Source organism: Nonomuraea sp. NPDC049750, assembly GCF_040659625.1.
Taxonomy (GTDB): Bacteria; Actinomycetota; Actinomycetes; order Streptosporangiales; family Streptosporangiaceae; genus Nonomuraea.
In genome coordinates this window covers 1-55,075 of record NZ_JBFANB010000025.1, presented here as the reverse complement: position 1 = coordinate 55,075, position 55,075 = coordinate 1, and the positions used below count along the sequence as shown (strand labels likewise).

57 protein-coding genes, 1 tRNA gene, 1 pseudogene and 1 riboswitch (1 of these 60 cut by a window edge) are annotated in these 55,075 nt (G+C 70.4%); of the genes and pseudogenes, 28 read left to right on the top strand and 31 right to left on the bottom strand.

What is annotated here, in order from left to right:
- Positions 1-173 carry the final stretch of a hydantoinase/oxoprolinase family protein gene (locus AB0J16_RS43275; protein WP_358551040.1) on the top strand. Its footprint begins 1,828 nt before the window's first position, so 173 of the gene's 2,001 nt are visible here — the last part of the coding sequence; its start codon lies off the left edge, out of view; it ends in the stop codon at positions 171-173.
- Positions 166-1,992, top strand: a complete 1,827-nt coding sequence (locus AB0J16_RS43270) for a hydantoinase B/oxoprolinase family protein (RefSeq protein WP_358551038.1) — start codon at positions 166-168, stop codon at positions 1,990-1,992. The genes AB0J16_RS43275 and AB0J16_RS43270 overlap by 8 nt, the downstream gene beginning before the upstream one ends.
- 247 nt (positions 1,993-2,239) lie before the next feature.
- Here AB0J16_RS43270 and AB0J16_RS43265 read toward each other — a convergent pair whose 3' ends face one another.
- The 10 genes from AB0J16_RS43265 to AB0J16_RS43220 form a co-directional block, all read right to left on the bottom strand.
- Positions 2,240-2,890, bottom strand: a complete 651-nt coding sequence (locus AB0J16_RS43265) for an adenosylcobinamide amidohydrolase (RefSeq protein ID WP_358551036.1) — start codon at positions 2,888-2,890, stop codon at positions 2,240-2,242.
- A 49-nt stretch (positions 2,891-2,939) separates the two neighbouring features.
- Complete coding sequence (locus AB0J16_RS43260; RefSeq protein WP_358551034.1) at positions 2,940-3,743, bottom strand: ABC transporter ATP-binding protein; 804 nt, start codon at positions 3,741-3,743, stop codon at positions 2,940-2,942.
- Positions 3,744-3,771: 28 nt separating this feature from the next.
- The gene (locus tag AB0J16_RS43255) at positions 3,772-4,770 is read right to left on the bottom strand and encodes an iron ABC transporter permease (protein WP_358551224.1); all 999 of its coding nucleotides are present in this window, start codon (positions 4,768-4,770) and stop codon (positions 3,772-3,774) included.
- 11 nt (positions 4,771-4,781) lie between these two features.
- Entirely contained in the window at positions 4,782-5,741 is a 960-nt protein-coding gene (locus AB0J16_RS43250) for an ABC transporter substrate-binding protein (protein WP_358551032.1), read from the bottom strand.
- A gap of 72 nt (positions 5,742-5,813) precedes the next feature.
- Positions 5,814-5,934, bottom strand: a riboswitch (cobalamin riboswitch).
- Between the two features lie 7 nt (positions 5,935-5,941).
- A complete protein-coding gene (locus AB0J16_RS43245; RefSeq protein ID WP_358551030.1) occupies positions 5,942-6,805 on the bottom strand; it encodes a Gfo/Idh/MocA family oxidoreductase in 864 nt (287 codons plus the stop codon).
- A gap of 297 nt (positions 6,806-7,102) precedes the next feature.
- Positions 7,103-7,918: an SDR family NAD(P)-dependent oxidoreductase gene (locus AB0J16_RS43240; RefSeq protein ID WP_358551028.1), complete on the bottom strand. Its 816-nt coding sequence runs from the start codon at positions 7,916-7,918 to the stop codon at positions 7,103-7,105.
- Complete coding sequence (locus AB0J16_RS43235) at positions 7,915-9,225, bottom strand: cytochrome P450 (RefSeq protein WP_358551026.1); 1,311 nt, start codon at positions 9,223-9,225, stop codon at positions 7,915-7,917. The genes AB0J16_RS43240 and AB0J16_RS43235 overlap by 4 nt, the downstream gene beginning before the upstream one ends.
- Positions 9,222-10,178, bottom strand: coding sequence for a phosphotriesterase-related protein (locus AB0J16_RS43230; protein ID WP_358551024.1), 957 nt, complete (start codon positions 10,176-10,178; stop codon positions 9,222-9,224). The genes AB0J16_RS43235 and AB0J16_RS43230 overlap by 4 nt, the downstream gene beginning before the upstream one ends.
- A 105-nt stretch (positions 10,179-10,283) precedes the next feature.
- Positions 10,284-11,045, bottom strand: a complete 762-nt coding sequence (locus AB0J16_RS43225) for a phytanoyl-CoA dioxygenase family protein (protein WP_357960077.1) — start codon at positions 11,043-11,045, stop codon at positions 10,284-10,286.
- A gap of 402 nt (positions 11,046-11,447) precedes the next feature.
- The gene (locus tag AB0J16_RS43220; RefSeq protein ID WP_358551022.1) at positions 11,448-12,179 is read right to left on the bottom strand and encodes a hypothetical protein; all 732 of its coding nucleotides are present in this window, start codon (positions 12,177-12,179) and stop codon (positions 11,448-11,450) included.
- Between the two features lie 201 nt (positions 12,180-12,380).
- Between AB0J16_RS43220 and AB0J16_RS43215 the strand changes: the two genes are divergently transcribed.
- The 3 genes from AB0J16_RS43215 to AB0J16_RS43205 all read left to right on the top strand — a co-directional run bounded on the left by AB0J16_RS43215 (position 12,381) and on the right by AB0J16_RS43205 (position 18,306).
- Positions 12,381-16,811, top strand: coding sequence for an HAD-IC family P-type ATPase (locus AB0J16_RS43215; RefSeq protein WP_358551020.1), 4,431 nt, complete (start codon positions 12,381-12,383; stop codon positions 16,809-16,811).
- A 144-nt stretch (positions 16,812-16,955) separates the two neighbouring features.
- Complete coding sequence (locus tag AB0J16_RS43210) at positions 16,956-17,081, top strand: hypothetical protein (RefSeq protein WP_358551018.1); 126 nt, start codon at positions 16,956-16,958, stop codon at positions 17,079-17,081.
- Between the two features lie 313 nt (positions 17,082-17,394).
- Positions 17,395-18,306, top strand: coding sequence for a TIGR03621 family F420-dependent LLM class oxidoreductase (locus AB0J16_RS43205; protein WP_358551016.1), 912 nt, complete (start codon positions 17,395-17,397; stop codon positions 18,304-18,306).
- On the opposite strand, the gene AB0J16_RS43200 is transcribed toward AB0J16_RS43205, so the two are convergent.
- On the bottom strand, positions 18,296-19,309 hold the full coding sequence (locus AB0J16_RS43200; RefSeq protein ID WP_358551014.1) for a zinc-binding dehydrogenase: 1,014 nt from the start codon (positions 19,307-19,309) through the stop codon (positions 18,296-18,298). The two genes, AB0J16_RS43205 and AB0J16_RS43200, sit on opposite strands and share 11 nt — an antisense overlap.
- A 59-nt stretch (positions 19,310-19,368) precedes the next feature.
- On the opposite strand from AB0J16_RS43200, the gene AB0J16_RS43195 reads away from it, so the two are divergent.
- Entirely contained in the window at positions 19,369-19,953 is a 585-nt protein-coding gene (locus tag AB0J16_RS43195; RefSeq protein WP_358551012.1) for a histidine phosphatase family protein, read from the top strand.
- Between the two features lie 16 nt (positions 19,954-19,969).
- On the opposite strand, the gene AB0J16_RS43190 is transcribed toward AB0J16_RS43195, so the two are convergent.
- The 6 genes from AB0J16_RS43190 to AB0J16_RS43165 form a co-directional block, all read right to left on the bottom strand.
- Positions 19,970-20,236 (bottom strand): sigma factor, encoded by a 267-nt coding sequence (locus AB0J16_RS43190; RefSeq protein ID WP_358551010.1) that lies wholly within the window; start codon positions 20,234-20,236, stop codon positions 19,970-19,972.
- Positions 20,236-21,117 carry a hypothetical protein gene (locus tag AB0J16_RS43185; protein WP_358551008.1) on the bottom strand — a complete coding sequence of 294 codons (882 nt, stop codon included), beginning with the start codon at positions 21,115-21,117 and terminating at the stop codon, positions 20,236-20,238. Before AB0J16_RS43185 ends, AB0J16_RS43190 begins: the two co-directional genes overlap by 1 nt.
- A gap of 21 nt (positions 21,118-21,138) precedes the next feature.
- The gene (locus tag AB0J16_RS43180) at positions 21,139-21,897 is read right to left on the bottom strand and encodes a hypothetical protein (RefSeq protein WP_358448247.1); all 759 of its coding nucleotides are present in this window, start codon (positions 21,895-21,897) and stop codon (positions 21,139-21,141) included.
- Between the two features lie 47 nt (positions 21,898-21,944).
- Positions 21,945-22,196, bottom strand: coding sequence for a hypothetical protein (locus AB0J16_RS43175; RefSeq protein WP_358551006.1), 252 nt, complete (start codon positions 22,194-22,196; stop codon positions 21,945-21,947).
- Between the two features lie 87 nt (positions 22,197-22,283).
- On the bottom strand, positions 22,284-22,520 hold the full coding sequence (locus AB0J16_RS43170) for a DUF397 domain-containing protein (RefSeq protein WP_225299640.1): 237 nt from the start codon (positions 22,518-22,520) through the stop codon (positions 22,284-22,286).
- Complete coding sequence (locus tag AB0J16_RS43165) at positions 22,521-23,342, bottom strand: helix-turn-helix transcriptional regulator (protein WP_225299863.1); 822 nt, start codon at positions 23,340-23,342, stop codon at positions 22,521-22,523.
- A 221-nt stretch (positions 23,343-23,563) separates the two neighbouring features.
- Between AB0J16_RS43165 and AB0J16_RS43160 the strand changes: the two genes are divergently transcribed.
- Both AB0J16_RS43160 and AB0J16_RS43155 read left to right on the top strand, forming a co-directional pair.
- Positions 23,564-24,070 (top strand): ATP-binding protein, encoded by a 507-nt coding sequence (locus AB0J16_RS43160; RefSeq protein WP_357960052.1) that lies wholly within the window; start codon positions 23,564-23,566, stop codon positions 24,068-24,070.
- A gap of 79 nt (positions 24,071-24,149) precedes the next feature.
- The gene (locus AB0J16_RS43155) at positions 24,150-26,570 is read left to right on the top strand and encodes a helicase-associated domain-containing protein (protein ID WP_358551004.1); all 2,421 of its coding nucleotides are present in this window, start codon (positions 24,150-24,152) and stop codon (positions 26,568-26,570) included.
- Here AB0J16_RS43155 and AB0J16_RS43150 read toward each other — a convergent pair.
- Positions 26,554-27,588, bottom strand: coding sequence for an ABC transporter substrate-binding protein (locus AB0J16_RS43150; protein WP_358551002.1), 1,035 nt, complete (start codon positions 27,586-27,588; stop codon positions 26,554-26,556). The two genes, AB0J16_RS43155 and AB0J16_RS43150, sit on opposite strands and share 17 nt — an antisense overlap.
- A 95-nt stretch (positions 27,589-27,683) precedes the next feature.
- Here AB0J16_RS43150 and AB0J16_RS43145 point away from each other — a divergent pair, with 95 nt between their 5' ends.
- Genes AB0J16_RS43145 through AB0J16_RS43135 form a run of 3 tightly spaced genes read left to right on the top strand, consistent with a single transcriptional unit; the run spans position 27,684 to position 30,599 of the window.
- Positions 27,684-28,724, top strand: coding sequence for an iron chelate uptake ABC transporter family permease subunit (locus AB0J16_RS43145; RefSeq protein WP_358551222.1), 1,041 nt, complete (start codon positions 27,684-27,686; stop codon positions 28,722-28,724).
- Positions 28,721-29,728 (top strand): iron chelate uptake ABC transporter family permease subunit, encoded by a 1,008-nt coding sequence (locus AB0J16_RS43140; protein WP_358551000.1) that lies wholly within the window; start codon positions 28,721-28,723, stop codon positions 29,726-29,728. The genes AB0J16_RS43145 and AB0J16_RS43140 overlap by 4 nt, the downstream gene beginning before the upstream one ends.
- Before the next feature lie 52 nt (positions 29,729-29,780).
- Positions 29,781-30,599 (top strand): ABC transporter ATP-binding protein, encoded by an 819-nt coding sequence (locus AB0J16_RS43135; protein ID WP_358550998.1) that lies wholly within the window; start codon positions 29,781-29,783, stop codon positions 30,597-30,599.
- A 29-nt stretch (positions 30,600-30,628) separates the two neighbouring features.
- On the opposite strand, the gene AB0J16_RS43130 is transcribed toward AB0J16_RS43135, so the two are convergent.
- Positions 30,629-31,261 (bottom strand): helix-turn-helix domain-containing protein, encoded by a 633-nt coding sequence (locus tag AB0J16_RS43130; RefSeq protein ID WP_358550996.1) that lies wholly within the window; start codon positions 31,259-31,261, stop codon positions 30,629-30,631.
- A gap of 36 nt (positions 31,262-31,297) precedes the next feature.
- Between AB0J16_RS43130 and AB0J16_RS43125 the strand changes: the two genes are divergently transcribed.
- Positions 31,298-31,612, top strand: coding sequence for a rhodanese-like domain-containing protein (locus tag AB0J16_RS43125; protein WP_358550994.1), 315 nt, complete (start codon positions 31,298-31,300; stop codon positions 31,610-31,612).
- Between the two features lie 178 nt (positions 31,613-31,790).
- Here the strand turns inward: AB0J16_RS43125 and AB0J16_RS43120 are convergent, their stop codons facing one another.
- The gene (locus AB0J16_RS43120) at positions 31,791-33,044 is read right to left on the bottom strand and encodes an ArgE/DapE family deacylase (RefSeq protein WP_358550992.1); all 1,254 of its coding nucleotides are present in this window, start codon (positions 33,042-33,044) and stop codon (positions 31,791-31,793) included.
- A gap of 66 nt (positions 33,045-33,110) precedes the next feature.
- On the opposite strand from AB0J16_RS43120, the gene AB0J16_RS43115 reads away from it, so the two are divergent.
- Both AB0J16_RS43115 and AB0J16_RS43110 read left to right on the top strand, forming a co-directional pair.
- A complete protein-coding gene (locus AB0J16_RS43115; protein WP_358550990.1) occupies positions 33,111-34,046 on the top strand; it encodes an endonuclease/exonuclease/phosphatase family protein in 936 nt (311 codons plus the stop codon).
- A gap of 50 nt (positions 34,047-34,096) precedes the next feature.
- Positions 34,097-34,417 (top strand): co-chaperone GroES, encoded by a 321-nt coding sequence (locus AB0J16_RS43110; RefSeq protein WP_219533268.1) that lies wholly within the window; start codon positions 34,097-34,099, stop codon positions 34,415-34,417.
- Here AB0J16_RS43110 and AB0J16_RS43105 read toward each other — a convergent pair.
- Positions 34,414-35,388 (bottom strand): hypothetical protein, encoded by a 975-nt coding sequence (locus AB0J16_RS43105; RefSeq protein WP_358550988.1) that lies wholly within the window; start codon positions 35,386-35,388, stop codon positions 34,414-34,416. The genes AB0J16_RS43110 and AB0J16_RS43105 overlap by 4 nt on opposite strands.
- A gap of 55 nt (positions 35,389-35,443) precedes the next feature.
- On the bottom strand, positions 35,444-35,899 hold the full coding sequence (locus AB0J16_RS43100; RefSeq protein ID WP_357960017.1) for a TIGR02611 family protein: 456 nt from the start codon (positions 35,897-35,899) through the stop codon (positions 35,444-35,446).
- 175 nt (positions 35,900-36,074) lie between these two features.
- On the opposite strand from AB0J16_RS43100, the gene AB0J16_RS43095 reads away from it, so the two are divergent.
- From AB0J16_RS43095 to AB0J16_RS43085, 3 genes are all read left to right on the top strand, one after another.
- On the top strand, positions 36,075-36,971 hold the full coding sequence (locus AB0J16_RS43095) for an aryldialkylphosphatase (protein WP_358550986.1): 897 nt from the start codon (positions 36,075-36,077) through the stop codon (positions 36,969-36,971).
- A gap of 159 nt (positions 36,972-37,130) precedes the next feature.
- Complete coding sequence (locus AB0J16_RS43090) at positions 37,131-38,414, top strand: histidine kinase (RefSeq protein WP_358550984.1); 1,284 nt, start codon at positions 37,131-37,133, stop codon at positions 38,412-38,414.
- Between the two features lie 53 nt (positions 38,415-38,467).
- On the top strand, positions 38,468-39,118 hold the full coding sequence (locus AB0J16_RS43085) for a response regulator transcription factor (RefSeq protein ID WP_358551220.1): 651 nt from the start codon (positions 38,468-38,470) through the stop codon (positions 39,116-39,118).
- 48 nt (positions 39,119-39,166) lie between these two features.
- Here AB0J16_RS43085 and secY read toward each other — a convergent pair whose 3' ends face one another.
- Positions 39,167-40,459 (bottom strand): preprotein translocase subunit SecY, encoded by a 1,293-nt coding sequence (gene secY, locus AB0J16_RS43080; protein WP_358550982.1) that lies wholly within the window; start codon positions 40,457-40,459, stop codon positions 39,167-39,169.
- Between the two features lie 88 nt (positions 40,460-40,547).
- Between secY and AB0J16_RS43075 the strand changes: the two genes are divergently transcribed.
- Positions 40,548-41,129 carry an ATP-binding protein gene (locus AB0J16_RS43075; RefSeq protein ID WP_358550980.1) on the top strand — a complete coding sequence of 194 codons (582 nt, stop codon included), beginning with the start codon at positions 40,548-40,550 and terminating at the stop codon, positions 41,127-41,129.
- Here the strand turns inward: AB0J16_RS43075 and AB0J16_RS43070 are convergent.
- On the bottom strand, positions 41,126-41,905 hold the full coding sequence (locus AB0J16_RS43070) for a putative hydro-lyase (protein ID WP_358550978.1): 780 nt from the start codon (positions 41,903-41,905) through the stop codon (positions 41,126-41,128). The genes AB0J16_RS43075 and AB0J16_RS43070 overlap by 4 nt on opposite strands.
- Positions 41,906-41,980: 75 nt before the next feature.
- Between AB0J16_RS43070 and AB0J16_RS43065 the strand changes: the two genes are divergently transcribed.
- The gene (locus AB0J16_RS43065) at positions 41,981-43,612 is read left to right on the top strand and encodes a sodium:solute symporter family protein (protein WP_358550976.1); all 1,632 of its coding nucleotides are present in this window, start codon (positions 41,981-41,983) and stop codon (positions 43,610-43,612) included.
- Positions 43,609-43,770 (top strand): hypothetical protein, encoded by a 162-nt coding sequence (locus AB0J16_RS43060; RefSeq protein WP_358550974.1) that lies wholly within the window; start codon positions 43,609-43,611, stop codon positions 43,768-43,770. Before AB0J16_RS43065 ends, AB0J16_RS43060 begins: the two co-directional genes overlap by 4 nt.
- A 75-nt stretch (positions 43,771-43,845) precedes the next feature.
- Here AB0J16_RS43060 and AB0J16_RS43055 read toward each other — a convergent pair whose 3' ends face one another.
- On the bottom strand, positions 43,846-44,082 hold the full coding sequence (locus tag AB0J16_RS43055; RefSeq protein WP_358189549.1) for a hypothetical protein: 237 nt from the start codon (positions 44,080-44,082) through the stop codon (positions 43,846-43,848).
- Entirely contained in the window at positions 44,082-44,306 is a 225-nt protein-coding gene (locus AB0J16_RS43050; protein ID WP_357959988.1) for a DUF6158 family protein, read from the bottom strand. The genes AB0J16_RS43055 and AB0J16_RS43050 overlap by 1 nt, the downstream gene beginning before the upstream one ends.
- A 97-nt stretch (positions 44,307-44,403) precedes the next feature.
- Here AB0J16_RS43050 and AB0J16_RS43045 point away from each other — a divergent pair, with 97 nt between their 5' ends.
- The gene (locus AB0J16_RS43045) at positions 44,404-45,336 is read left to right on the top strand and encodes a LysR family transcriptional regulator (protein WP_358550972.1); all 933 of its coding nucleotides are present in this window, start codon (positions 44,404-44,406) and stop codon (positions 45,334-45,336) included.
- Between the two features lie 119 nt (positions 45,337-45,455).
- Here AB0J16_RS43045 and AB0J16_RS43040 read toward each other — a convergent pair whose 3' ends face one another.
- Positions 45,456-45,983, bottom strand: a complete 528-nt coding sequence (locus AB0J16_RS43040; RefSeq protein ID WP_358550970.1) for a histidine phosphatase family protein — start codon at positions 45,981-45,983, stop codon at positions 45,456-45,458.
- 106 nt (positions 45,984-46,089) lie between these two features.
- Here AB0J16_RS43040 and AB0J16_RS43035 point away from each other — a divergent pair.
- A tRNA-Ile gene (locus AB0J16_RS43035) sits at positions 46,090-46,166 on the top strand.
- 159 nt (positions 46,167-46,325) lie between these two features.
- Here the strand turns inward: AB0J16_RS43035 and AB0J16_RS43030 are convergent.
- A pseudogene (locus AB0J16_RS43030) lies at positions 46,326-46,730 on the bottom strand (transposase); the annotation flags it as partial.
- A gap of 289 nt (positions 46,731-47,019) precedes the next feature.
- On the opposite strand from AB0J16_RS43030, the gene AB0J16_RS43025 reads away from it, so the two are divergent.
- Together AB0J16_RS43025 and AB0J16_RS43020 are read left to right on the top strand one after the other, a co-directional pair.
- The gene (locus AB0J16_RS43025; protein WP_358550969.1) at positions 47,020-48,069 is read left to right on the top strand and encodes a hypothetical protein; all 1,050 of its coding nucleotides are present in this window, start codon (positions 47,020-47,022) and stop codon (positions 48,067-48,069) included.
- Between the two features lie 36 nt (positions 48,070-48,105).
- Complete coding sequence (locus tag AB0J16_RS43020; RefSeq protein WP_358550967.1) at positions 48,106-49,980, top strand: hypothetical protein; 1,875 nt, start codon at positions 48,106-48,108, stop codon at positions 49,978-49,980.
- Positions 49,981-50,420: 440 nt separating this feature from the next.
- On the opposite strand, the gene AB0J16_RS43015 is transcribed toward AB0J16_RS43020, so the two are convergent.
- From AB0J16_RS43015 to AB0J16_RS43005, 3 genes are all read right to left on the bottom strand, one after another.
- Positions 50,421-50,870: a hypothetical protein gene (locus tag AB0J16_RS43015; protein WP_358550965.1), complete on the bottom strand. Its 450-nt coding sequence runs from the start codon at positions 50,868-50,870 to the stop codon at positions 50,421-50,423.
- 252 nt (positions 50,871-51,122) lie between these two features.
- The gene (locus AB0J16_RS43010) at positions 51,123-51,614 is read right to left on the bottom strand and encodes a hypothetical protein (protein WP_358550963.1); all 492 of its coding nucleotides are present in this window, start codon (positions 51,612-51,614) and stop codon (positions 51,123-51,125) included.
- An 828-nt stretch (positions 51,615-52,442) separates the two neighbouring features.
- Positions 52,443-53,276, bottom strand: coding sequence for a helix-turn-helix transcriptional regulator (locus tag AB0J16_RS43005; protein ID WP_358550961.1), 834 nt, complete (start codon positions 53,274-53,276; stop codon positions 52,443-52,445).
- Between AB0J16_RS43005 and AB0J16_RS43000 the strand changes: the two genes are divergently transcribed.
- From AB0J16_RS43000 to AB0J16_RS42985, 4 genes are all read left to right on the top strand, one after another.
- Positions 53,260-53,517 carry a cytochrome P450 gene (locus AB0J16_RS43000; protein ID WP_358550959.1) on the top strand — a complete coding sequence of 86 codons (258 nt, stop codon included), beginning with the start codon at positions 53,260-53,262 and terminating at the stop codon, positions 53,515-53,517. The genes AB0J16_RS43005 and AB0J16_RS43000 overlap by 17 nt on opposite strands.
- The gene (locus tag AB0J16_RS42995) at positions 53,460-53,855 is read left to right on the top strand and encodes a cytochrome P450 (protein ID WP_358550957.1); all 396 of its coding nucleotides are present in this window, start codon (positions 53,460-53,462) and stop codon (positions 53,853-53,855) included. The genes AB0J16_RS43000 and AB0J16_RS42995 overlap by 58 nt, the downstream gene beginning before the upstream one ends.
- Positions 53,856-53,896: 41 nt before the next feature.
- Positions 53,897-54,199, top strand: a complete 303-nt coding sequence (locus tag AB0J16_RS42990; protein WP_358550955.1) for a hypothetical protein — start codon at positions 53,897-53,899, stop codon at positions 54,197-54,199.
- Between the two features lie 136 nt (positions 54,200-54,335).
- Positions 54,336-55,075, top strand: a 740-nt coding sequence (locus tag AB0J16_RS42985; protein ID WP_358550953.1) for a DUF2786 domain-containing protein, incomplete at its 3' end; no start/stop codon positions are given.

Below are 55,075 nucleotides of genomic sequence, written 5' to 3'. Positions count from 1 at the left end.
CAGAGGTGGGCGGGTATGTCGAGGTGCCGGTGCACACCCGCGACACGCTGGCGGTGCTGCCCGGTCCGGGGATCATCGAGGACGCCGAGTCCACGATCGTGGTGCCGCCCGGATGGACCGCCACGCTGGGCCCGGCGCGGGCCATACATCTGACCAGGGAGCCGCATGAATGACGTGCTGACCGCCGAGGTGCTGCGGAACGCGCTGGTGGTCGCCGCCGAGGAGGCCAGCATCGTCGTCGTGCGGTCGGCGTACTCGACGTTCATCGTCGAGGGGTCCGACGCCTCCGCCGCCGTCCTGGACGCGCGCGGGCGGCTGATCGCGCACTCCATGGCCACCACGCTCATGAACAGCATGGCACTCAAGGTCGCCCTGCCGGAGCTCGTCCGGGACGTGCCGCTGGAGGTCATGCGGCCCGGTGACGTGTACGTGCTCAACGACGCCTACCGGGGCGGCGTGCACACCAACGACCTGCTCGTCTATCGGCCCGTCTTCGTCGGGGACCGGCCCGCGTACTTCGCCGCGACCATGATCCACGTGTCGGACCTGGGCGGGCTGTCCGCCGGTGGCATGGCACCGCTGGCCACCGACATCTTCCTCGAAGGGCTCCAGCTGCCTCCCGTACGGCTGGCCACCTCCGCCGGTCTGGAACCTGCTGTGGAGGCCATCCTGCGGGCCAACAGCCGTACGCCGGACAAGGTCATGGGCGACGTACGGGCGCTCGTGGCGGGCACCGCCGTGGCGGCCGCCCGGGTCGGGGCGCTGGTGGCGGAGTACGGGGCGGCGGGGCTGGCGAGCGGGATCGACGACTACCTCGACTACACGGAGGCCAGGACACGGGCCGCGCTGGCCGATCTCCCGGAGGGCCGCTTCGAGGCGTCGTACCCGATCGACGACGACGGGATAAGCCCCGAAAAATCACATGATGTCCGGGTGGCCATCACCCTGGAACGCCACTCCTCCGGTGGCGGGCGCGTCGAGCCTGAGGCGTCCGCGACAGGGGCGGAGGGCGAGACTCAGGCGCCCGAGATTCGGACGGACGGCGCGCCTCAGGTGCCGGCCACGGTGGGTGTCGAATCGCAGGAGACACGCGCCGTGGTGGATGTGGGACCACCGGAGATGCGAGCCGTGGTCGACTTCGCCGGGACCGGGGCCCAGGTGCCGGCGGCGATCAACGCGTCCGCGTCGCAGTCGCTGGCCGCCGCCGTGTTCGCGGTGCGCTGCTTCCTCGATCCGACGATCCCCATGAACGACGGCTGCCTGCGCGCGATCGAGGTACGACTGCCGGAGGGCTCGCTGCTCAACGCCCGCTCTCCCTACCCGTGCGGCGGACGGTACGTGCCGATCTACGCGGCCATGGAGGCCATCTTCCAAGCGCTGTCGGACGCCGTACCGGAGCGGGCCATCGCGCCCAGCGGCATCCTCCAGCCGTTCTCGATCGCGGCCGTCGGAGCGCCGTACTGGATCCATCTGTCGTACGACTTCGGCGGCGTCGGCGCGCGGCGGGGGCTCGACGGGCCGGACGCGACAGGCGTGCACTTCGGCATCGGCCGCAACTCGGTGCCGCAGGCCGAGCCGGTGGAGAGCCGCTGCCCGCTGATCGTGGAGTCGATCGAGACCATCCCCGACTCCGGCGGCCCCGGACGGCATCGCGGCGGGCTTGGCTCGCGGACCGTGTACCGGTTCCTGGCGGATTGCCACGTCACGACGCGCGGCGACCGGCTGCGCCTGGCCCCGCCGGGTCGCGATGGCGGACTGCCGGGACGGGTCGGCGGCTTCTTCAAGCGCCACCTGGACGGGACGGTCGAGCGACTGGCGTCGAAGGTGAACAACGTGCGGTTCGCCGCGGGTGAGGCGTTCGTGGTGGAGACGACGGGCGGGGGCGGAATGGGCTCCCCGCACGAGCGGGACCGCGAAGCGGTACTCGCCGACCTCGACGCGGGCCGCGTCACGGAACGCGGCGCCCAGGAGGACTACGGCCTCACCCGCTGATCCGGCGACCGCGGACGTCCGCTCTTCCCCGCCCCCGGATCCCCCGATGGGGGTATCGCTCCGCAAGGACGCCAACTACCACAGTCCGCTCCCCAGAGGGGACATTCCCTCGTGGGGTTCCAACCACCACAGACCGCCCCCACCCCCTCCCCCGAAGGGGGTATTCCTCCACAAGATCTCAGCCGCCGCAGACCGTCACAGGGGATCGGGACAGTCGTGAGACGAACCACCCCAGGGGACCATCGTCCTAGCTCCGGGGCCGCCAGGAGGCCGCGCCCTGGTGGACGGCGGAGTGGACGGCGCGGGCCAGGCGGGCACCCCAGGTCGAGCGGGGGCCGCCGAAGAGCTCCTGCGGCCCCTCAGCGCGTACGGCCAGGCACAGGGCGTCCGAGGCGGTGCCGGTGCACGGGAAGCCCGCTTCGATCAGCGCCTGGGACTTGGCCTCCGTCATCGTCATCACGGCGTTGACCAGGGCGGCGTCGGTCATCGCGACCGGCAGCACGGCCATCAGGTTGATCGTCCCCACGGGCGGCGCGAGGGTGCTGAGCATCGGGGCCAGTTCGGGGTCGGTGGCGCCCTCGGGGGCGGCGGCCCAGGTGGGGACGCGTAACCCGACCGTCGCCACGACCTCCGCGCCGCCGTCCACCGCCCGCGCGTAGCGCTCCACCGAGGCGGCGGTCATCATCCCCACCCCGCTGCCGTCAGGCCCGAGGTCGAGCAGGTGCTCGACCGGGTCCATCCGCGAGTAGCCCGCCACGACCTGCGCGTTCAGCACCCACGTACGCTCCCCGATCCCCCCGCCCAGAAGCGCCGACGAGATCATCCGCCACCCCGGCCCGAACTCCCACAGCAGCGACCCGAGCCGCGCTCCGTCCTCAACCCGATACGTCAGCTCCACGAGACCCCCTTCAGGACAACGCCCTCGACCCGATAGGCCGGCGCCACTTTCACGAGACACCCCTGACCAGGTGCACGACGGGCCGGCCTCCGGGACCCGGCGCGATCTCGACCCGGGCGTCGAAGTGGGTGCCGACCAGTGCCTCCGTGAGCACCTGGCCCGGCTGCCCGGCGGCGACGGCCCGGCCGCCGGCGAGCAGGAGGAGCCGGTCGGCGTACTGTCCGGCGAGGGTCAGGTCGTGCAGCGTCGTCACCACGGTCAGCTCGTCGGCGAGCCTGAGCCGGTCGACCAGCTCCAGTACCTGCTGCTGGTGTCCGAGGTCGAGCGCGGTCGTGGGCTCGTCGAGCAGGAGCGCGGGCGCCTCCTGGGCCAGTGCCCTGGCCAGGACCACCCGCTGGCGTTCGCCGCCGGACAGCTCCCCCAGCCGGCGCGTGGCGAACTCGGTGAGGTCGAGACGTTCGAGCACGGACCTGGTGACCTCTTTGTCGTGGCGGCTCTCGCTGCCGAGGTAAGGGATGTACGGGGTGCGGCCGAGCAGGGCGTAGTCGTACACGGTGATGTCGGGAGGCAGCGAGGGCGTCTGGGGGGCGTAGGCGACCAGCCTGGCCCGGTCCCTGGGCCTGAGCGTGTTCGCGGCCCGGCCGCCGACGGTGACGTCGCCCCGGTGGGCGACGACGCCCATGACGGCTTTGAGCAGGGTGGACTTTCCGGCGCCGTTCGGGCCGATGATCGCCAGCCATTCGCCGCGCCGTACCGAGAGGTCGACCTCGGTGAGCACCTCACGCTCGTCGAGTCGTACGGACAGGGCGCTCGTCTCGATCATCCAGGCCGGCCGGGCCGTGTCGGCGGTCACGCGGCGGCCTGCCAGGACGTGGCGGCGGTCATGTGGCGGTCTGCCGGGTCATGCGCAGGACCGCCACGAAGAACGGCGCGCCGACGAACATGGTGACCACTCCGATGGGCAGTTCGGCGGGGGCGATGACGGTGCGCGCGACCAGGTCGGCGAGCACGAGGAAGGCGGCGCCGCCGATCAGCGACAGCGGTAGCACGATCCGGTAGGAGCCGCCCGCCAGCCGCCTGACCACGTGCGGAATGACGATGCCGACGAACCCGATGAGCCCGCTCACCGCCACTGCCGCCGCGGTGGCCAGGGAGGCGGCGAGCAGTACCGCCAGCCGTACCCGCCCGGCGCGGACGCCGAGGCTGGTGGCCTCCTCGTCCCCCACCGAGAGCACGTCCAGCATCCGCCCGTGCGCGAGCAGCAGTACGGCCGAGACGGCGGCGTACGGCAGGACCAGCCAGAACTGGTCCCATCCGCCGCCCACGTCGCCCAGGATCCAAGAGTAGATGCGCTGCAACTGCTCGACCTTGAACTGCTGGATGAACGTCTGGATCGCGGTCAGGAACGAGGTGACGGCCACCCCGGCGAGCACCAGCGTGGCGGTGCCGCCCGAGCGCCCGGCGGTGTTGCCGAGCACGTACGCGAGGAACACCCCGCCGACCGCCCCCGCGAAGGCGGCCACCGGGATGCCGACGGCAGGGGTCGGCACGAGCACGATGACCACGGTGGTGGTCAGCCCGGCTCCGGCTGCGGCGCCCAGCAGGTAGGGGTCGGCCAGCGGGTTGCGGAACACCCCCTGGTAGCCGGCCCCCGCGATGGCCAGCAGCCCGCCGACCACGGCCGCCACCAGCACCCTGGGCAGCCGCAGCTCGAACAGCAGCCCTTGCTCCACGGGGGCCAGCCCCGAGTCCACGTGTACGTACGGCAGCCAGTCGAGCACCTGGAGCACCACCTGCCACGGTGAGATGTCGGCGGCCCCGCCGAGCAGCCCGGCGACCATGGAGACGGCGAGCACGGCCAGCGCGCCCGCCGTCCACATCGGTCTGGACCTCACTGGCGGGTGGCCGCCTTGCCGACGGCGTCGCTGATGGTCTGCGCCAGGTCCACGACCCGCGGGCCCCAGCGCGAGGCGATGTCGTCGTCGAGCTGGATCACCTGGTCACCCTTGACCGCCGACAGTCCTTTCCAGCCGGGGCGCTTGGCCAGCGTGTCCTTGCTCTGCTGGCAGCACTTCACGTCCGCCAGGAAGATCAGGTCGGGGTCGGCCTGGGCGACGAACTCCGCCGACAGCTTGGGGTAGCCGCCCGCCGGGTCCGGCGCCTTGTCGGCGATGTTGGTGAGGCCGAACATGGCGTAGATCTGCCCGATGAACGTGCTGGACGTCGCCGCGTAGGGGGTCTGGTCGAGTTCGTGGTAGTAGGTGAGCTTCTTGTTCTTGGGGGCGTTCGCCGAGAGCTTGTCGAGGGATGTCTTCATGCCTGTCACGACTTGTCCGGCCTTTTCGGTGTTGCCGGTGGCGGCGCCGAGGTCGGTGATCTCGTCGTACGCCTCGTCGAGCTTGGTGGCGGCGGGCTCCAGGAGGACGGGCACGTTCACCTTGCCCAGCTTGGCGACGATGCCGTCGATGTCGTTGGAGACGATCACCAGGTCGGGCTTCTGGGCGACGATGGCCTCGACGTTCGGCTTGAAGCCGGACAGGTCGGTCTTGGGGACGCCGGCCGGGTAGTTGGACTGGTCGTCCACCGCGATGACCTGGGGGCCCGCGCCGATGGCGAAGAGCGTCTCGGTGTGGCTGGCGGAGAGCGAGACGATCCGCTCCGGCTTTTTGGCGATGCCGACCTTGCCGTTGCCCGCCTCGACCGTCACGGGGAAGGCGGCGGAGCTGGTCGAGCCGGTCGTACCGGTGGGGCTCGCGGGGGACGGGGTGGTGGTAGTGCTGGTCTGACCACATCCGGCCAGAACGAGCGTTCCCAGCAGCGCGCCCGCGAAGGCCGTGCGTACGGGCCTCACGAGAAGTCCTTTCACACTGTCGGAACCGAGAGACCCGCTGGAGAGCGACGGATCACCCTTTTCCACGAGGGTTGATGACGTCAGCGCGGAGGCAGGCGACCTGGCTATGACAGTTGCGGGACAGCGCCGGACTCGCACCGGACTTCGCTGCAACTCTGCGCGTCGGACAGACGCTATCAATGCGCCAGATGGGCGTTAAGTCAAGGGGTGCCCAATTGGGCTTCCGCCTCGGCGATGATCTCTTGCAACCTGAGCCCGTGGGCCGCGTCCAGCGGGTGCCCGCCGCCCTGGCGTACGGTCCGCGCGAACTCCTCGGCGATGGTCTCGAACGGATCGTCGTCATCACTGGGCATCAGCGTCACGCTGCCCGTCCTGCCGAACACCGCGACGCTGGCCGGCGGCAGGTCACCGGCGGCGGCCATGCACAGCGACGCCTCGCTGGCCGCGCCGCCCTCGTGATCGAGCAGCAGTCCGGTCCAGCCGAGCGGGTTGCCGTGCGCGCGCACGCCGGTCACCCGGCCGAGCGCGGCGTCGAGCAGGTCGATCACGTGCGGCCCGACGTCCAGGAGCGCCCCGCGCTCGAGCCGCCACGGGGTGCCGAAGAGGTGGCCGCCCAGCAGGACATTGGAGATGTTCGCGGCGTGACCGCCGAACGCCTCGATTTCCGCGCAGCGCGCCAGAAACTCCCTGACCTGCTTCATATAACGCATGCTGAGCACCATCTGGGAGGCCACACCGGCCTCACGCACGGCGTCGGCGAGCCGCCGCGCGTTCTCCAGCGAGTCGGCGAGCGGCTTCTCCAGCAACAGCGCCTTCCCGGCCTTCGCCGCGCGCACCCCCAATTCGGCCTGTACGCCCGGCGGCACGCAGAACGCCACGGCCTCGCACGCCTCGAACAACTCCTCGACCCGCTCGAACACCGGCGCCCCCAGCCGGGCGGCAGCCTCCGGGCGCCGGGCCCACACGCCGGCGAACCGGAGATGCGGACTGTTGACCAGCATGGGCGCATGCGCGCGCTCCGCCCACGGCCCCGCCCCGACCAACCCGACCGACACCGGCTCCATTCATCCCCCTTGATCCGCCACAACCTTAATGCGGTTCCTAGGAATGTTCTGCGGGCATCCGGTCTTCCACTCCCCCGCAGGAGTGTCCCTCCACGGGCTCCCTGCCACACGGACCGCCTTCCTCCGCTCCCCCGCAGGGGCATCCCTGAAAGGACCCCAACCACCACGGACCGACTTCCTCCGCACCCCGCAAGGGCCTCCCCCACAAGGACCCCAAGCACGACAGACCGTCACTGGGATCGAGACGGTCGTGTGACGAACCACCCCAGGGGAATCCCGGTGGTCACCGCACCAGCATCACCCCGCCGCGTCGCGCCATTGGCGCAGGGCGTGTTCAGGGCGGTGGGCCATCGTGCCGGAGTCGATGACGATGGTCTGTCCCGTGATGCACCGCGACTCACCCGAGGCGAGGAAGGCGACGAGGTCGGCCACGTCGTCCGGGGTGCAGGCCCAGGGCAGCAGCCGTTCGGCCGCCTTGTCGGCCAGCCGCTCCCGGCCGAGGGCCTGCGCGGCCGCGTCGGTCAGGACCAGCGCGGGCGCGACGGCGTTGCAGCGGATGCCGCGCGAGCCGTACTTGGTGGCCACGTAGCGCACGAAACCGGTCAGCGCCGCCTTCGAGGTGCCGTACGCGACGTGCGCGACGTCGCCCAGCAGGCCGGAGACCGACGAAGTGACGACGAACGCGCCGCCCTCGGCCATCACGGGGGCCGCGTGCTTGACCATGAGCAGGCAGCCACGCAGGTTCACCGCCATCGTGCGGTCCCAGACGGCGACGTCGAGGTCCTCAAGGTCGCGGTCACGGCCGTAGGTGCCGGGGTCGAGCGCGGCCGCGTTGGAGTGGACGACGTCCAGGCGGCCGAACGAGGTGACCAGGTCGCCGATCGCCTCGGCCACCTGCTTCTCGTCCGACACGTCACAGACGAGCGCCGTGGCCGTGCCGCCTCTGGCGCGGATGGCGGTGGCGATCGACTTGGCGCCCGACGCGCGCACGTCCAGGACGCCCACGCAGGCACCTTCGGCAGCCAGGCGCGACGCGCACGCCGCACCGATGCCCGACCCCGCGCCCGTCACCAGGGCCACCCGCCCATCGAACCGGCCCGGCGCGGCACTCACCACGTCACCCGCAGGGCCGTCAGTCCCCGGCCCACGATGGACTTGCGGTAGACGATGGGCTCGTCGGCGAGCCTGAGCGAGGGCAGGCGGCGGCCGAGCACGTCGAGTGCGGTCCGAAGCTGCAGCCGGCCGAGCGCGGCGCCCACGCAGAAGTGGATGCCGTAACCGAACACCATGTGGGCGTCGGCGTTGGCCCGGTCGATGACGAACCGGTCCGGGTCGGGGAAGACGGTCTCGTCGTGGGCGGCGGAGTCGGTGGAGAGGAGCACCAACGACTTCTCCGGAATTATCACGTCGTGGAGTGAAATATCGGTGGTGGCGTACCGGAACGACCCGAGGGAGGCGCCGTCGATGCGCATGCACTCCTCGACCGCGTTCTGGATCAGCGGCGGCGCGACCGGCCAGGCGTCCTCGCGCAGCAGCCGCAGGACGCTGTTGGCGAGCTGGTTCGGCACGGTGTCGTTGCCACCGAGCAGGATCGTGGAGATCAGCTCCACCACCTCGCGATGGCTGAGCTCGGAGCCGATCAGCGAGGTCATGAGCGAGGTGAAGTCGTCGCGCGGCTCCTTGGCGCGGGCCGCGACCAGCCGATCCACGTAATCCAGATAGGTCAGGAAACTGTCGGCCAGTTCGAGCTGGCGGTCTGGCGGCTGCGGCGACAGGAAGAGCTGGAACCAGTCCTTCACATGCGCCTGTACGAAACCCTCGTCCGACTCGGGAACCCCGATGAACCGGGCGGTCAGCTTGATCGACGGCTCGTGCCCGATCTCGGACACGAAGTCGGCCTCGCCCCTGGGCGCCACGCGGTCGAGCAGGTCCTCGTTGAGCCGCCGGAAGTGCTGCTCCATGGCCGAGACCGCCCGTGGCGTGAACGCCTTCGACACCGAACGCCGCAGCCTGGTGTGGTCGGGCGGATCGACGTTCGCCACGAAGCTGGACAGAAACGACCCATGCTCGCCCAGCCTGTCGCGCGTCTCACGGGTGAGGCTGCGGGAGATGGTCAGCGAGCCCTCCGAGGAGAACCGCCTCGGGTCGCCGTACGCCGCGCGCACGTCGGCGTGCCGGGTCAGCACATAAGCGCCGAGATGCTCGCTGCGGAACACCGGCCGCTCCCGGCGCAGCCTGCCGAGGAACTCGTACGGCGAGGCGACGTGCCAGTCCGAGCCGACGTCGAAGTCCTCGATCGCGTCGTCGGTCGCGTCCTCGATCGTGCCGTGGCTCGTGCCGCTGGCCGTCCCGCCAGCCGTGCCATCGGTCATGCTGTCGGTCGCGTCCTTGAGCGTCCCGTCGGTCGTGCCCTCGATCATGCGAAGATCCTCCGGGGATTGTCGACGAGCATCTGGTGGATCTGCTCCTCGGTGACGCCCCTCTTGCGCAGCTCGGGCAGGACATCGCGGGAGATGTGCAGGAGGTGGTAGTTCGGGTGGCGCTGCCGTACGACCTCGGCGTCGAACCGATCGTTGAAGCAGTACGAGTCGTGACTTAGCACCATTTGGTCGGCGTGGCCGCGCGCGCACATCGTCGCCACGATCGACACCCGGTCTTCGAACGGCGAGAGCGTCTCGATGCCGAAGCGGTCCATGCCGAGGTAGGAGCCGTTCGCGGCCAGCTCCTCCAGGTAGGCGACGTCGGTCGAGTCGCCCGCGTGGCCGATGACGACCCTGGTGAGGTCGACGCCGAGTTCGCCGAGCAGCCGCTGCTGCTCCAGGCCGCCCCTGGAGGCGCTGTGGGAGTGGGTGGTGATGGGCACGCCCGTCTCCAGATGCGCCTCCGCGACCGCACGGAAGACCCGTTCGGTCCCCTTGGTCATGCCGAGATGGTCGGTGGCGCATTTGAGCATGCCCGCCTTGACCCCGGTCCGGCCGATTCCCTGAACGATGTCCCGTACGAAGAACTCCGCCAGCCGATCAGGCCCGCCGAACAGCGAGCCGGGACCCCGGTTGCCGAAGTACGGGGGCAGGGCGTCGTAGGTGTAGAGGCCGGTGGCGGCGACGATGTTCACGCTGGTCAGCTCGGCCACCCGCTGGACGGCGGGGACATACCTGCCGAGCCCGATGACGGTCAGGTCCACGATCGTGTCGATGCCCTCGGCCCGGAGGTCGTCCAGTTTGGCCGCCGCCTCCCTCGCCCGCCGTTCGAGGTCCCACCCTTCCGGGATGTCCGGCCAGTTCCAGAGAATCTCCGGACTGAGCCCGAACACGTGCTCATGCATGAGCGTGGCGCCCAGCTCGCCCACCGGCCCTCTCACGGTCTCAGGCATACGCGTCTCCCAGCCGCGCCTCGCTCAGTGCGGTGTCTCTCACCTGCACGTCTCTCACCTGCACGTCTCTCACCTGCGCGTCTCCCGCCTGTGCGTCTGGGGCGCTCACACGCACGGGAACCTCGGGTGGTCGAACGGCCGGTTCACCTCAAGGTCGAGCCCGTCCGTCTGCTGGTACGGCGTGCCGGTGTAGAGGGCGTTCGCGTCGAAGTACGTGACGGTGAACGACAGGCGCGGCTGGTCGCGGTGGTTGGCGGGTGCTCCGTGCACGGTCAGCGCATGATGCACGGTCGCGTCGCCCGCCGCGAGGTCGAGGGGCGGCGACAGCTCCAGTTGCTTGAGCCATGGGTGCTGGCTGAGCTGGTCGTCCCCCGTCCGGGTGAAGCTCCGCCCGAGCAGTCCGTACCGGTGCGAACCGCTGAAGAAGCGCAGCGACCCCATGTCCGCCGGTACGTCCACCAGCGCCAACCAAACCGTCAGCATCGCCGAGCGGTCCATCGGCATCCACGGGAAGTCCTGATGGAACTCGGTCGCCGCGTGCTCCCCGGGCTCCTTGACGAGCAGGTTCGTGACCTGCACGCGTACGGCCTCCACACCGTGCAGCAGCCGGGTCGCGTTCACGCCCATGGCCGGGCTCAGGGCCAGCGTCCGGAACGCCTCGTCGCTCTCGGCGATGTCGCGCGACTGCCCGAACGCCTGGTCGACCAGCGTCCGCCGCTCCTTCGCGCGGGCCGCGAGGTAGCCGGTCGCCCGCTGCCTGAGCTCGGCCACGGCGTCGGGGGGCACGAGGGCGGGCAGCCGCACCCATCCGTGCTCGTGAAAGAAGCCCGCCTCGTCGTCCGACGCGGCGCGCACGGGGATCTCCATGCCCCACAGTCTTGCACCTGAGCAAGCGCTTGGTAAGTGCCCTTGCCCCTTCGGTCAACTCGAGCCCTCAAATACGGAAGGGGAACCATAAAACGGATACACGGCCATAAAAGTGGGCAGGGAACTCTTGTTCGTCGCGCGCGGGGGAGGCGTTCGACGTCCGCGATATGGGGGAGGAATCATGGCCGTTGCCCAGTCTCGAGCGCGTTCGTCCAAAGAACTAGCGATTGATCTGCCGATGATGAGCGTTCAGGTCCATCCCCCGGATCTGCGGATGCCGCACGTTGAGATGCCGCGTCTAGGGTTGCCGCGTCTTGGGCTGCCGCGCCTTTCCCGGCGGGAGCTCGGTCACGCCGTGGACGTTGCGCGGACGTTCCTTCCGCCGCCCGAGCGCCTCGCGTACTACGGCGCGCTCGGCGCGCTCGCGGCGTTCGGCGTGCTCGACTGGCCGGTGGCCGCCGCCATCGGCGCCGGTGCGCTGATCGCGCGGCGCGGCCAGGAGGGGCGGCGCGGACAGCAAGGGGAGAGCGGGACACCCGCCCGCGGTACGCAGGCGTCCCCGCCCGCCACCGCCCGCGCCACGACCTCCACCGCCCGCGGTCGCGCCACGTCCTCCGGCACCCGTGGTCGCGCCACGTCCTCCGGCACCCGTGGTCGCGCCACCACGTCCGGCACCCGCAGCCGCGCTGCGTCCGGCACGACCCGTAGCCGTGCCACGACCTCCACCGCCCCTGGTCGCGCCACGACCTCCGGCACCCGCAGCCGCGCTGCGTCCGGCACGACCCGTAGCCGTGCCACGACCTCCGCCGCGCGCAGCCGCACCGCGACCGCCGCGACCGCCACGCCGAAGAGCGACACCGAACAGAAGAGCGCCACCACGTCCCGGAGTTCGGCCGCACCGAAGAGCACCACCACCTCCAGAGCCACCACCACACCGAAGACCACCACCGCCTCCCGGAGTTCGGCCGCACCCAAGAGCACCACCTCGTCCAGGACCACCGCCGCACCAAAGAGCACCGCCTCGGAAGGGACCGCCACCTCGGGTCGGCGTACCGCTTCGGGCAGGCGCGGCACCTCCTCGACGAGCGCCGCCGCGACCACCGGCTCCTCGAAGAGGGCCTCCTCCCAGCGCAAAACGGCCTCCTCCACCACGTCACGAGGTGCTCGGGCGAGCACCACCGGGCGTGCGCGGTCGGGCCGGTGAGACCGGGTTGCCACGTGTTCTGAGCAGCCTGCGCGCCTTCACGGTTCCGCACGTTCCGGACAGTCTGCGCGCCTGGACGGTTCCGCCGAGCGGCCTGCGCGCCGCCCGCACAGTTCCGCCGAGGGGACGACATGTGGCCGTTCTCCGCTGACACGGTCCTGAGCGTGCTCCCCGAGCCGGTAAGGAGCATGCTCCCCCGCCCTCGCCGGATACAGAAGTGCGCGGGCGGCGTACGCATCGAACTGCGGCATGTCGGCGGCCCCGGCACGGAGCCGACCGCCCGCGTCCTCGAAGACCGGCTGCGCGCGGCCGGGGTAGACCGGGCCGAGGTGAACGGCGCGCTCGGCTGCGTGTTCGTGAGCTGCGACGCGGCCACGGCCGATCTGGACAAGCTCGCGACCATCGTCGACGAACTCGACGTGGAGGGCACCAGCGGCTCGGTGGCGCTCGACGGTGTGCAGCAGCAGGCCCGCGCCGCGATGAGCCTCGGCCTGCACGTCCTGGGCACCGGGCTCGCGCTGGCCGGCCGGGTCGCCCGCCTGCCGAGCCTGTCGCCGGCCGTACCCGCCGTCCTGTCGCTGGCCGAGCACACCCCGCGGATCCGGCGCGAGCTGGAGCGGTACATGAGCATTCCCACCGCGGAGGCGGTGGTCGCGTCCACTCGCCTGGTCTCCCAGACGTTGGCGGTACGGCCCGTGTCGATGCTCGTCGACTCCGTCGCGGCGGCCATCCGCTTCGTCGACTCGTGCGCCGGGCGGCGGGCCTGGGAGCTGCGCGAGGAGGAGTTCGCCGACGCCGACGGGGCGTACCGGCACATCAAGGTCGCGGAGCGGCCTAGACCTGTTCCGCTGCCGCACGGGCCCGTCGAGCTGTACGCCAATGCCGCGAGCACCGCCACGGTGGTGACGCAGGCGGTCACCACCGTGGTGGGCGGCGGCCACGAGCGGGGGCTCTCCGTGCTCATCACGGGGATCCCGAAGGCCGCGCACTTCGGCAGGGACGCCTTCACCAGCGTTCTCGCGCGCGCCCTGGCCAACCGCGGTGGAATGGTGCTTCACCGCCGCGCGCTGGGCCGCCTGGATCGCGTCGACACGGTCCTCCTCGACGCCGCCGCGCTGACCACGGGCGGGTGGACGATCGACGGCATCGTCCCGCTCGGCGAGAACCTTGGCACGGACCACCGCGTGAACCACGGCACGAACCTCGGCACAGACCACCGCACGGACATCGGCACGAACCACCGCGCGAACATCGGCACAGACCACGGCGTGGACAAAAGCCTGGATGAGCTGCACGCGCGGATCTACACGCTGCTCGACCTCACCGATCCAGCGGCCCGGCGCGAGCGGGACGGCTGGTCGGCGGGGCCGTACTCGGCGACGCGCGAGCCCGCGGAGGTGCGGAAGTGGCGCCGTCAGGGGATCCGGCCGGTCAGCGTCTCTCGGCAGGGGGTCCCGGTCGCCCTGGTCGGGGTGGCGCCGGAACTCCACCCGCTGGCCGAAGCCGTGGTCGCCGCCGCGAAATGCGCGGGTGACGTGGTCCTGGCCGGTGGGGAGGCGTACCTCGGCCCGCGACTCGGTGTGGACCGGGTCGTCGAGGGCGGCTCCCGGCTGGTCGCCGCGCTCCGGTCGCTGCAGTCCGAAGGACACGTCGTGGCCGTGGTGTCCCGTACGTCGAGGCGCGGCCTGCGCCAGGCCGACCTGGGCATCGGCGTGCTCCGAGGGGCGCGGCGCGTGCCGTGGGACGCCGACGTGATCAGCGACCTCGACGGGATCCACCTGCTGCTGCGCTGCGTCCCGTACGCGAAGAAGGCCAGCAGGCGCAGCGTGCGGGTGGCCGCCACGGCGGGGGTCGTCGGCGCGGGCCTGGCCGTGCTCGGCCCGGCCAGGACGTCGGTGGCGCGGGCGCACCTGGTACGCGACTGCACCTCGGTGGCCGCCCTGGTCACCGGGGAGTGGGTGGGACGGAACGTCAGGCGGACGGCACCGCCGGTGCCCGCCGATCGCACGCCATGGCACGCGATGGCGGTGCCCGACGTCCTCGCCCTGCTGCGCACCTCGCCGCACGGGCTGAACGAGAGGGAGGCCGAGCGCCGCAGGACGAAGCCGGCGCGGCCGGATTCCGCCGGGCCCACCTCTCTGGTCATGGCGTCCCTGGAGGAGCTCGCCAACCCGTTGACGCCGGTCCTGGCGGCGGGCGCGGGGCTGTCGGCGTCGGTCGGTTCGGTCCTGGACGCCGTACTGATCGGCGGCGTGATGGTGGTCGACGCCGTCATCGGCGGGGCGCAGCGGCGCGGCGCCGACCGGGAGGTGCACCGGCTCACCGAGATCACCGCCGTCCGGGTCCGGCTGCGCAGGCCCGGCGGCGGTGTCTCCGGCGTCGCCGACGACCTGGTGAAGGGGGACGTGATCGAGCTGCGCGCCGGTGACGCCGTACCGGCCGACGGCAGGCTGATCCAGGCGGTCGGCCTGGAGATCGACGAGTCCACGCTGACCGGCGAATCGCAGCTCGTGTCCAAGACCGCGGCGCCCACCGTGGCCGCCGCCGTCGCGGATCGCCGATCCATGGTGTACGAGGGCACTACGGTGGCGGCCGGACACGGACTGGCCGTGGTCGTGGCGACCGGGGAGGAGACCGAGGCGGGCCGGACCGCCGGACTGGCCGCCGAGGGGCCGCCGGTGAGCGGTGTGGAGCTGCGGCTGCGCAGACTGAGCCGCCGCATCCTGCCCGCCGCGATCGGGTCGGGCCTGGTCCTGATGGTGACCAACCTGCTGCGCGGCTCGCCCCTGTCCGCGGCCCTCGCCCCCGCGGTGAGCCTGGCCGTCGCCGCGGTCCCCGAAGGGCTGCCCTTCATCGCCACCGTGGCCGAGCTCGCCTCCAGCAAACGGCTCTCCCAGCGCAACACGCTGGTCCGCAACCCGTCGACGATCGAGGCCCTGGGGCGGGTCGACGTGCTCTGCTTCGACAAGACCGGGACGCTGACCGAAGGCCACATCAGCCTGCGCCAGGTCTCGGACGGAAGCCACGCCCGGCCGGTCGAGACGTTGACGCCGGAGCTGAAGGTGATCGTCGGCGCGGCGCTCCGGGCGGGCCCCCGCTTCGAGGGCGGGCGGGCCATCCCCCATCCGACGGACCGCGCCGTCGTGGACGGCGCCGCCAAGCTCCACGTAGCGCCCAAGGACGGCCTTCGGGAGTGGCACCGGGTCGACGAGCTGCCGTTCGAGCCCGCGCGCGGTTACCACGCGGTGCTCGGCCTGTCCGAGTCGGGTCACCTGCTGAGCGTCAAGGGAGCACCCGAGGTCGTCCTGGACCGCTGCACCCACCTGATCCGCGGTGGCGAGCGGGTGCCCATGGGCCCGAGGACCAGGCGTGAGCTGGAGAAGGAGGTGGAAAGGCAGGCGTTGCAGGGCTTCCGCGTGCTCGCCGTCGCCGAACGCGAGGCGTCCAGCCGCGCCGATCTCGACGAGGCCCGCATCCAGCGCCTGTGCTTCCTGGGCTTCCTCTGCCTGGCCGATCCCGTACGGCCCACGGCGAAGCGGAGCGTCGAGGGGCTGATGCGCGCCGGCGTGCGGGTCATCATGATCACTGGTGACCATCCGAGCACGGCCGAGGCCATCGCCGCCGAGATCCACGTTCTGAACGGCCAGCGGGTGATGACCGGACCCGAACTCGAAGGGCTGGACGACGACGCCCTGACCAAGGTGCTGCCCGAGGTGGCGGTGTTCGCGCGCACCACGCCCGAGCACAAGGCCCGCATCGTCTCCTGCCTGCGGCGGGCCGGCAAGGTGGTGGCCGTGACCGGTGACGGCGCCAATGACGTCCCCGCGATCCGGCTCGCCGACATCGGCATCGCCCTCGGACCGCGTGCCGTCCCGGCCGCCAGGGCCGCCGCCGACATCGTGGTGATCGACGACCGCATTGAGACGATCATCGACGCGATCTCCGAGGGCCGGGCGATGTGGGGCTCCGTCCGCGACTCGCTCGGCATCCTGCTCGGCGGGAACGTCGGAGAGATCGCCTTCACGGTCGGATCTAGCCTGCTGTCCAGGCGCAGCGCGCTGAACGCCCGCCAACTGCTCCTGGTCAACCTGCTCACCGACATGCTGCCCGCCATGGCCGTGGCCGTTCGCCCGCCGAACGCCGAGACCCCGGAGAAGCTGCTCGCCGAGGGGCCGGAGGTCTCGCTCGGCACCGCCCTGACCCGGGACATCTACGTACGCGCGGTCACCACCGCCGCGGCGGCGACCGCGGCGTGGCTGCTCGGCCGGATGACGGGCACGCCGGGCCGCGCGTCCACCGTGGGGCTCATCGGCCTGGTGGGAGCGCAGCTGCTGCAGACGCTGTCGGTGGGGGACGGGGATCGGCTGGTGTTCCTCGCGTCGGTGTCGTCGCTGGCGGCCCTCATGGTGATCATCTCCGTCCCGGGGCTCAGCCAGGTCTTCGGCTGCCGTCCGGTCGGCCCGTTCGGCTGGGCCATCGGGCTGGGCTGCGCCGGGGCGGCGGCGCTGGTGGCGGGGCTGATGGAGCGGGGCGGCGGGCCGTTGGAGCGGGCGGCGGGCTGATGGAGCGGGCGGCGGACTGTTGGAGCGGGCGAGCGCGGGGTAGTCATCAGCGGTTCACCATATAGACACCTGATTTGTTGCCTTATCGCAACTTTTGTGGCTGATTATCCTCATAACGGTAGGTTTACTGATGTGAGGTACTCAGTGTCTGAATTTCTGGCCTCTGTGCTCGCGAAGGCGGGCATGATGCTCCTGGAAATGCTGATCGCGCGGATCATCCAGGCGCTGATCACGTCCCTCCCCGCCCGCACCGGCCTCCGCATGGCCTGAGCGCCGACGCGACACCTCCGCGGCTGTGCTCACCGCGCGCGCCTTCCGGTCAGGGCCGCTGTTTCCTTTACGGCACAGCCGCTCCACCCGCCACCCGCCGCACATGGCTGGGGACCTCCAGGAAAACGGCCGCTGAACCCGCACATGGCCGGGCGCCGTTACGTGCGCGAAGTTGACCATCTCCGTGGTTTTCGTCGGGCTTAGGCCAGTCGGAAGCGCGCTGGCACGGGCGCGGTGGGTGCCATGGCGGCGCGATCGCCTCTAAGCTGGCAAGCGCATGTACACAAGCGCTTGTTCAAGCGAGGAGAGGCACGTGCGGCGGTTCAGGTTCGGGGCGGTGGTGCGGCAGGCGGAGTCGGGCAAGGCCTGGGCGGACAAGGCCAGGCGGCTGGAGAGTGCCGGGTTCGACGTGCTGCTCGTGCCCGACCACCTGGTCGGCCCGCGATTCGCTCCCGTGGCGGCGCTGGCCGCCGCCGCGAGCGTGACGACGCGGCTTCGGGTGGGGACTCTCGTGTTCGCCAACGACTTCCGGCATCCGGCCGTGCTGGCCAAGGAGACGGCGACCCTCGACGTGCTGTCCGACGGGCGGCTCGACGTGGGGCTCGGGACCGGCTGGATGGCCGAGGACTACCAGCGGGCCGGCCTGCCGTTCGAGCCGCCCGGTGTGCGGGTGGACCGGCTGGCCGAGGCCGTGGCCGTGCTCAAGGGGCTGTGGGGCGACGGGCCGTACACCTTCGACGGGACGCACTACCAGATCCGGGCGCTCGATCAGCAGCCCAAGCCCGTGCGGCGGCCGCACCCGCGGCTGCTCCTGGGCGGCGGCGGGCCGCGGATGCTGCGGCTGGCCGCCCGGGAGGCCGACGTGGTGAACCTGGGGATGCGGGTACGCGCCGACGGCACCGGGCCCGACGGGAACGACGGCGGGCGGCAGGCGTTCATGGACAAGCTGCGGACGGTACGCGCGGCCGCCGGCGACCGCTACGACCGGCTGGAGCTGGGCACGAGCGTGGTGCAGGTGGGCGTGCGCAAGCCGGAGGAGACCTGGAGCGCCGCCGACACCTCACAACTGGACGAGACGCCACAGGTACTCCTCGGCACCCACCACGACATAGTCGACAAGCTCCGCTACTGGCGGGATGAGCACGATATTTCGTATTTCGTGGTGCACCACGAGCGCGACCTCGACGCCTTCACCCCGATCGTCGAGGAACTCGCTACGGAATGAGGATCACCTTGCCCATGGTGTTCCTGCTCTCCAGCGCCGCATGGGCGGCCGCGGCCCGCTCCAGCGGGAAGGACTGGACGGCGGGCGTGAGCTCGCCGCTCGCCGCCGCCTCCAGCGCCCGGTCCCGCAGGTCGTCCATGCCGCCCTGGCGGCCGAGCAGGTAGGCGATGCCGTCGTACGAGGTCACGCCGCGGGCCTTCAACTCGGCCTCCTCGGGATGGAACCACTCCCCCGACGCCTGCCCGAACACCACCTGCCGCCCACCTTCGACGCCCGGCCCGAAACCGCCCTCGCCGCGCCCCGCGACGTCCCCACCGAGGAGTTCGAAGGCGGCTCTGCCGAGTTCGCCGCCGACCCCGTCGAAGACGATCGTGACGTCGCCGACCGACTTCCGCACGACGTCCGTCCAGCCGGGCGTGCTGTAGTCGACCGCCAGGTCGGCGCCCAGCGAGCGGACCCGGGCCGCCTTCGCGGGGCCGCCCGCCGCTCCGACGACCGTCGCGCCCACCCGGTGGGCGTGCTGGACGAGCAGCGTGCCGATCCCTCCGGCGGCGGCCATGACCAGCACCACGTCCGAGGCCGTCACGGGTGCGACCTCCAGCACTCCCAGCGTGGTGGCGCCGGTCGAGAGCATGGCGACCGCAGCGCCGTACTCCAGCCCGTCGGGAAGCACCGTCAGACCGGCGGCGGGCGCGACGGCGAGCGAGGCGTAGCCGCCCGACGTCACCTCGCCGGTCACCACGCGGCTGCCCAGCAGGTCGGAGCCGACGCCCTCACCGACCGACTCCACCACCCCCGCCACCTCATGGCCGAACGTCGTGGGCAGGTCGGGGGCGGGGTGCGGGCCGATGGGGATGCCCCGCCTGAACAGGGTCTCGATGAAGTGCACACCGGCGGCGTGTACGGCGATGCGGACCTCGCCGGGGCCCGGCAGGGGATCGGGGACGGACTCATAGCGGAGGTTCTCGGCAGGACCGTAGGAATAGAGCTTTATCGCGTGCATGTCGCCCAGCCTGCTACCTGAACCACGGTTGAGGTCAACCGTGCCGGATGATGGAAGTCATGGACGAGATGGTGTTGCTCAGGCACGGCGCGACAGAGTGGAGCACGGCGGGCAAGCACACGGGCCGCACCGATGTGCCGTTGCTGCCGGCGGGCGAGGAGCAGGCGCGGGCGCTGGCGCCGCTGGTCAAGGAGATGACGTTCGACCTGGTGCTGGTGTCCCCCGCCCAGCGGGCCCGCCGGACGGCGGAGTTGGCCGGGCTGGAGGCGTACGTGGTGGACGCGGATCTGTGGGAGTGGGACTACGGCGGTTACGAGGGGATCACCACGCCCGAGATCCGGGAGACCCGGCCGGGCTGGTACCTGTGGCGTGACGGCGTGACCCCCGGCGACGCCGAGCATCCCGGGGAGAGCGCGACCGACGTGGGCGCGCGCGCCGACCGGGTGATCGCCAGGGCCAAGGCGGCCGAGGGGCGGGTGGCGCTGGTGGCGCACGGACACTTCCTGCGCGTGCTGACGGCCCGCTGGCTGGGCCTGCCGCCCACCGACGGCCGCCTGTTCAAGCTCGACACCGGCACGTACTCACGACTGGGCTACGAACACGCCGAGCCCGTGGTGACGGCCTGGAACGCACCGGTCACCTGACCCCGACGCGCGCGGGTCAGCCGACCTCAGCCCGTACCGCCGACGCGTGCAGCGCCTTGCTCACCAGCCAGCCGCGCAGTGAGCCGCTTCTGGGCTCGTACGACAGCGGCCGTTCCCACAGCCCGACGAACACGTCCTGGGTGATCTCCTCGGCGGACACCCGGTTCCCCGTGATCTTGATCGCCACCCCGTACACGAAGGGACTGTGCTCGTCATAGGCGGCGGCCAGCGCGTCGAGGTCGCCCGCGACCAACCGGGCGTGCAGGTCCGCGTCGGGGCCCATCAGTCACATCCCAGTGTGGAGGCGGCCCGTATCAGCTCGCGGGCGAGCGCGGGATCGCCCTCGGCCGCGTACGGGAAGGAGCCGGGCGGCCACCGGCCGGCCAGCAGCTTGCAGAAGTGGACGGCGTCCGCCGACACCAGCACGGCGACACGGTCGGGAGTCGGCGAGAGCGGCACCGTCCACGTGCCGCCGCCGGGCCCGGTCAGCACGACGGTGGCGGCCACATCGCGGCGTGGCCCCTTGACGGCCCGGGGCAGCATGGTCAGCCCGAATTCGGCGATCATCCGCACGTGCTCGTCGGCCGGCGGTGCCGTGGATCTGGCGGTGGCGGTCCTGATGTCGTCGGCGTGCGTCCAGGTCTCGAACGTCCGCTGGACCATCGCGTGCCGCAGCGGCCCGCGCGCCGGGCTGGTCCCGGCCAGCTCCACTTCGACGCCGAGCAGCACCCCGGTGCTGCCGGAGACGCGTTCGAGCAGGGATCCGGCCTGCTCGCGCCAGCGCCGGTGAACCGGCAGGCCGGCGGTCGCCGGTACGCCCATGAAGCCCGCGACCCTGGCGTCGTTGGCGGCCAGGTGCTCGACCATGCCGCGCACGGTGCCGTGCTTGGCCAGGGGCGCCTCCCATTGCGCCACGCTGAGCTCGCCCAGCAGTTCGTCCATGAGCGCGACCTGCTGGGCATAGGGAACGGCCACGGCCGCGACCGCCGTCTCGGCGGGGCTGCGCCGCAGCCGCGCCCTGGCCAGCATCTCCTCCCGCAGCCCGGGCGGCGGAGAGACAGCCTCCCCTGGGGCGTCCAGGAGTGCGATGGCCGCGCTGCAGTCCGGGCACGAGGCGACGTGGTCCTGGGAGCCCTGCCCGTTATAGAGGTACGAGTCCGTCATGGCTACCTCCGCAGCCCGACGCTAACCCGATGTGCCTCCGGGCGCCAGACGGCTGCCGGGGAAGGGCGACAGGAGGGTCTCGCGCCAGGGCCCGTCGAGGAAGTCGCGGGCCCGCTTGGCCCAGTCGAGCAGGCGCGGGTCCGGCGGCACCTCGTCGTCCAGCCCGAGGGCGGCGTCGCGGGCCCGCTGCGTGCGCAGGTGGTCGTCGAGCGACACGCCCCATACCGTGACGGCCTCGGTGTCGCAGAACAGCACCTCGTACAGGCCGACCAGGTGATGCCCGTGCTCGGCCAGCAGCGGGGCGCGTTCGGTGCGGACCGCCTCCAGGTAGTCGAGGGCGGCGCCGGGTCGTACGCGGGCGCTCTCGAACACGTAGAACTCGGCGGTGGCCACCTCGCTCAGGTCCGGACAGCCCGGCACGGCGCCGAGCGGGCGGGAGAAGGCGGAGAAGCGCAGGTCGTCGATGTCGGACAGGAACAGACGGTCGTCCACCCCTCGGTAGATCTCCATCATCTGGCGCCAGCCGCCGTCCCAGCCGCCGTGGCAGTCCCACAGCGTGACCGCCTTGAACTGCGGGTGCCCGGTGATGCCCACGGCGTAGAAGGCGCCGGCCAGGTCGATCTCGCGGGACCTGATGGACATGCCGGAGGTCAGCGTGGGCGCCTGGCGGGCCTCGTCCTCGCGCTTGTAGCGGGTCAGCCAGGTGAGGTACTCCATCGGGCGCCGGGAGTTCATCGGCCGGAAGTCGACCTCTTCGAGAAGGTAGATCCCACGCCGCATCCCGGGCTCCTTTGACCAAGCGATTGCTCGGCCTCAACCTTAGCTGATCAAGCGCCCGCTTGGGTAGGCTGCGGCCCTCTCCCCGTCAGCCACTCCAGCACCCTGCGGTGCCCGGAGGTGGCGTCCTCGAAGTGTCCCCAGTGCCAGTAGCGCGGCTGGTCACGGAGACCCGTGACCCACGTGCGATAGGAGACGGCAGCGCCGGAGGGCGCGACGCCGTAGGTGCGGATCACGACCTTGCCGCCGGGTGCGAAGAGCACGTCGTCGGCGATCGGATAAAGGGTCATCTGGTCGAGCATGTGCTGATCATGAGGTCTGCCGGAGGCGGGGCGGTTACACCTCCGGCGCGCCCCCGTTAAGGGGGCCCGCCGGAGGTTAACAGCCTGTTACACCAGGAGACCGTCGAACTCCCCATCCTTCACTCCGAGCACGAGGGCTCGGATCTCGTCGCGGGTGTAGATCAGGGCCGGGCCATCGGGGAAGCGCGAGTTGCGCACCGCCACCCCGCCGTCGGGGAGCTTCGCGAGTTCGACGCAGTTCCCCTGTGAGTTGCTGTAGTGGCTCTTGCGCCAGGCGACCTGCTGCAGGTCGGTCGCGGGCATGCCGTTGTAGGTCTGCTTCATCTACATCTTTCTGAGAAGACCGCCGATGAGCTCGACGGTGCCCCCTGGCGTGGTGCTCTCCACGCATAACTGCTCCATAGCCGTGAGATATGGATCGATGTCCTCACGCTTGTCCAGGTACAGGGCACCCCAGAGCTGCTCGACATAGACAACGTCCGACAAGTCGGACTCGGGAAATCGCAAGATGCTGAACGCGCCACCTTCAGCGGCGTGCATGCCATATCTGAAGGGCATCACCTGAATGGTGATATTGGGAAGGGCAGCGACTTCCAGCAAGTGCTGAAGCTGCTCGGACATGACCTCCCGCCCGCCGATGGTCCTCTTGAGGGTCGCTTCGTCGATGACCGCCCACAGTCGCGGGCCGTCCTTCTGCGTGAAGCGCTCTTGTCGCTGCATGCGCAGATGCACGCGGCGCTCGATCTGCCCAGGGGTCTCATCGGGGTTGCCGAGTTGGTATACCGCGCGTGCGTATGCGGCCGTCTGCAACAGACCGGGCACGAACTGCACCTCATAGGTACGGATCACGCTGGCTGCTTCCTCTAGCCCCACGTACGTGGTGAACCACGCGGGCAGAACGGCTGAATACTTGTGCCACCACCCGGGGGTGTTGGCTTCGCGGACCATCTCCAGCAGGGCACGGCGCTCGGCGTCGTCGACGACGCCGTACAGGGTGAGCAGGTCCTCCACATCGCGTGTCTTGAATCCGACGCGACCGAGTTCCATACGGCTGATCTTCGACTCGGACGCCCGGATGTGGAATCCGGCCTGGTCGCGGGTGAGCTCGCTGGCTTCACGCAGCCGCCGCAAACTGGCGCCAAGCATGATGCGCCGAACGGTCGAACCTGAACCGGGCGGATCGAGGGACACGTGCTGCTCCTTGGTCGTTTCCTTAGCACACAGTCTGTCACTCCACGGCCGAAAGATCATATGCCGTGGACAAGATCCCCTTTCCCACTGATTGACCTTTTGGGGCAACGGTAGCGCTTGCACACGGTGTCTGCACGTGCATTCGCTCTTGCACCTGCACGAGAGTTTGCTCCAGAATGATCAACGTGCAATCCACCACGGCGACGCAGGGCTCGTGGACCACGTTCGACTGGTGGCCCCCGGTCGGGTGGTGGCCGGAGGCCGCGCGTGACCTGCTGGTCCCAGGCCCGGCCTCGAGCGCCACGTTCGTCCTCCCGCCCACGGCGTCCTCGATCCACTCCGTCCGCAGCTTCACCAACGGCACCCTGACGGGATGGGGCCTCGGCGAGCTGATCGAGAACATGGAGCTGGTGGTCTCCGAACTGGCCACCAACGCCCTGCGACACGGATTACGCCTGGCCGAGCCGCATTGCCACCGCCCGGTCCACATGTCCTTGGTACGCCGCGGCGCGCTGGTTACCAGCGCCTTCACCGATCCAGGCTCATCGGTGCCCGTGCTGAGATACCCTGGCCCTCTCGACACCGGCGGCCTCGGACTCCACATCGTCGAATCGCTCAGCCACCGATGGGGCTGGTCCGCACTCGCGCCCCACGGGAAGATCGTCTGGGCAGTCCTCTCCTGACCGGGGGTGATCTGCATTACCGTGGATGCTCATGGCTCACGGTGAGTCCCTGCGTGCGACCCCATGAGAGTGCTGACAGATGGATGATCACCTGCTCGGCTGGCTACGAACACTTGACGAAGACAGGCTGGGCCGCATCCTGGCGACCCGGCCCGACGCCATCGCGGCCCCCTGGCCGCGGCGGCTCGACACCCTTGCCCAACGGCTCGGCAACGGATTCGCCGTGATGGAGGCCCTGCGCGGCCTGCCTCTTCCCTGCCTTGAGCTGGCTCAGGCGTGCCTGGTCGTGCGGCACGCCACTCCCGAGCGGCTGGCGGCCTTCCTCGGCGTGCCGGCCGAGGAGCTGACCCCCTGGCTCGACCTCCTGCATGACCACGCGCTGGCCTGGCCCGACGGCGAGGGCGTCATCCGCCTGGCCGAGCCCGTGTCGCGGTGGTGGACCGCGCCCCTCGGCCTGGGCGAGCCGCTCGACCACTACCTCAACTCCTGGACGATCAGCAACGACACGCTGCGCTCGCTCGCCAGAAACCTGGGGCTCCCGCCCGACGGCAACAAGCGCCGCACGGTCAGCCGGGCCAGCGAGGTGCTCGGCGACCGGACGCGGCTCGACGCGCTGCTGCGCACCGCCCCCGAGGGCACGGTCCGGCTGCTGGACAGCTTCGCCTGGGAGGGTCCCGTACGCGATGTCGACGGCGGCCGGTTCGTCATGCCCGGCACGCCGGAGAAGTGGTCCGCCGACCACGGGCTCCTCTACCGGCCGAGCTGGCACGTGGCCGAGATGCCGCGCGAGGTGGCGCTCGGCCTGCGCGGCGGCGACTACCACCCGCCCTTCACCCCCGAACCACCCGAGGTGGCCACCATCCCGATCGACCCGGAAGAGGTCGACCACCTGATGACGCTGGCCGCTCCACATGTGGTGGAACGGTGCGCGGCGCTGCTCGACAACGCCTCCAAGACGCCGCTGCCGCTGCTCAAGACCGGTGGCGTGGGCGTACGCGAGGTACGCAGGATGGCCAAGGAGACCGGCTGCGACGAGGACGAGACCCGGCTGCTGCTGGAGATCTGCACCGTGGCCAGGCTGCTGGCCTGGGACGAGCCGTCCGGCGGCATGATCCCCACCGAGCGGTTCGACCGCTGGCGGCTCGACGAGGGCTCGGCCAGGCTGCGGGTGCTGCTGTCGGCCTGGTGGCGCATGGAGCGCTCGTCGCTGCGCAAGATCGACGGCAAGTACGGCACCGTGCTGGGCGACGACCAGTCGGGCGCCGCCGTGGCCCGCGTGCGCCGGGCGGTGCTGTCGGTCCTGTCCCACCTGCCGGCCGGCACCGCCTTCGCCGATCGCGCCGGCCTGGTCCGCAACGTCCACTGGCACTCCCCGATGCTCGACCAGGACCTGCTGGCCGAGTGCGCGTCCGCCGTGCTCGTCGAGGCGCGGCTGCTCGGCCTGCTGGCCAACGACTCGCTGACCGACCTGGGCAGGGCGCTGGCCGGGCTGGCCGCCAAGGCGGGCGAGGAGAGCGACGACGCGGTGCCACTGGTCGAGCACGACCCGATACTCGCGGAGGCGGCGACCAGGGCGCTGGCCAGCGTACGCAGGAGCGCGCTGTTCGGCCCCGACCTGACCGCGGTGGTGACGGGACCGCCGTCCGCCGAGCTGGCCGCGCTGCTCGACCGGGTGGCCGAGCGGGAGTCGCGGGGCGCGGCCTCGGTGTGGCGGTTCACCACCGAGAGCGTGCGCCGCGCGCTGGACCACGGCTACGAGGCCGACGAGCTGCTGGAGGAGCTGTCCGGCGTCGGCACCATCCCGCAGCCGCTCGAATACCTCGTACGCGACGTGGCCCGCAGGCACGGCGAGGTGACGGTGACCACGGTGGGCTGCGTGGTGCAGGCCTCCGACCCGACCCTCCTCGCCGAGATCGCCGCTCACCGCCGGCTGAGCCGGCTCGGCCTGCGGCTGCTCGCGCCCACCGTACTGGTGAGCTCGGCGGGCGCCGAGCGGACACTGGCCGCGCTGCGCGAGCACGGCTACTCGCCCGTCCCGGTCACCGACGGCGGTGAGATCACGATCCGCCGCACCCGCGTCGAGGAACCCCACAACGGCAAGCTCATCCTGCTGCCCGGCGGTCAGGTGGCCGAGCTGTCGGAGCTGGCGGCGATCGGCGGTGCCGAGGCCATCCCGCACATCATCGCCGAGCCGATCCCCGACCCGCACGAGCACGCCGCCCGCCTGATCACCGCCAGCCGGGCGGCCAACGACCGCGCCGGGCGCACCTGGGCCGTCATCGGCCGGATGGCGACCAGGCTGCCCACGGCGCAGCAGTCACTGCTGGGCTTCGTCGTGGACCGGGGTGTGCGGGCCGGCATCACGCTGACCGACGGCCTGACCGCGACGATCAGCCACGGCGAGCTCAAGGGCGGCGCCCTCGACGCCTGGTGCGAGGAGGCCGGCGACTACCTGGAGTTCCCACTGGCCGAGATCGTCGAGGTCACGGGAGCTTACTAGCCTTCCTCAGGTTGGCCACGAGGCCCTCCACGAAGTCGGCGTAGCCCTGGTAGCTGTAGGGGGCCTCGGCACTCCACGGGTAGAGCTGCCCGGCCTTGACGGCGGGCAGCTTGGCGAAGGTGGGCTTCTTCATCATCTCGGCGGGCTTGAGCGACTGGGTGCGCGTGTCGTAGAGGATGACGTCGGCGTCGTAGGTGTCGGCGTTCTCCCAGCTCAGCGTCTGGAAGAAGCCGCCCTCGTCGATCTTGGCGGGCGTGACGACGGTCAGGCCGTTCTGGGTGAGGTGCACGATGTCCGGATACTCCGGCGGGTTCACCACCCACATCGCGTCGGGGCCCGCCGAGACCATGAGGATCTTGAGGTCCTTGAACGCCGCCAGCTCCTTACTGGCCGCCGCCAGCCGGGCCTTGGCCTCCGGCACCCCTTGTAGGTCCGCGCCCAGCGACGTGGCCAGCTCCTCGTACTTGCCGATCACCTCCATGGCGCTGCGCCCGGTGAGCATGATGCCGGCCGTCGGGGCGACCTGCTCGATCGTGGCCTTCGACTTCTCCGGTACGTACCAGAGCGTGCCCTTGATGTACATGCTGCTGACCAGCAGGTCGGGCTGGAGCGCGATGTACTGCTCCACGTTGAACTCGTCCCAGACGTTGCCCAGCCCCGTGACCTTGGCGATGTCGACGTTGCCCACCTGGGGGTCCCTGGCGCCGTCCTTGAGCTTGTGCGGGCCGAAGACGCCGACCGGGCGCACGCCGAAGTCCCACAGTGCCGCCGCGGCGCCGACCTGGGCGACCACCCGGGTGGGGCGCTTGGGCAGGCTCAGCTTCTTGTCCCGGTCATCGGTGAACGTCCACCCGCCCGCCGCGCCGGTCGCCGCCCCGGTCGGGGCCGCCTGGGTGGCGGCGCCCTCGCCGCCTGCGGGTGGGGCGCCCTCGCCGCCGCAGGCCGCCAGCGTCAGGGCCGCCGCGACGCCCGCCGTGGCCGCGAAAAAGCCCCTGCGAGGCAGTACCGGTCCCGACATGTCCATCTCCTAAGGTTAGGCTTGCCTTGGTTGTGGGGCTTTACCTTAGCCTCGCCTCAATGTGACCGTGACGAAAGGGGTGCGGGTTGCCCGCGGTGAAAGAGCGCCCGGCCGAGGTCGAGCCCGTGGCGTCCCGGGGGCGTCCGGCGGCGCTGGCCGGTGGGCTGGTGGTCGTGTTCGGCGTGCTGGTGCTGGTGGCGATGGCCAGCGTGGCGCTGGGCGCGCGGTCGGTGCCGCTGTCCACGGTGCTGGACGCGCTGACCGCCCCCAACGGGTCCGGCGACCACACGGTCATCCGCGAATTACGCGTCCCACGGACCCTCCTGGGCATCGGCGTGGGGGCCGCGCTCGGACTGGCGGGGGCGCTGATGCAGAGCCTGACCCGTAACCCGCTGGCCGACCCGGGCCTGCTCGGCATCAACGAGGGCGCCGCGCTCGGCGTCACCCTCGCGCTCGGGCTGTTCGGGCTCACGAACCCGGCCGTCTACGTGTGGTTCGCCTTCGGCGGCGCCGCCGTGGCCTCCGTCGTCGTCTACGCGCTGGGCTCGGCCGGCCGCTCGGGCGCCGGTCCGGTACGCCTGGCGCTGGCCGGCATCGCCGTCGGCATGGTGTTCACCGCGGTAGCCTCGGCCATCCTGCGCATGGACCCGCAGACGTTCGACCGGATGCGGTTCTGGCTCACCGGCTCACTGGCCGGGCAGACCTCCGACGTGCTGCTGCGGATCGCGCCCTTCATGGCCGTCGGCCTGGTGGTGGGGCTGCTGCTGGCAAGGCCGCTGAACATGCTGGCGCTGGGCGACGACGCCGGCAAGGCCCTGGGCGTGGCCGTCACCCGTACCCGGGTCCTCACGGCCGTGTCGGTCACACTGCTCTGCGGCTCCGCCACGGCCGCGGCCGGGCCGCTGTGGTTCGTCGGGCTGGCCGTCCCGCACGCGGTAAGAGCCGTGGTGGGTCAGGACCAGCGGTGGGTGCTGCCGTACACGGTGCTGGCCGCGCCGGCGCTGCTGCTGGCGGCGGACGTGGCCGGGCGGCTCATCGCCCGGCCCGGCGAGGTGCAGGTGGGCATCATGTGCGCGGTGGTCGGCGCGCCGATCTTCATCCTGATGGCCAGGCGCAGGAGGCTGGCCGCGCTATGAGCATCCGTCTCGGTCCCTGGTCCGTACGGCTGGCGCCGCGGGCCCTCGTCGTCGCCCTGGTCCTCCTCCTCGTCGCGTTCGCCGTGACCGTGGCGGCGATCTCGACCGGCGAGTTGACCGTGTCCGTACCCGACGTGCTGACCGCGCTGTTCGGCCAGGGCACGCCCGTCGCCGAGCTGATCGTGAGCAAGCTGCGCGCGCCCCGGGTGGTCACCGGGCTGCTGGTGGGCGCGGCGTTCGGCCTGAGCGGCGCGATCTTCCAGAGCCTGACCAGGAACCCGCTCGGCAGCCCCGACTTCATCGGTTTCACCGCCGGCGCCTCCACGGGCGGCATCCTCGGCGTGATCGCGGGCGGCACGGCGCTGCAGATCGCGGGCGGCGCGCTGGCGGGCTGCGTCGGGACCGCCGTGCTGGTGTACGCGCTGGCCCATCGCGGGGGCGTGCAGGGCTACCGGCTGGTCCTCGTCGGGATCGGCGCGAACGCGCTGCTCCTGTCCGCCAACTCCTACCTGCTGACCAGGGCCAACATCAACGACGCCGCGACCGCGGGGGCGTGGCTCACGGGCAGCCTCAGCGGGCGCGGCTGGGACCACGCGATCCCGGTGGCGGTGGCGCTCGCGGCGCTGCTCCCGGTCTGCGCCGCCGTGTCACGGCCGATGCGGATGCTGGAGATGGGCGACGACTCGGCGCGGGCCATGGGCATCAGGGTCGAGGCCGTACGGGCTACGGCCATCACCGTGGGCGTGCTGCTGTGCGCGGTGGCCACGGCCGCCGCCGGGCCGGTCATCTTCGTCGCCCTGGCGGCTCCGCAGCTGGCCAGGCGGCTGACCCGGTCGCCCGGCGTGACGATGGGCGCCTCGGCGCTCATGGGCGCCGTCCTGCTGACCGGCGCCGATCTGGCCGCCCAGCGCGTACTCGCCCCCACACAGCTGCCCGTCGGCGTGCTCACGGCCGCGATCGGCGGCGCCTACCTCGCCCTGCTCCTCCGAAGGGACCGCCACTGATGGCTCCTCCGAAAAGCCCGCCACTGATGCTCGCGCGAAAGGACCGCCGCTGATGGCACTCCCCCAGTCCGAGACCGCCCGGCTGTCGGGCAGCGACCTCACCCTCGCCTACGACCAGCGCGTCGTGGCGGCCGAGCTGGACGTGACGATCCCCGACGAGTCGTTCACCGTGATCATCGGCCCGAACGCCTGCGGCAAGTCCACCCTCCTGCGCGCCCTGGCCAGAATGCTCAAGCCCAGGAAGGGCGCGGTCCACCTCGACGGCAGCGTGATCACCTCGCTGCCGTCGAAGGAGGTGGCCAGGCGCCTCGGGCTACTGCCACAGAGCTCGATCGTGCCCGACGGCATCACCGTGACGGACCTGGTGGCCCGCGGCCGCTACCCGCACCAGAAGCTGATGCGGCAGTGGTCACGCGCGGACGAGGCCGCGGTGACCGAGGCGATGCGCGCCACCGACGTGTCCGAACTGGCCGACCGGATCGTGGACGAGCTGTCCGGCGGCCAGCGGCAGCGCGTGTGGCTGGCCATGGCACTGGCCCAGGAGACGCCGATCCTGCTGCTCGACGAGCCGACGACCTTCCTCGACATCTCCCACCAGATCGAGGTACTGGACCTCTGCGCCGACCTGCACGAGGCCGGCCGCACGATGGTGGCGGTCCTGCACGACCTCAACCAGGCGTGCCGCTACGCCACCCACCTCATCGTCATGCGCGACGGCGCCATCGTGGCCGAGGGCGACCCGGCCGGAATCGTCACGCCCAACCTGGTCGCCGAGGTGTTCGACCTGCGCTGCGAGATCATCGAGGATCCCCAGTCGGGCACCCCGCTCATCATCCCCGAGGCGCGCCGCCAGGTGAGAACGACGGCCTGATCCACCGGCTCCCCCCTATCATCCCGCTCTCAGCCCACCAGGGCCCCGACCAGGGCGGTGATCGCGTCGCGGGCGCGGGCCTCGCCGTACTCCTCCCTGAGCACGCCCGCCACCTCCGCGGCGGTGGCCGCCAGCAGCGCGTGGGACAGGACGTCCGCGTCGGACCCCGGGCGCGAGGCCGCCAGCAGGATGGCCGCGTGGCGGTGCCAGAAGCGATAGGCGCCGATCCGGTAGCGGGCGCCCGGACTGGCCGTCTCGGACATGCGTACCAGGTCGAGGTGGGCGAACAGGTAGTCCAGATAGGCGTCGACGAAGGCGGTGAGCCGGTCGCGCGCGGGCGCGCCGGGGCCCAGCGGCGGCGGACCGGACAGGATGCGTTCCTGCAGCAACCGCTCGCGCTCGTCGAGCAGCGCCACCGCCAGCCCCGATTTATCCCCGAATCTGCGGAACAACGTGCCCTTCCCCACCCCGGCCTCCGCCGCTATCGCATCCATGGAGACCGCTTCGACACCCTTCTCAGCGAACAGCCTGGCCGCGGCGGCAAGGACCTTCTCCCTGTTGCGCGCCGCGTCCGCACGTTCGTTGACCGGGCCCCCGCGAAGCAGTTCCAGCCTCTGTCTTGACGAACCGGACCGCGGTCCGTTAGCTTTCGAGCCATCCACAAAGCGGACTGTAGTCCATTTGGACCGGAGGCCACAATGACCATCACCCGCGACGAGCTCCGAGCAACGCTCGACACTGTCACCGTACTCGACACGCTCGGCGGTGCTTACTTTGCCCAGCAGCACCTGCCGGGTGCCATCGCGCTGGTCGAGAGCGAGGTCGCCGAGCGGGCGCCCGCGCTGCTGCCCGACAAGGACGCGCCGATCGTCACCTACTGCACGAACCCGGCCTGCAACAACAGCAAGGCCGTCGCCCGCCGCCTGACCGCCCTCGGCTACACGAACGTGCGCAGGTACGTCGAGGGGATCGAGGACTGGGTGGCGGCGGGCCTGCCGGTGGAGTCCTCGTAGAACGTGATTCTTGGAGCGTGCCAAAGGACGTGGAAGCGGACGGCGGGCGCGGGTGACCCTCTGGAAGCCACAACTTCCTCAGGGGGGAACCATCATGGATCACACCATCGTGATCGGCGCGAGCATGGCGGGCCTGTTGTCCGCCGCCGCTCGTCGCTGATGAGCCCGGGGACGCTGCTCAAAGTGTTCCGCAACGGCGCACCACGAGCGTTGCCAGCGCTCGTGTGACCTCGCGCAGCTCCCGCAGCTCGACCTGCTCCCTGGGGGCGTGCGCGTACCGTACGTCGCCGGGGCCGTAGTGCAGCGCCGGGATCCCGCCGGCCGCGTAGAGCCGCAGGTCGCTCCCGTACGGCGCGGCCTTCTCCATCGGCCGCGCGCCCGTCGTGTCGGCGATCGTCCCGGTCACCTCCGCCAGCAGCGGGTGCGCCTCGGGCAGCCGCCCGCTGGCGAACTGGCCGCCCGGCCAGGTGATCGCCGGCGGGTGGTCGCGCAGCCACGGGTGCGCGACCGTCAGCACCGCCTCCTCGAACGCGGCCCGCGCCGTCGCCGGGTCCTCGTCGAGCCGGACGCCCATCCGGCCCTCCGCGACGAGCAGGTCGGGCACGCTGCTGGCCCAGTCGCCCGCCCGCACGGTGCCGACCTCGATCGGGTACGGCATCGCGTTCCCGGCGAAGATGGCGGGCACGTCACGGTTGCGCTCGGCCTCCAGCCGCCGGATCGCCTCGAACACCGGCCAGAACACCTCGACCGCGTTGACCCCCTCATAGCGGGTGGCCCCGTGCGCGGCCCGGCCCACCACCTCCAGCCGGAACGTCAGCGCCCCCGCGTTGGCCGTGATGACGGCGCCACTGGTCGGCTCGGTGATGACCGCCGCCTCCGCCGTGTGGCCCCTGGCCAGCGTGGCGAACGCGCCGAGTCCGCCATCCTCCTCGCTGACCACGCAGTGCACGGCGAGCGGCCGGGCCAGCCGTACCCCGGCCTTCTTGAGCGCGCGGACGACGGCGAGGTTGGCCACCAGCCCGGCCTTCATGTCGCAGGCGCCGCGGCCGTGCAGGGTGTCGCCGGTGATCCTGGCGGCGAACGGGTCGTTCCCCGCCCACTGGGCCGGGTCGCCGATGGGCACGACGTCGACATGGCCCTGCAGGGCCAGTGCCGGTGTGCCTTCGCCGCCGGTCACGGCCACCACGCCATAGCCCTCGGCCCTCGGCGCCTCGGTGCCGGGGAAGCCCGCGCGGCGGCCGAGGTCGTCGAGGTCCAGCTTCCAGACGTCCACGTCCAGATCGGCCTCGGTGAGCACGCGGGCGACGCGGTGCTGCAACTCGGACTCCGCGTCGGTGCCCGTCACGCTGGGCACTCTGACGGTCTCGGCCAGCAGGTTCACGGTGTCGGTGTCGTCGATGGCCTGGAGGACCCTGGCTTCCGCGTCGCGCATGGAGCCCACCATCTCATGGCGTGAACCTCTGTGATGATTCGTGGCAATACATGGGAGGAGGTGCGAGTGCGAACTTTGGTGAGCGTTCTGGTGTGGTCGGTGGTGGCTCCGCTCGCGGTGTGGGCGGCGCTGCGGGTGAGTCCGTACGACGGGTTGTGGCCGTGGGTGCCGATCGTGGCGTTCACACCGTACGCGGCGGCGGCCTCCGTGCTCGCCCTCGCCCTGGCCGGGGCACTGCGGCGGTGGGTCGCCGGGGCGGTCGCGCTCGTCACCGTGGCGGCCCTGGCGCTGGCAGTACTGCCTCGCTGGTTCGCCGACGGCGAGCCGGTGACGAGCGGCAGGACGCTGCGGGTGCTGGCGGCCAACCTGATGGTGGGCTCGGCCGACACGGCGGGGCTGATGGATCTGGTCGCCAGGCTCCGGCCGGACGTCCTGACGCTGCAGGAGCTCACCCCCAAGGCCGCGGCGGCCCTGGACCGGGCGGGTCTGCGCAAGGCGTTGCCGCAGGCCGTGGTCCGGGCGCTGCCCGGCGTGGGCGGCTCCGGCGTCTACTCGCGTTATCCGCTCACGGCGGGGCCGGCCATCCAGTTCGGGGCGTTCGGGCAGGCCAGGGCGGTGCTCGCGGAGCCGGGCGGGACGAAGATCGAGGTGGTGTCGGTGCATCCGTGCGCGCCCAAGTACGAGGGACGTACGCCCTGCTGGCAGCAGGGGCTGGTCGCGCTGCCTCGCGGCGGTGAGGCCGCGCGGGTGCTCGCCGGCGACTTCAACGCCACGCTCGACCACGTACCGATGCGCGACCTGCTGGCCGCCGGCTACCGCGACGCGGCGGACGTCACCGGACGGGGGTTCACCGCGACGTACTGGCCCAGCGGCGGGCGGGCTCCCGGCGTGGTGATCGACCATGTGCTGGCCTCCGCCGGGATGGGGGTACGCGCGTTCTCGGTCGAGTCGCTGGCGAAGACCGACCATCGGCCCGTCTTCGCCGAGCTCACACTGCCCTGACGTCAGCCATTGCCGGTTCGCGGGAGTCCGGATGACCGTAAACTGAGCGCGTGGTAGCACCCAAGTTCGAGATCCAGATGCTCAACGACCGGGTGATGATCCGGCTTGAGCAAGAGACCGAGGAGCGGCGCAGCGGCTCCGGGATCGTCATCCCCGCGACGGTCAAGATGGCCAACCGGCTGGCCTGGGGCGAGGTCTGCGGGGTCGGCTCGAACGTGCGCGCGGTCAAGGTGGGCGACAAGGTGCTGCTCAACCCGGAGGACCAGTTCGAGGTGGAGCTGCACGCGCAGGTCTACCTCGTCATGCGCGAGCGCGACCTGCACGCCGTCGCCACGCAGGAGACCGACCACGGCACCGGCCTCTACCTCTAGCCCCGGTGGAAGGTCAGCCAGAGGTTCGCCTTCCACGTCTGGGACGGGATGTCGGCCAGCACCCGTGTCACCTTGCTCGTCAGGTCGACCACCGCCAGGCGGTAGGCGCTCTGGTGGGGCATGACCGCGATGACATGGCTCTCGTCCCACCAGCCGAACAGCATCTGCGGGCTGACGGCCACCCGGCTCGCGATCTTGCCGGTCGCCGGGTTCACCACGCAGAGCTGCTGCGTGAAGCGTGCCGGGCACCACGTGGTCAGGCGGCTGCCTGACGGCGAGTAGGCGTCCTCCGGGCCGGTCGGCGGCCCGACGCCCGCGAACGTGCGCAGAGTCGCGCCGTCACTGGCCCGGTAGGTCCGCAGGCCGTCGCCGAACCTGGCGACAAGATCGCCGCCGGGGCTCCACCCGAAGTCCGCGCTCCCGTCGAGCCCGGCCGGGCGGACCGTGCGGGCGGTGCCCGCCACCACGTCGACGACGGTGAAGCCGACGGTCCGCCACTGCCCGCCGGACTTCTGCTCAACGGTGAGCGCCACGCGCTTGCTGTCGCGCGACCATGAGATGTACGAGGCGGCCAGGGGCTTCTTGACCGTACGCACTCGCCTGATCTGGCCGCTGGCGCGGTCGGTGAGCAGGAGGGAGTCGTAGCCCGCCCGGTAGGACTTCGGGACGCCGGCCACCGTGGCGGCGTCGGGTGAGACCGCCGCTTCCGACAGGGCCGGCTGCCTGGCGAACGTGTTGCCGGTCTTGGCCCTGAGGTAGGTGCTCTTGGTACCCAGGCCGTAGCTGCTGAGCCGTACGGGATCACCCGCTTTTTCCTGATATTTCACACTGATGCCGGGAAGGGGCAGCGTGTCCGCCTGGGCGGTCAGGAGCTCGGCTGTACCCGCTGCGTCGGTGGTACCGGCAGTGTCGGCAGGCCAGGCCGGAGCGAGCAGGGCGAGCGACAGGGCGGCGGCGATGTGGGCGATCACGCCCCGCAGAATAGGCACCCGATGGCCGGATTTCCGGCAGCGATAACGACCCGGTCTAGATAACGCGCTGGGCCAGCGCGATCAGATCGATGCCGAGCGTTCTGAGCCCGATGTAGACGATCACGGCCGCGACGGCCACGGTCACGATGAGCACGATGACGCGGACCGTCCAGCCTTGCCGTTTATACCATTCGGTCCAGTCGTGCAGCACCCGCTTGCCGAACTCCAGCGCCCGGCGCGCCCAGTGGAACTCGGTGGCCAGCACGGCCAGCCCCGCGAACACGACCAGCCAGCCCGGCCCTGGGAACGGCACCATGATCAGGCCGCCGACCACCATGATCGCGCCGATGGCGCCGATGACGATCTTCAGCGTGAGCGCGCCCGCGCGGGTGGACCGGATGCCGTCCAGCCAGCCGTGAATGCCCGACCGGCGCTCGGGCATGCTGGAACGGTCCGCTGACTCATCCTTGATCGCGTCGGCGTCTCCGGTCTCGGAGTCCTGGATCGGCAACGTACTCCCCCGCACGGTCGATGTGCCCCCCAGGATACGGCCCAGCGGCCCTGAAATAGGCTGCCTTACCAACCCGACAACCCGCCAAATCGACAAACCGCTCAAAACGTAAAATTTCATGCTTTTATAGGCGACTTCGGGCAAAAATCGGTTACCGTCTCCTATGCCCGAGGCCATGCTTCGTACCGTCACCGGTCCCGTACCCGCGACCGCCATCGACGGCGCCGTCCTTCCCCGCGAGCACCTGCGCACCGACATGCGCTGGGCGACCGGCATCGACTCCGACCCCTATCGGTGGCTTGACGAGGACCAGACCGTCACCACCGAACTCCGCGAGGTGCGCCAGTCCGACCGCCTCGGCTTGATCATCGATCTTACCTGCCTGGGCATGGGCCGCGACGCCGCCGCCCTGGCCCGGATCGCGATGGGCAGCCGGGTTCCGGTGATCGCCTCGACCGGCCTGTTCGCCGGACCGTTCAGCGGTCCCCGCGACGCGGACGTCGAGACGCTCACGAGCCGGCTGATGAGCGAGATCTCCGACGGCCTCGACGACATCGGCGTGTTCCCCGGCGTGATCGGCCAGGCCGGCTGCTGCGGCACCGAGCCCACCCCGGCCGAAGAGCGCGGCCTCATCGCCGCCGCCCGCGCCGCGCTGGCCTCCCGCCTGCCTGTGGCCACGTACGGGCACAACGGGCTGGCCATGCTGGAGATCCTCCTCGCCGAGGGCCTGTCCGGCGACCGGGTGAGCGTGGGCTACGCGGGCAGCGACCCGGCCGTCGCCCGCAAGATCGCCGAGGCCGGCGCGTACGTCAGCCTGGGCTCACTCAGCCTCGGCACGGACCAGTCGGCCAGGATCGCACTCGCCCTCATCGAGGACGGCCACGCCGACCGCCTCCTGCTCAGCACCGGCGTGAGCCGGATCGCCCAGGTCAACCGGTACGGCGGGCCCGGCTACGCGCACCTCTTCCACACGCTGCTGCCGCGCCTGCGCGAGTCCGGGGTGACCGAGGACACGATCCGCCTCGTCACCCGGGACAACCCGCTGCGCTGGCTCACCAGCGGAGCCGCCTGACCTGGACGGCGCCGCAGGTGACCGGCCGCGCTCCAGGTTGGCGGCTGAGCGCCCACCACAAGATCGTCTCGTGGGGGTCCGGGCGGTCCGGTCGCCAACCGGAGGGCCGGAAACTGGCTAGGATTATGGGCTGAGCGAGCCTGGCCAGGTGGGGGGACGGTGACCGAGCACACGCACAGCGGTGACGGCCCGCGCGGGCCGTTCAAGGCGCTGTCCCGCATGGCCCGGCTGGGTGACGTCCCGGTCGTGATCATGCTGGCCTGGGCCGGCTGGCTGGCCGTCCCGTGGTCCTTCAGCGGCCTGGCCCAGGCACGCGCCGCCGCTGCCGCGGCCGCCGCGGAGGCCGAGCCACCACCGGTCATCTCCACGGGCACGGCAGGAGCCGGCACTTCCATCGATGCCGTACGGGTCGGCACCACCGCCGATGCCGCACGTACCGGCTCGCTGGCGACCGCGACGCCCGCCAGGGCTTGGGGCATCCCGGCGGCCCACAGCCTCGCCCCGGCACACCGCACGGTCCGCGCCCTCCGTGACGACGTCCCTTGTGACGGCGCAGTGGGTGACGCCGCATCGGGTGGTGGCCCCCGGGAGAACGTGCTGGCCACCGAGCGGGCGCGGATCGCCGGGGAGGTGCACGACGCCGCCGGGCACGGGCTGGCGGCCATCGCCCTGCAGGCCGGGCTCGCGCTCGTCACGCTCGACGACGACCCCGAGCAGACGCGCGCCTCGCTGCTGGCGATCAGGGAGACCAGCACGACGGCGCTCACCCAACTACGCGCCGCACTCGACCGGCTCGACCCGCGCGACAGCACCCATGACCCACACGCCGGCGCCAATGACGCGCGGGACGGCGCCCACGACCTGCCGAGCCTCATCGACGGGGTCCGGGCCGCGGGGCTCGCGGTGGACGTGGAGCCCGCCGACCCCGTCGTGCCCGCCCACCTCAGCGCGACCGTCTACGGGGTGGTACGCGAGTCGCTCACCAACGTCCTGCGCCACGCCGGCCCCACGCAGGCGCTCGTCCGGCTGTCCGGCGACCCGGCCGGGCCGCTCGTCCTGGAGATCGCCGACCGAGGCGCCCTCCGAAGCACTGGTCAAGGCGCCGACCGGCTAGGAGCGGCCGAGGAGCGGAGCCGAGATGCCGCCCAGCTGGAAGCGGCCGAGGAGCGCGGCCGGGCAGGCATGACCGAGGGCCGAGGGCTGGCCGGAATGCGGGCCAGGGTGCTCGCCGCAGGCGGACACTTCACGGCGGGCCCGCGGGACGGCGGCGGCTTCCAGGTCCTCGCCACATTCCCGCAGCGACCCGCACTCCAGACCGGCCCGGCCCAGCACAACCAGCAACCCGCATCCCAGAACGACTCAGCTCACCACATCTGGCAGCCCGCACTCCAGAACAGCTCAGCTCGCCACAACACCGCCGACTCCCCAGCAGACCTCACGTGACCCCCGTCTCAGCCGAGGGACCCGAGGACGCCAAGGAAGCCGAGCAGGGGCCGGTGATCCGGGTGGCCGTCGCCGACGATCAGGCCGTCGTACGGATGGGGCTCAGGGCGTTGCTGGATCGGGAGCCGGGCCTGGAGTGCGTGGGCGAGGCGGCCGACGGCGCGGCGGCGCTCCAGCTCATCCGCCGCACCCGTCCCGATGTACTCCTGCTCGACATCCGCATGCCCGGCATGGACGGCCTGGCGACCCTGCGGGCCATCGCCGGTGACCGCGAGCTGAGTGGCACCAGGATCGTGGTGGTGACCACGTTCGCCGTGGACGAGTACATCTTCGCCGCGCTCCAGGCCGGAGCCAGCGGGTTCCTGCTCAAGGACAGCGCCCCCGACGAGCTGGTCGGCGCGGTCCGGGTGGTGGCCGCAGGCGAGGCGCTGCTGTCGCCCGCGATCACCAGGAAGGTCATCGGCCTGTTCGGCCGCCACGGCACCGAGCCGGTCGAGGGCCTCGACACCCTCACACCGCGCGAACGCGAACTGGTCGCCTGGGTGGCCACCGGCCGGTCCAACGAGGAGATCGCCAAGGAGCTGGTGATCAGCCCCGACACCGTCCGCACGCACGTCAGCCGGGCCATGGTCAAGCTGCGCGCCCGCGACCGCGCCCAACTGGTCGTGTTCGCCATGCGCGCCGGCCTGGCCGTGCCAACATGACCAGCCGACCCGACCAACGTAGGTCGACCTGGTCGTACACGAACGTAGCTATTTCCTGAGGAAGCCCTCGTAGTTGCGCTGCTGAAGCTGCGCCTCGATCTGTTTCACCGTGTCGAGCCCCACCCCCACCATGATCAGGATGCTGGTCCCCCCGAACGGGAAGTTCTGCTGGGTGCTCGGAGCCCGCAGGATCGCGAACGCGAGCAGCGGCAGCAGCGCCAGCACCCCCAGGTAGACGGCCCCGGGCGCGGTCAGCCGCGACAGCACGTACGCCAGATACCGCGCGGTCGGCGCGCCAGGGCGGATGCCCGGCACGAACCCGCTGTACCGCCGCATGTTGTCGGCCACCTCGACGGGATTGAAGGTGATCGACACGTAGAAGTACGCGAATCCCACGATCAGCAGGAAGAATCCGATCATGTAGAGCGGGTGCGTGCCGGCGGTGATGTTCCGCGACACCCAGCCGCCCACCTCATCACCGAGCAGTGGAGCGGCGAGCGTCGGCAGGTACAACAGCGACGTGGCGAAGATGACCGGCACGATCCCCGCCTGATTGACCTTCAGGGGGATGTAGGTGCTGCTCCCGCCGTACATCCGCCGCCCCACCGCCCGCTTGGCGTACTGCACGGGGATGCGCCGCTGCGCCTGCTCGATGAACACCACGGCCGCCACCAGGAACACCCCGGTCACCAGCAGCATGCCGAAGGCGAACGGGCTGAGCACGAAGATGGTCGACATGTACGACGGAAAGAAGGCCACGACCTGGGTGAACATCAGGATCGACATCCCGTTCCCGATCCCCCGGTCGGTCACCAGCTCCCCCAGCCACATCACCATGCTGGTCCCCGCCACCAGGGTGACCACCACCACCGCGACGCCCAGCAGGCTCTCGTCGCGCAGCAGCGGCTTGGCGCACCCGGGCAGCAGCTGCCCGCCGCGCGCCAGCGCGACCACCGTGGTGGCGTTGAGCACGGCCAGCCCGATGGTCAGGTAACGCGTGTACTGGGTGATCTTCGTCTGCCCCGACTGCCCTTCCTTCCTGAGCGTCTCAAGTCGCGGCACGACGACGGTCAGCAGCTGCATCACGATGCTCGCGGTGATGTACGGCATGACGCCCAGCGCGAAGACCGACAGCTTCAGCATCGCGCCCCCGCTGAGCATCTGCACCATGTCGAACAACCCGCCGCGCGCCGTACCCAGGCACTGCTGGACCGCCACGACGTCCACCCCCGGCGCCGGCAGGATCTGCCCCAGCCGGAACAGCCCGATGACGGCCAGCGTGAACAGTAACTTCTTGCGGAGATCCGGCACCCGGAACGCCCTGAACAGCACGGTCAGCATGAGCCGAGTCTGTCGGCGCGCCCGCCGCGGGTCGTCCGCCGAGCCGCGTCACCCGCGTACGCAGATCCGCGTACGCGACACTGACCACATGAGCACGCTTTGGGTGATCAGCGGCCCGCCGGGCGCGGGCAAGTCCACCGTCGCGGCGGCGCTGCTCGCCCGCCTCGACCCGCCGGCCGCCCTGCTCGACAAGGACACCCTGTACGGCGACATCGCCGCCGAGATCCTCCAGGGGTACGGCAGGCACCACGGCGAACGCGAGGGCCCGTGGTACGACGAGCACATCAAGGCGCACGAGTACGCGGGCATGACCAGGACGGCCAGGCAGATCCGCGAGCACGGCTGCCCGGTGCTGCTCGACGGCCCGTTCACCGCCCAGGTGCACTCGGCGCGGCTGTGGGAGCGCTGGGTCGGCGAGCTGGGCGGGGACCCGGTCAGGCTCATCTGGGTCCGCTCGGACGGGCCGACCCTGCGCGAGCGCCTGGTGGCCAGGGGGTTGGAGAAGGACGCGGGCAAGCTGGCGGCGTTCGAGGCGTACCTGGCGGCGATCCGGGTGTCCGAGCCGCCGGCCGTACCGCATCTGGAGATCGACAACCGCCCTGGCGCGCCGTCGGTCGGCGAGCAGCTGACGAGAGCGGGCATCCCACCGCGCCCGGACAAATCAGGTTAAGGAACCCGATACTCGTCGTCGCGCGCGTCGATGATCGCCATGTGGCCGGGCAGGTGGCCGATCGCGAAGTCCACGCCACTGGCCATGATCACCGCCTGCGGCGTCACGCCGCAGGCCCAGAACAGCGGCACCTCGCCGGGCCGCACCTCCACCGGATCGCCGAAGTCGGGCCGTCCGAGGTCGGCGATCCCGATCGCGGCCGGGTCGCCCACGTGCACGGGTGCCCCGTGCACCTGCGGGTAGTGGCCGCTGACCTCGATCGCGACGTCCACGAGCGCCGCCGGGACCGGCCGCATCGACACCACGAGCGGGCCCGACAGCGGGCCGGACGGGCGGCAGGGCACGCTCGTCCGGTACATCGGCACGTTCGTCCCCAGCTCCAGATGCCTGATCGGCACCCCGGCCCGCAGCAGCGCCTGCTCGAAGGTGAAGCTGCAGCCGATGAGGAAGGCCACGAGGTCGTCACGCCACTCGGCGACCACGTCGTCGAGGTCGGCGACCGGCCGCCCGTCACGATAGACGCGATATCCCGGCAGATCGGTACGCAGGTCACCAGGGAACAGGGCGGTGGACCACGCCCCCGGCTCCCCCACGTCCAGCACCGGGCACGCCTGTGCGTTGAGTTGCGCGAACAGCAGCAGTTCGTAGCCCAGTTCCTTGGGCACGGCGATCAGATTGGCCTGCGTCCAGCCGGAGCACCAGCCCGCGGTCGGCACCCGCTCGCCCGCGCGGAAGCGCTCGCGCGCCTGCGCCGGGGTCAGGTCTGCGACATCCACACCTCGAGATTACGCCCGGTAACTGGGCCCGCAATCGCCGACATACTCTGACTTTTCGGGGTAGTAGGGAACGCCGTGCGCCTTGATGTGAACCTCCTCGACTACGCGCTCATCGCGATCTACTTCGCGACCGTGCTCGGCATCGGCTTCGCCGCCAAGCGGCGGATCAGCTCGAGCCTCGACTTCTTCCTGGCCGGCCGTGGATTACCCCCGTGGATCACCGGACTGGCCTTCGTCTCGGCCAACCTCGGCGCGATCGAGATCCTCGGGATGGCGGCCAACGGCGCCCAGTACGGCGCCATGACCGTGCACTATTACTGGATCGGCGCGGTGCCCGCGATGGTGTTCCTCGGCATCGTGATGATGCCGTTCTACTACCGCTCGAAGGTACGCAGTGTCCCGGAGTTCCTGGGCCGCCGCTTCAACGGCGCCACCCAGCTGCTGAACGCGCTCTCCTTCGCCGTGGCCCAGATCCTCATCGCCGGGGTCAACCTCTACGCGCTCGCGCTGGTCATGGAGGCCCTGCTGGGCTGGCCCCTGCCGGTGTCGGTGGTGGTGGCGGCGGTGATCGTGCTGTCGTACATCACGCTCGGCGGGCTGTCGTCGGCGATCTACAACGAGGTCCTGCAGTTCTTCGTGATCCTGGCCGGGCTGATCCCGCTGACCATCCTCGGGCTGGCCAAGGTGGGCGGCGTCTCCGGGCTGTTCGACAAGGTACGGCAGAGCGCGCTCGGCGAGGCCGGCCTGCACACGTGGGCCGGCAGCGCGGGCAAGAACCCGATGGAGGCCCACTGGCTCGGCATCGTGTTCGGCCTGGGCTTCGTGCTGTCCTTCGGCTACTGGACCACGAACTTCGCCGAGGTGCAGCGGGCATTATCCGCCCGCAACACCAACGCCGCCCGGCTCACTCCGATCATCGCGGCCTACCCGAAGCTGTTCATCCCGCTGGTGACCGTACTGCCGGGGTTGATCGCCCTCGTCCTGTTCAAGGACCTGGGCAAGGGCCAGGCCTACAACAACGCGATCCCGCTGCTCATGCAGGACCTGCTGCCCAACGGCGTGCTCGGCGTGGCGGTGACCGGGCTGCTGGCCTCGTTCATGGCCGGGATGGCGGCCAACATCAGCGGGTTCAACACCGTGTTCACCAACGACATCTGGCAGGCGCACCTGGCCAAGGACCGTGACGACGGCTACTACCTGCGGGTCGGCAGGATCGCCACCGTCGCGGGCGTCGCGCTGGGTGTCGGGACGGCGTTCATCGCGGCCGGCTACTCCAACATCATGAACTACCTGCAGGCGCTGTTCTCGTTCTTCAACGCGCCGCTGTTCGCGACCTTCATCCTCGGGCTGTTCTGGAAGCGGATGACGCCGTGGGCCGGCTTCTGGGGCCTGCTGGCCGGGACCGCGTCCGCGTTCGCCTCGTACATCGCGTACAAGGCCGGAATGCTGGACTTCGGCACCGAGCTGAACGCCAGCTTCTGGGGCGCGGGCGTGGCCTTCGTCGTCGACCTGCTCGTCTCGGTGGTGGTCACGCTGGTGACCACGCCCAAACCCGTGGAGGAGCTGCGCGGGCTGGTGTACGGGCTCAGCGCCGTCGACCTGGCGGACGACGCGCTGGCCGGTGACAAGAAGTGGTACCGCTCGCCCGTGATCCTCGGGACGGGCGCGATCGTCCTGGCCGCCGCGATGTACGGGGTGATCCTGTGAGCGACATCAGAATGGTGATCGGCGGACTGTTCCTGATCTACGGGGTGATCCTGATCATCGCCGGGGTGGTGGGGGCGGCGGTCAACCTGTGGACCGGGCTGGTCATGGCGGTCTTCGGCGGCGCCTTCGTGATGTGGGCCCGCGTCAAGCGCATCTGACGCCGGGGGCGGCCGGCCCGCATCCAACGCCGGGGGGCGGCCGGCCCATCGGCCCGCCGCCCCCTGTCGAGGTTGTCAGTAGTCGAGCCCGAACGTGTGAGCGCCCAGGCCGAACCCGTTCCCCCGCGGCACCACGTACCCCTGCTCGATCAGCGTGGCCACGCTCCGCCGTACCTCTTCCTCCTCCAGCCCGGTCGCGCGGATCAGCGCGCCGAGCTCCGCGCCGCCGGACTCGACCGCCTGCGAGGCGACCGCCTCGTACACGTGGATGTCGACGTCGGACAGTGCCTGCACATCGTGATCTCGGGCCATCAGCGTCGCCTCGCTCCCTCTCTGAGCCGCCCGGGGTCGATGTCGCGCTCCGGGTAGCGGCGCAGGTATTCGCTCTCCAGTTGGTTGGTCCTCGTGGTGTGGCGCGCGAGCGCGTCGTCCGAGCCGTGCAGGAAGGTGTCGGTCCGCGTGGTGTGCAGTTGCCGCAGCTCACGCAGCAGGTCGTCGTCCTGGAGTTGCGCTGGATCGATTCCCATCATCGTCATGAAGTAGCCCCTACCCCAGAAGGCGCCCGACAATATGTGTCATATTTCCTGACATAAGGGCATTGTCGGGAGGAGATCACCGCTTTACCTTCCCGTTATGGACCTCGAGCTCAGGCACCTCAGGATCGTTCGCGCGGTCGCGGACGCGGGAAGTGTGAGCAAGGCCGCGTCCCTGCTCGGGCTGGCGCAACCGGCCCTCACCGCACAGCTCAAACGTATCGAGCGGGTACTCGGCGGCGCCCTGTTCGAGCGCGACAGGCACGGCGCCCGGCCCACCCGGCTGGGCGAGCTGGTGCTCGCCCGCGCCCGCGTGCTCCTCCCGGCGGCCAAGGAACTGCAGGACGAGGCCGTACGGTTCGCCCAGGCCCCCTCCCCCGGCTTCCGCATCGGCGCCACGAACGGGCCGATACTCGGCGGCCTCGTCGACCGGCTCGCCGCGGAACGGACGGTGAGCACGTACACCTCATGGTCGGCCGACGAGCTCACCGCCATGACCGAGCTCGGCCGGCTCGACTACGCGCTGACCGGCGCCTGCGGCGACGGCGGCACCCCCACGGGCTCGCTGCGATGGGAGACGATCAGCTATGACCCGGTCTTCACACTGCTCGCCGAGACCCACCCGCTGACCGGCGAGAAGGAGCTGGACCTGTCCGAACTCGCCCTCGAAAGCTGGGCCGTCACGCCCGGCGACGGCTGCTTCGCCGACTGCTTCGCCACCGCCTGCGCCCGCGCCGGCTTCACCCCGGGAACGATCTATGAGACCGACGTGGCCACCTGCACCCACCTCGCCCGGGTCGGCCGGGCCGTGGCACTCTGCCAGGCCACCCACCAGCCCGCCCCCGGCCTGGCCGTGGTCCCGCTCGCCGGCGCGCCATTGCGCTGGCGGCAACTCCTCGGCCACCACCCCGCCGCCCCCGACGCCGCCTGGGTCGCGGAACAGGCCAAACAGACCCACGCGGAGGTGGTACGGCGAAGCACGGTCTACCAGGACTGGCTGGTACGGAACACCGGCTTCGGCACCGCTCCCTGACCTGCCCTGATGTCCGACCTCCGCGCTGGGCCGGTGACTCGGGCCGCGATCTCGTAAGTGAGGGCCGGGGAGCCACGCCTCCCCGAGCCCGCCAGGGAGCTCTCGGGGTCTCTAGGCGCTTAGGCCAGGGTGTACTCCCACCCCGGCTTCCAATCGAACGGAGCATCCACGAGCTCCTCCAACGCCACGCCCTCAAGCAGATTCTGCAGCGCCCACCGATTGGCCGAGTGCGAGATGACCAGCACCGTACGCCTCTGCCACTTGTCCATCACCTCTTCAAGAAACGCCGCGGTCTCCGCGACCACCTGCCGATAGCTCTGCCCCCCGGGCCACGGCATCTCGATGAACCGCCGCCGCAACCTCGCCACCTCACTGACGGGCCGCCCGTTGTAGATCCCGTAGTCGCACTCCCGCAACCGGGAGTCGAGCCGAATCTCCCGCCCATCCCCGAACGCGACCTCCGCCGTCTGCACCGCCCGCCGCAGATCAGAGGCGTAGACCACATCCACGTCCCGCCGCCGCACCCCCAACTCCACGGCCAACTCCCGCCCAGCCTGGGACAACTCCCCCGGCAACCAGCCGGTGGCGATCCCCTTCTCGTTGTCCACCGTGAGGGAATGCGTCTCGTAGATCAGCTTGACCGCCATGGCCCGACGCTACCCATGGATCCCGGTGTCTGGCGTACGCGCTGAGTGAACGAGGACGATCTATGCTGGCATGAGGGCTCAGGTGTGGAAGACTGCATGTTTGCAAGGGGCGGTAGCTCAGCCGGTCAGAGCATCGGACTCATAATCCGTGGGTCGTGGGTTCAAGTCCCACCCGCCCTACCACTCATGGCCAGTCGAAACCCCCCGCTTGGCCTGCGCTTCCGCGCGGCGACGGGGGTTTCGCGTGTCCGGCTGACAACGGGAGTCTCATCCGTGCACACTCGTTCCTGGCGAGATCGTCTCGCTGGTCACTCGCGCCGTCCCGGGCACGACCTATGCAGAGTGTGACAGGTCGGTGTCGTAGACCTGGCGCAGGTGGTGCCGGATGTCGCGCACGCTCATGCCGTGCGCGTACAGGCTGATGATCATGTCGTCCAGGCCGCCGGAGATTCGGACGGCCCGTGTGGGCACCAGCACTGGCTCGAACGTGCCGGCCCGGTCCCGGGGCACGGCCAGCCGCATCGGGCCCACTCCGGTCTGCACGGTCTTGTCGATCTTGCCGTTGCGAGAGTTGCCCGTCCCGTTGCCGGCCGGATCGTGCTTGCCATAGCCCAGATGCGTTGACAGCTCGACCTCCAAGGCCCGCTCCAGCACCGCCTTGACCAGCTCGCCCAGCATGGAGCCCTCAGGGGTCAGCCGCAGCCCGCCCGCCCCGTCTCGCGAGCGTTCCAGTATCAGGTCCAGCACCTGGTCGCCGAGCAGCTCGCGCAGCAGCGCCGCGCCATCGGGATGGGGGGATCTTTCCCCACCATGATGAGCAGCCCGTGCCAGGCTTCCCGTCTGCTCGTGGTTGTGGGCGAAACTGGTGGTCAGAGTCGATGTTCCCGTGTGCTCGACATGATGGACGCTCCCCCGAAGCGTTAAGATGATCTACCTACGCCCATTTACCCATAGTGATTATTTCCACACTTAGAGTGACACTCTCCCGCCAAGTGCTGTGAGATCGATGCGGAGGTTTCGGAGGTGCGCTGTCCTGATGGGAGCTGTCTTCTCGCGGGCCAGCTCATTCAACGGCTCCCTCATTGATCATCGCCTGCCAACGTTTTGTCGGTGGTCCCGTCTACGCTTCTCATGGTCGCGTGACTTCCAACGGTTCGGGCGGGTGGTCTGGGTGTCGGGTGGTGCGGTCTCTCCGGAGGCGACGGGCGGGGCTGGTGTGATCTTCGAGTACCGGCTCGCGGCCGTGCTGCTGAGCCGAATGTTGCGGGGGGCGCATGTCCCGATCGGCATCCAACTGCCCATCCAGCGCGTCGCCCTGCAGCAGAGGGTCGCCGGTCACGCCTTCGATGACATAGTGGTGGGAACGGACACGGCAGGCCAGGGTCCCACCATCGAGATACAGGTCAAGAAGCGCCTGTCGGTTACCGGCGGCAACCCGGAGTTCGTCAAGGTCATGTCGACCGCGATCGAGGCGTGCCGCTCCCATACGGAGGAGTTGAAGGACGGCCGCCTGCTCCTGGGCCTGGCGGCCGGTGACCCTGTTGGCGACTTGGAAGCCCTCGCCGAGCTGACCACCATGGCCCGCGCCCATCCAGACACGGTCTCCTTCGGCCGACTGCTAAGCGAAGGGGTCACCCGCGCCAGCCTGCGAAGCCGTCACGACCATGTCGTGACGGCCGTGACCACTGCAGCGGCGACCGGTAGCCGCTTTGAGGCCGAGGCCCTGACCCACCAGGTCCTCTCCGCCCTGCACGTGTGGCCCGTGCAGGTGGGTCGCGACGGCCGCGACTGGCGCGCGGAACTCGACCTGATCCCCAACCTTGCCTCTGCCGCGGGTCTACCGGCGGACGCCGTCCTCGGACGCCTCTACGATCTCGCCCAGGAGGCCGGACCCCGAGCGGGCGACCTTGACCAGCACATGATCTGCGCCGAACTACTGCGAAGGTACGGGCTCGATCTCACACACGCGGTCGGAAGTTCCCCGGAGACCAGAACCACGACCATCAACATCACCAATTCCGGATCTGGAACGGTCTTCTCCACCGCCGGAAATCAGGTGTTCAATGACCTGCGCATCGGTCGGTGACGTCGCCGTTCATTCGAATTGCCGAGGTTAGAACCGATGACGACGCTGGAAGTATCTGTCAGCGACACAGCCACGGCATTCGTGGCCGGGGTCCAGCACTTCAACAACTACGGCGAGGACCTGGTCGAGGTCCGTGCGATTACGGACGGCGAGCTTGCGGTCTGCGGTGACGATCGCTTCGTCGCTCCCGACAGTGAGGAATGGGACCGCTTCGGCCCTCTACTGCGTGAGCACCACGTCGTGGTCCTGCTCGGCGACGCCGGTACGGGACGCCACACCGCCGCCTTGCGGCAATTGCTGGACCGTTCTCCGCGCGAGAAACTCCACGAGCTCGAACCCACCTGGTCGCGGCCCCAACGCCGTCTCCTGCCTCCGGCAGAGGCTGGACATGGCTACGTCCTCGATCTGTCCAACGCGACGGAGGAGCCCGCAGAGGACTTCGGCAAGGGGTTGCTGTCCTGGCCGCGGGAGAGCGCAGCCTTCATCGTCGTGCTGGTGACCGGCCGTGTCTGGGCCGGGCCGTGGACCCAGCACCTCAAACACCTGCTCGTGCCGCTACCGTCCCCGGACGCCCACGACCTTGTGGAACAGCAGCTTGTCGCCTTCGGCCTCAAGGACCGTGCTCACCTGCTCGACGAGGAGCCCCTGGCCAAGATCTTCGGCTCGTCGCCCCGGGCCGAGGACGCTGCCCGGCTCGCCGAGATCATCGGGAAGTCCACCAGCCTGAAGGCGGAGGACATCGCCGACGAGTACAGCGGTTGGGAGAGCTGGCTGGAGAAGAAGTTCCCCCGACCGCTCGGAACTCGTACCCTCCTCTGGTCCGCGGCGCTCTGCGATGGCGGACGCACGCTGTCGATCCTGCAGATGTCCGAGGCCCTGCGCGTAAAACTGGGCGACAATCGGGGGCCGGCGGCGGTACTGGCCGACACCATCGCTTCGAAGCGGCTGGAGGAGGCCCACATCATCCGGCGCGGGGACAGGGCCTACCTGGCACCCAACCATCATGGCCTCGCCACCGCCGCGCGCCGGCATCTGTGGGACGAGTTCCAGCTGTACCGGGAACTGCTGACCGAGTGGGCCGTGCAGCAGGCGGCAGAGCTGCCGCCCGACGACGCTGCCAGAGTCATCGACGCGCTGCTGGATCTGGCGCTGCACTTCCGGGACGGCGAGATCATCAAGCGGCTGCGGCACGTGCTCCTCGCGAACAATCGGTCGTTCCTGGCCCAGGCTCTCTCCAACGCAGCCATCGACCCGAGGTTCGGACCGTACATTCGCGCACGCCTGTACACCTGGCTGGCCTACAACCCGCCACAACAGCTGGTCGAACTGGTCGCCGAAGTGTGCGGCGGCGTCTTCGGCAAGAAGGAGCCCACAATGGCTCTCGTACGTCTCCAGCGGGCCGCTCTCAAGACCAAGGAAGTGGACAGCGAGATCCTCGCAAAGGCGTTCACCTCACTGGGTGGAAAGCACCGTCAAATCGTCTTCGACACGGTGATCGGTGGATGGTTCGACAAGCCGGTGACCGAGCGTGCGGGCATCGTGGCCGTCTTGGGGCTCGCGTCCACCGACGAGGGCATCATCGCCCTATGCGGCCCAGACGGAGCCGACATCTCCGACCCACGCGACCGGTTCGGGCTCATTGCCACCTTCAGGCGGGCACTGGATCGTGAGGACACCCGAGAAGCGGCTGTCCGAGTCATCGGAACGTGGAAAGGCGTGGCCGAGCGAGGGCTGCTACCGGAAGACCTTGTCATAGAGGTCCTTGGAGCGTCACTCGCGCCCACTCTTGAGGACAACATCATGCAGCGCTACCTGGAGACCGGCGCGCTGGACGTCAGGACGTTCTGGGGCAAGGTCTTCCTCAAGGCGGCGCAGTGCCTCGCGGAGCAGGAGAAGTATCAGACGGTCTGAGGCGGCCCTTCTTGCACCCGTAGGTGCCAGAGGTCGCAACCATTCTCGCTCCATCGCTCCGATTTTCGGCACGGAAGGCAAAAAGATCGTGTCGACATGAAAGAAGTCGACGGCCAGCAGCCCTTGCGCTTGGGCGCGCAGGAAGGTCCTCCATGAGGTGTCGGCATCTCGTGGAGCCGGGCCAACCCTCCGGCTCCGCAGGATTCAAACCCGGGCGGTAAGAGCCGGGACAGCGCGGCCAAGATCGCTCGATCGGCCCCGTCCGGCTTCGGCCGGGTGACTGCCTCCGCAGTAACGCCACTTCATGACGCAGCACCATGATCTCGACATCCTTCGTCGCCTCGTCTCGGCCCAGCAGCACCAGCCAGCCGAACAACCGAATTATGATCAAATACAGGAGACGGACCGACACAAGAACCGATCTTGCCCGTACCGCCGCATCAGGTCGACTTGCCGGTCAAGCGCCCTGCCATGACTTTTGAAGCGGTACAGCAGCGTGCGGCCAGTACTGGCCGCCTGTGGGGTGCCGGTTGCGGCGGATCTCCCGGCTGATGGTCGAGGGTGCACGACCCAGCTCGCGCGATCTCCCGGATCGACGCCTTCTCCCGCACTCGGTCGGCGATGTAGATCCGCTCGTCGTCCCGCAGGTATCGGGACGCGTCCGAAGGGGGCACCGTCGGTCGTCCGGTCGGCGGTGCCCCCTTCTCTTTTGCCTTGTTCGGTGCCGAGCCGTTCCGCCACCGCTTCCCGGTCCTGATGTTGATCCCCACGATCCGGCACGCTTCGCGGCTGCTGAATCCTTGATCCATAGGCCGGAAGTATGCCTCCCGCTCACAGGTCAGCTTCTTCGGGCCTTGCCGCTCCCGGCTTGCCCTGATCTCGAAGTCCATCGCACTCCCCAAGCTGGGGGTTGCGACGACCGCTAGAAGGGAGGAAAAGGAGCGCTGTGTAACCGCGATCACGCGGCGGTCCGCCCGCTCCCGGCTCGGAGCGGGCGGTGGTGCGGCTAGGCGCAGTTGAAGCCGATGATCTCGCTCGGGATCCTGCTGGCGCAGCCGGGGCCCTTGTTGGGGCCAGCCAAAGGTGAGCCCAAAGTCATGCAACGGTCGTACTGACCACCTAGGCGACGGAGAGTCGAGAGGTCATCCGCAGGGGGCGGTGGTGACGGCGGAGGTGTTCGGGTCCGCGGTCAGACACTGGCTGAGCCCATTGCTCCGGGTCCAGATCTTTCCTTGCGGTACGCCGTCGAACTCCATGAACCAGTACTGCCCCGGGGTGCTGTTGCCACACGGGGCGGTGGTGACGGCGGAGGTGTTCGGGACCGCGGTCAGACACTGGCTGAGCCCACTGCTCCGCGTCCAGATCTTTCCATGCGGCACGCCGTCGAACTCCATGAACCAGTACTGCCCCGGGGTGTTGTTGCCGCACGGGGCGGTAACGGAGGTGTTCGCGGTCAGACACTGGCTGTGCCCGCTGCTCCGCGTCCAGATCTTTCCATGCGGCACGCCGTCGAACTCCATGAACCACTGCTGCTCCGGCGTTTGGGCCGCGGCAAGCGATGGGTTGACGAGAGCCAACCCAACCGTCGCCGCGGTGACGGCCAGGGTCAGACCGGCCAGCGAAAGCTTGATCACGAGGGTGCCCCTTTTCGGGTCTCGGAAGTGGTGACTTCTCAGAACTATCACTCTTTGTAGTCGATCAACTGCATATCGTTATCTAGTCGTCTCCGAGCCTCGCTGGTGGCGCCGAAGCCATCGCCAAGGTCACCGTGGTTTTGGCAGCCCGTCGCCGTTCCCATTGATCAACTGAGTGGCGGCTTGCCGGAGCCATAGGAGTTCCGGGCTCTCTTGATGAAGGTCTTCTGCTGGTGCTTGAGGCCTGCTGCCTGGCTGCCACCACTGGGTCGTCGGCGTTGTACAGCCAGTCGCGTAGGTGGAGGCGTCCTAGAAGAAGTGGTAGACGCGATCATGTGCCTCGTCGCTATCGATAAGGTGGGCCGCCGCGCGGAATTCAGAACCGCTCTACCCCTCCACGTGATCCCCGAGATGGGGCGCCAGGGGAGACCGTGGGGGGACCTGCACTCTCACGCGACCCCGATTCAGGGCGGAAACCCCGACACGACCGCCCGCGAAAGCCTCGCTCCGACCAGCGGAACCCTTGATCCCGCGACACATCCCGACACCGCGTGCCACGCAAAACCACGGCCTCATAAGCCGTGGGTCGTGGTCTTGTGATGGGGACGTCACCCGGCCGAGAGAGGCGAGGTGCTTTTCGTCACGCCGAGAACGACCCGGAGGAGCATCGCGCCGACGTGGCCATCGTGTCCCCTCACCAGGAAGATAACGTGCGCCGCTACGGCGACTACATCCACGACCTGCACGCGTCGCTCGACGGCATAGAGGTCCACCGCGACCTCGGTGAGGAGGCCCCGAGCCGGGCTCCGCGCAGCGGGTGGGCGCCGGTCAATTCCTCGCTGCCCTCGATGACGAGGGGGCTGCTTCAGCCCGATGCCTTCTGTATTCGGCGGAAGGCGCCGGGGGTGGTGTGGGTGTGGCGGGCGAAAAACTTGCCGAAGTTGGGGGGTCGGTGAAGCCGAGGCGGCGGCCGATGTCGGCGACGGGGACCTCGGTGTAGGCGAGCAGGCGTTTGGCCTCAAGGACGACGCGGGCGTCGATGAGGTGTTTGGCGGGGTGGCCGGCGGCGGCGACGCACGCGCGCGTGAGGTGTTTGACGGTGTAGCCCAGGCGGGCGGCGTAGTGCTCGGCGGAGCGGGTGAGGGCGTAGGAGCGTTCGAGCTCGGCGTGGAATCGGCCGAAGAGTTCGGCGGCGGCGGAGTCGACGCGGCGGTCGTCCTCGGTCGGCAGCCGATCGATCCGCAGGAGCAGGACGGCCAGCAGGTGGCGGAGCAGGGCGACGGGCATCGCGTGGACGGACGCGGCGCGTTCAGCGGCGATCTGGTCGATCGCGGTGGAGATAGCGGTGAGGTCGGGTCCGGCCGGGGTCCAGCGGGGAGCGGCGAGCCAGCCGGTGAGCCGCGGCCCTGCGCTGTCGAGATCGGGTGGGAAGTCGGCGGTGAACAGGACCACCTTGCCGTCGAGGCTGCCGGGGTGGTGGAAGCGGTGGGCCTGTCCCGGCCGTATCCACAGCAGGGTGCCAGGCGAGCAGGGGTGGGAAGCGAAGTCGATCTCATGTCGGCCTTCGCCTGCGGTGATCAGGATGAGGATGTGGAAGTCGGCGCGGTGAGGTGAGGCCAGGGCGTGGGCCGGGATCCGGCCCGCGATGGGCGACGACCTCATCAGCCGCCTGCTCACCGAGCGGGTCGCCACGGGCGAGCTCAGCCGCGAAGAAGCCGCCATGAACGGCATGATCCTGCTGTTCGCCGGACACGAGACCACGGCCAACATGATCGGCCTGGGCACGCTGGCGCTGCTGCAGAACCCGGACCGGCCGCTCGGATCCGCGACACCGACGACCCCGCCGTGGTGGCCAACGCCGTCGAGGAGCTGCTGCGTTATCTGTCCATCGCCCAGGACATGATCGTACGGGTGGCCACCGAGGACCTCACCATCGGCGGGCAACTCGTCCGGGCCGGCGAAGCGGTGACCGTCAACCTGCCCGCCGCCAACCGGGACACGGCGTTCCTCGACCAGCCCGACACCGTGGACCTCGGCCGCAACACCCGCGGCCATCTGGCCTTCGGCTACGGCATCCACCAGTGCCTCGGGCAGAACCTGGCGCGCGTGGAACTGCAGGTCGCGCTACCCGCACTGCTACGCAGGCTGCCGGGGCTGCGCCTGGCCGTGCCGCTGGAGGAAGTGAAGTTCCGGCACGACATGTCCGCCTACGGCGTCCACGAACTGCCGGTCGCCTGGTGACACCCGACAGCCCTTCCGCTGCCGGCAGGAAGTCAGAACCGATGGATGCGCTGAACGGCAAGGCCGTCGTCGTGACCAACGCGGGCACAGCTCTGGGACGGGCCCTCCCCATCCGGGCTGCGGCAGCAGGAGCCGGAGTCACGGCGAACAGGCTCGCGCCCGGCGCCGCCGCGCAGATCGACGCCGGGGCGCACGTGTACGTCTGCGGCGACGCGACCGGCATGGGCCCGGCCGTCGAAGAGGCACTCGGCCGCATCGGCGCCACGATCTCGGACGACCAGGACGGCGACGGATGGCTGCGGGAGATGCGAGCGGCGGGACGCTATGCGACGGACGTGTACTGACGCGCCATCAGGTTGACCGGCACGGAATCCGGCCCCGCTCGGGCCGGTGCGGGACGCCTTGAGGTTCACCCACGCAGGGGATGGGGCTCCGTCACGGTAGAGTCCTGGGGGACTTTTATCAAGGTGGACGGCATGTGTGAGTAAGGCCAATGAGCTGATCGGCGCGGCGATGGAGGCGCTTGCCCGCGAGGATCAGGCGTCCTTCGACTCCGCCGCCGCCTTCCTGGCCGACCGGGACGACGCCGATCGCGTGCTGGTGGAGGTTGTGACCTGTGCGATCTCGGGGTTGTGGCGCAACGGCTGGCAGCCCGCCGACGTGGTCAGGATCGCGGCCAGGCGGCTGACCGACTGGCACGGGCGGGCGGCGGCTGACCTCATCGCCTGGGAGATGCGGGCCTACGCGCCGGCCATGGTGGATGAGCGCTGGCGCGACCAACTCGCCGGCCTGCAGGCCGCGGTGTGGTGGAAGGGCGGCTACCTGGCGGCGCGGCAGGCGCGCGGCGGGGCCGGCCGTCTGATGACCGTCTCCGGCGTGCTGGAACTGCTGGGGTTGCTGACCGGGCTGCCCCGGCTGGAGTCGTTGAGCCCGCCGCCCGGGGCCGCTCGCCGTACGGTCCAGGCACGCTCGCACGCGGTCAGCGAGAAGACGCTCGCGCGGGTGCGGGCGCTGCTCGCCAAGGCGGAGTCGACGACGTACGAGGCGGAGGCGGAGACGTTCACGTCGGCGGCGCAGAGCTTGATGGCGAAGTACAGCATCGACGCGGCGATGCTGGACGCGCGACCAGGCGGAGGCGAGGCCCCGGCGGGCATCCGGGTCGGCATCGACGCGCCGTACGAGCAGCCCAAGGCCGTGCTGCTCAACCTCATCGCCGAGGC

What these genes read in the sequence shown, in the direction of transcription:
- AB0J16_RS43270 (WP_358551038.1), top strand. Translation starts at nt 166, where the DNA reads ATGAATGACGTGCTGACCGCCGAGGTGCTGCGGAACGCGCTGGTGGTC.
- AB0J16_RS43255 (WP_358551224.1), bottom strand. Translation starts at nt 4,770, where the DNA reads ATGTGGACGGCGGGCGCGCTGGCCGTGCTCGCCGTCTCCATGGTCGCC.
- AB0J16_RS43245 (WP_358551030.1), bottom strand. Translation starts at nt 6,805, where the DNA reads ATGGAGCCGGTGTCGGTCGGGTTGGTCGGGGCGGGGCCGTGGGCGGAG.
- AB0J16_RS43235 (WP_358551026.1), bottom strand. Translation starts at nt 9,225, where the DNA reads ATGATCGAGGGCACGACCGACGGGACGCTCAAGGACGCGACCGACAGC.
- AB0J16_RS43230 (WP_358551024.1), bottom strand. Translation starts at nt 10,178, where the DNA reads ATGCCTGAGACCGTGAGAGGGCCGGTGGGCGAGCTGGGCGCCACGCTC.
- AB0J16_RS43225 (WP_357960077.1), bottom strand. Translation starts at nt 11,045, where the DNA reads ATGGAGATCCCCGTGCGCGCCGCGTCGGACGACGAGGCGGGCTTCTTT.
- AB0J16_RS43215 (WP_358551020.1), top strand. Translation starts at nt 12,381, where the DNA reads ATGTGGCCGTTCTCCGCTGACACGGTCCTGAGCGTGCTCCCCGAGCCG.
- AB0J16_RS43200 (WP_358551014.1), bottom strand. Translation starts at nt 19,309, where the DNA reads ATGCACGCGATAAAGCTCTATTCCTACGGTCCTGCCGAGAACCTCCGC.
- AB0J16_RS43195 (WP_358551012.1), top strand. Translation starts at nt 19,369, where the DNA reads ATGGACGAGATGGTGTTGCTCAGGCACGGCGCGACAGAGTGGAGCACG.
- AB0J16_RS43190 (WP_358551010.1), bottom strand. Translation starts at nt 20,236, where the DNA reads ATGGGCCCCGACGCGGACCTGCACGCCCGGTTGGTCGCGGGCGACCTC.
- AB0J16_RS43185 (WP_358551008.1), bottom strand. Translation starts at nt 21,117, where the DNA reads ATGACGGACTCGTACCTCTATAACGGGCAGGGCTCCCAGGACCACGTC.
- AB0J16_RS43180 (WP_358448247.1), bottom strand. Translation starts at nt 21,897, where the DNA reads ATGCGGCGTGGGATCTACCTTCTCGAAGAGGTCGACTTCCGGCCGATG.
- AB0J16_RS43175 (WP_358551006.1), bottom strand. Translation starts at nt 22,196, where the DNA reads ATGCTCGACCAGATGACCCTTTATCCGATCGCCGACGACGTGCTCTTC.
- AB0J16_RS43170 (WP_225299640.1), bottom strand. Translation starts at nt 22,520, where the DNA reads ATGAAGCAGACCTACAACGGCATGCCCGCGACCGACCTGCAGCAGGTC.
- AB0J16_RS43165 (WP_225299863.1), bottom strand. Translation starts at nt 23,342, where the DNA reads ATGCTTGGCGCCAGTTTGCGGCGGCTGCGTGAAGCCAGCGAGCTCACC.
- AB0J16_RS43160 (WP_357960052.1), top strand. Translation starts at nt 23,564, where the DNA reads ATGATCAACGTGCAATCCACCACGGCGACGCAGGGCTCGTGGACCACG.
- AB0J16_RS43155 (WP_358551004.1), top strand. Translation starts at nt 24,150, where the DNA reads ATGGATGATCACCTGCTCGGCTGGCTACGAACACTTGACGAAGACAGG.
- AB0J16_RS43150 (WP_358551002.1), bottom strand. Translation starts at nt 27,588, where the DNA reads ATGTCGGGACCGGTACTGCCTCGCAGGGGCTTTTTCGCGGCCACGGCG.
- AB0J16_RS43140 (WP_358551000.1), top strand. Translation starts at nt 28,721, where the DNA reads ATGAGCATCCGTCTCGGTCCCTGGTCCGTACGGCTGGCGCCGCGGGCC.
- AB0J16_RS43135 (WP_358550998.1), top strand. Translation starts at nt 29,781, where the DNA reads ATGGCACTCCCCCAGTCCGAGACCGCCCGGCTGTCGGGCAGCGACCTC.
- AB0J16_RS43125 (WP_358550994.1), top strand. Translation starts at nt 31,298, where the DNA reads ATGACCATCACCCGCGACGAGCTCCGAGCAACGCTCGACACTGTCACC.
- AB0J16_RS43120 (WP_358550992.1), bottom strand. Translation starts at nt 33,044, where the DNA reads ATGCGCGACGCGGAAGCCAGGGTCCTCCAGGCCATCGACGACACCGAC.
- AB0J16_RS43095 (WP_358550986.1), top strand. Translation starts at nt 36,075, where the DNA reads ATGCTTCGTACCGTCACCGGTCCCGTACCCGCGACCGCCATCGACGGC.
- secY (WP_358550982.1), bottom strand. Translation starts at nt 40,459, where the DNA reads ATGCTGACCGTGCTGTTCAGGGCGTTCCGGGTGCCGGATCTCCGCAAG.
- AB0J16_RS43075 (WP_358550980.1), top strand. Translation starts at nt 40,548, where the DNA reads ATGAGCACGCTTTGGGTGATCAGCGGCCCGCCGGGCGCGGGCAAGTCC.
- AB0J16_RS43055 (WP_358189549.1), bottom strand. Translation starts at nt 44,082, where the DNA reads ATGGCCCGAGATCACGATGTGCAGGCACTGTCCGACGTCGACATCCAC.
- AB0J16_RS43050 (WP_357959988.1), bottom strand. Translation starts at nt 44,306, where the DNA reads ATGACGATGATGGGAATCGATCCAGCGCAACTCCAGGACGACGACCTG.
- AB0J16_RS43045 (WP_358550972.1), top strand. Translation starts at nt 44,404, where the DNA reads ATGGACCTCGAGCTCAGGCACCTCAGGATCGTTCGCGCGGTCGCGGAC.
- AB0J16_RS43040 (WP_358550970.1), bottom strand. Translation starts at nt 45,983, where the DNA reads ATGGCGGTCAAGCTGATCTACGAGACGCATTCCCTCACGGTGGACAAC.
- AB0J16_RS43025 (WP_358550969.1), top strand. Translation starts at nt 47,020, where the DNA reads ATGGGAGCTGTCTTCTCGCGGGCCAGCTCATTCAACGGCTCCCTCATT.
- AB0J16_RS43020 (WP_358550967.1), top strand. Translation starts at nt 48,106, where the DNA reads ATGACGACGCTGGAAGTATCTGTCAGCGACACAGCCACGGCATTCGTG.
- AB0J16_RS43015 (WP_358550965.1), bottom strand. Translation starts at nt 50,870, where the DNA reads ATGGACTTCGAGATCAGGGCAAGCCGGGAGCGGCAAGGCCCGAAGAAG.
- AB0J16_RS43000 (WP_358550959.1), top strand. Translation starts at nt 53,260, where the DNA reads ATGGGCGACGACCTCATCAGCCGCCTGCTCACCGAGCGGGTCGCCACG.
- AB0J16_RS43005 (WP_358550961.1), bottom strand. Translation starts at nt 53,276, where the DNA reads ATGAGGTCGTCGCCCATCGCGGGCCGGATCCCGGCCCACGCCCTGGCC.
- AB0J16_RS42990 (WP_358550955.1), top strand. Translation starts at nt 53,897, where the DNA reads ATGGATGCGCTGAACGGCAAGGCCGTCGTCGTGACCAACGCGGGCACA.